Below are 57671 nucleotides of genomic sequence, written 5' to 3' on the forward strand. Positions count from 1 at the left end.
ACGGCTGGGTGTCACGCCGTCCGGGGGGGGCCGCCCCCCCCCGGGGGGGGGCCGGGGGGGGGGGGGGGGGGGGGGGGGCGCCCGCCCCCCGCCGCCCCTCCCCCGCCGTCACCGTCCGTTGAACGCGTCCTTCAGCCGGGAGAACAGGCCCTGCTGTCCGGGCTGGAACTGCCCGAGGGGCCGCTCCTCCCCGCGCAGCTTCGCCAGCTCCCGCAGCAGCCGCTCCTGCTCGGGGTCCAGCTTGTTGGGGGTCTGCACCTCGACGTGCACGATGAGGTCACCGCGTCCGCCGCCCCGCAGGTGCGTGACACCGCGCCCGTGCAGCGGGATCGACTGCCCCGACTGCGTGCCGGGCCGGATGTCGACCTCCTCGAGCCCGTCGAGCGTCTCCAGCGGCACCTTGGTGCCGAGGGCCGCCGCGGTCATCGGCAGGGTGACCGTGCAGTGCAGGTCGTCGCCGCGCCGCTGGAACTGCGCGTGCGGCAGCTCGTGGATCTCGACGTACAGGTCACCGGCGGGACCGCCGCCGGGCCCGACCTCGCCCTCGCCGGCGAGCTGGATGCGGGTGCCGTTGTCGACGCCGGCCGGGATCTTCACGGTCAGCGTGCGGCGCGAGCGCACCCGGCCGTCGCCCGCGCACTCCGGGCAGGGCGTCGGCACGACGGTGCCGAAGCCCTGGCACTGCGGGCAGGGCCGCGAGGTCATGACCTGGCCGAGGAAGGACCGCGTCACCTGCGACACCTCGCCGCGGCCGCGGCACATGTCACAGGTCTGCGCGGTGGTCCCCGGCGCCGCGCCCTCACCGCTGCAGGTGCCGCAGACGACCGCCGTGTCGACCTGGATGTCCTTGGTCGTGCCGAAGGCCGCCTCGTCGAGGTCGATCTCCAGCCGGATCATCGCGTCCTGGCCCCGGCGGGTGCGCGAGCGCGGTCCGCGCTGCGACGCCGTGCCGAAGAAGGCGTCCATGATGTCGGAGAAGTTGCCGAAGCCACCGGCCCCGAAGCCGCCCGCGCCGCCGCCCGCCTGGGACAGGGGATCCCCGCCGAGGTCGTAGACCTGCTTCTTCTGCGGGTCCGACAGCACCTCGTAGGCGGCGTTGATCTCCTTGAACCGCTCCTGGGTCTTCGGATCGGGGTTGACGTCCGGGTGCAGCTCGCGTGCGAGCCGCCGGAAGGCCTTCTTGATCTCTTCCTGCGACGCGTCGCGGCGCACGCCGAGAACGGCGTAGTAGTCCGTGGCCACTTACGACTCCGCCAGGATCTGTCCGACGTACCGTGCCACTGCGCGTACCGCTCCCATCGTTCCCGGGTAATCCATGCGGGTCGGTCCGACCACGCCGAGCTTGGCGACTGCCTCGCCGCCCGAACCGTAGCCGACCGACACCACCGAAGTGGAGTTGAGCCCCTCATAGGCGTTCTCGTGACCGATGCGTACGGTCATGCCCGAATCCCCCGCCTCGCCAAGGAGCTTGAGGAGCACGACCTGCTCCTCGAGTGCTTCCAGGACGGGGCGGATCGTGAGGGGGAAGTCATGTCCGAAGCGGGTGAGATTGGCGGTGCCGCCGATCATCAGCCGCTCCTCGTTCTCCTCGACGAGCGTCTCCAGCAGCGTGGAGAGCACCGTCGTGACCGTGCCGCGGTCCTCGACCTCGAAGGCGTCGGCCAGGTCCTCGACCAGGCGCGGTACGTCGCTGAAGCGGCGGCCCGCGACCCGGCTGTTCAGCCGCGCCCGCAGGTCCGCCAGCGAGCTCTCGCCGAAGGGCGCCGGGCAGTCCACCATCCGCTGCTCGACCCGCCCGGTGTCCGTGATCAGCACCAGCATCAGCCGGGCCGGCGCCAGCGCCAGCAGTTCGACGTGCCGCACCGTGGAGCGCGTCAGCGACGGGTACTGCACGACGGCGACCTGCCGGGTGAGCTGCGCGAGCAGCCGTACAGTCCGGGCCACGACGTCGTCGAGGTCGACGGCGCCGTCGAGGAAGTTCTGGATGGCCCGCCGCTCGGGGGCCGTCATCGGCTTGACGCCGGCGAGCTTGTCGACGAACAGCCGGTAGCCCTTGTCCGTGGGGATGCGCCCGGCGCTGGTGTGCGGCTGCGCGATGTACCCCTCGTCCTCCAGGGCGGCCATGTCGTTGCGGACCGTGGCCGGGGAGACGCCGAGGTTGTGCCGCTCGGTGAGCGCCTTGGAACCCACGGGTTCCTCGGTGCCCACGTAGTCCTGGACGATGGCGCGCAGCACTTGGAGCCTGCGTTCACTCAGCATCCGCGCTCACCTCCAGAAGTCGTCCCCGGTCCCCCGGGCGCCCCGCCTGGCACTCTTCACATTCGAGTGCCAGCGTTCCCCGGCCCAGTGTACGGCCGTGGGGTACACCCTGGGCAAGGTCGGTCGCCCCGCCGGGCCGCCGGGGCCGGGCCCCGCCGTCGCGGGCGGGCGCGAACACGACGGCAGGGGCTAGCGTCGCGGTATGACGGTGACGTGGGAAGAGCTGGGGTGGGAACGGGTCGCCACCGGGGTCGGCCGGTGCCGGCTGCCCGGCTGGGACTGCACGGCGGGGCTGGTCGTCGGGGAGGGGCGGGCCCTGCTGGTGGACGCCGGGTCGAGTCTCGCCGAGGGCGCCCGGCTGCGGGCCCGCGCCGAGGAACTCGCCGGTCACCGTGTGACGGATCTCGCGCTCACACACCCCCATTTCGACCATGTGCTCGGGGCGGCGGCCTTCGCGGGCGCGGAGGTCTACGCGGCGGTGGGGGCGGAGACGGTGGCGGCGGACGAGCTGCGCGCGGACGCGGTCCGGTGCGGCCTGGACGAGGCCGCGGCCGCGGAGGCCGTGGACATCCTGGTGCGGCCCCGCCACCCGGTCTGCGGCGAGTGGACGCTCGACCTGGGCGGCGGGCGGCAGGTCCTGCTGGCGAACGTCGGTCCGGGCCACACCGCGCACGACCTCGCCGTCCTCGTCCCGGCGGGCCCCGGCTCGCCCGAGGTCGTCTTCTGCGGCGACCTCGTCGAGGAGTCCGGCGAACCGCAGGCCGGGCCCGACGCCGTACCGTCGCGGTGGCCGGCCGCCCTCGACCGGCTGCTGGACCTCGGCGGCGAGGACGCCCTGTACGTGCCCGGTCACGGCGCGGTGGTGGACGCGGCGTTCGTCCGGGCCCAGCGGGACGCGCTGGCCGCGCGCTTCGGCGTGTCGCCGTGACCGCCACGGGGCTTCTCCTATCGTCATCCGAATGGGCCCCCGTGTGTACTCCGCCGACCTGACCCCGCCGTGGAAGAAGAAGCAGCCGCCCGCCCCCGAGGTCCCCGCGGACCCCGGTCTGGTGGTGGAGGAGCCCGGCACCGGTTTCTGCGGCGCGGTGATCCGCTGCGAGGCGGGCACGGTCACCCTGGAGGACCGCTTCGGCAAGCACCGGGTCTTCCCGCTGGAACCGCGCGGCTTCCTCCTGGAGGGACGGGTCGTGACGCTGGTCCGCCCGGCGCCGGCGGCTCCGGCGCGGCCCGCCCGGACCGCCTCCGGTTCGGTCGCCGTGCCCGGCGCCCGCGCCCGGGTGGCCCGCGCCGGCCGCATCTACGTCGAGGGCCGGCACGACGCCGAGCTGGTGGAGAAGGTGTGGGGCGACGACCTGCGCGTCGAGGGCGTGGTCGTGGAGTACCTGGAGGGCGTGGACGACCTGCCGTCGATCGTCGCCGGGTTCGCCCCCGGCCCCGACGCCCGGCTGGGCGTGCTGGTGGACCACCTCGTCCCCGGCACGAAGGAGTGGCGCATCGCGCGGTCCGTGACCGGCGAGCACGCGCTGGTGGTGGGCCACCCGTACGTCGACGTCTGGGAGGCGGTGAAGCCGTCGTCGGTGGGCATCGCGGCCTGGCCCCGCGTCCCGCACGGGCAGGACTGGAAGACGGGGGTGTGCCGCGCGCTGGGATGGCCGTCGGAGAACACCGGCGCGGTCTGGCAGGCCGTCCTGAAGCGGGTGGAGTCCTACAAGGACCTGGAACCGGAGCTGCTGAGAGCGGTCGAGGAACTGATCGACTTCGTCACGGCACCGGGGTGAGCGGCGGCAGCGTGCCGAACCCGCTCGTGTCGAGGTCGATGCCCAGCAACGGCAACGGCACCGGATCACCGAACTTCCGCGTCCGTTTGGTCAGGTAGTCCGCCGACACCCCGCTGCCGGCCGGTTCCGTCAGTACGAGGCACCTCGCCTGGAAGGGATCGATGACCAGGTACACGGGCACGCCACCGGCGGCGTAGATCGACCGCTTCTCGACGTAGTCGCGGTGAACACTGGTTTTGGACACGACCTCGACCAGCATCGTCACGGCGGGGGCTGGAACAAGTCGTCCGGGGCTGTCGTCGGCGCCGACCTCCAGGACGACGAGGTCCGGCTGGGGCTCGCTGTCCTCACCGGGAAACGCCACGTCCTGCGTCTGCAGCCGGTCCCACCTGTCGGAGGGAATCTGATCCTGCACCGCTTGGACGATGCGGTTGTGGACCTTGTCGGGTCCGGCCATCATCACGATTTCCCCCCGGATGAGCTCAGCTTTGAAGCCCTCGGGAACCTCCAGGTTCTCGAAGGCCTCGTGCACCCGGCGATCATCCACAGCGGTCATCTCCGTGGCCCTCCACATCCGCCGCGTACTTGTCGGCGGCAGCCTACGAACCAGGTTAGGGACCGAACCGGCGTTCCGCAGCGGTTCACCCGCCGGGGTGATCAGTCCACCAGGTCCCGCACCACCGCGTCCGCCAGCAGTCGTCCCCGCAGGGTGAGGACGGCCCGGCCCGCCTCGTAGGGGCCGCCGTCCAGCAGCCCCTCCGACAGCGCCCGCCGCGACGCCGCCAGCCCCGCCTCCTTCAGCAGCTCCAGCGGAACGCCCTCCCGCAGCCGCAGCTCCAGCAGGATCCGCTCGACCCGGCGGTCCTCCTCCGACAGGACCTCGCGTCCGGCACCCGGCGAACGGCCGCTCGCCAGCGCCGCCGCGTACGCCCCCGGGTGCTTGACGTTCCACCAGCGCACGCCTCCGACGTGGCTGTGGGCCCCCGGGCCCGCGCCCCACCAGTCGGCGCCCCGCCAGTACAGCTCGTTGTGCAGGCAGCGGCCCGCCTCGGAGGTGGCCCAGTTGGACACCTCGTACCAGTCGAAGCCCGCCGCGGACATCGTCTCCTCGGCGATCAGGTACCGGTCGGCGTGGACGTCGTCGTCGGTCGTCGGGACCTCGCCGCGGCGGATCCGGCGGGCGAGCTGCGTGCCCTCCTCGACGATCAGGGCGTACGCGCTGACGTGGTCGGGTCCGGCGCCGAGGGCGGCGTCCAGGGAGGCCCGCCAGTCGTCGTCCGACTCGCCGGGGGTGCCGTAGATCAGGTCGAGGTTGACGTGCTCGAAGCCGACGCCGCGGGCCTCCGCCACGCAGGCCTCGGGGCGGCCGGGCGTGTGGGTGCGGTCGAGGATCCTCAGCACGTGCTGCCGGGCGCTCTGCATGCCGAAGGAGATCCGGTTGAAGCCGCCCTGGCGGAGGGTGGCGAGGTACGCCGGGTCGACCGACTCCGGGTTGGCCTCGGTGGTGACCTCCGCGTCCGCGGCCAGCCCGAACTCCTCGCGGATCGCCGTGAGCATCCGGACCAGGTCGCCGGCCGCGAGCAGGGTGGGCGTACCGCCGCCGACGAAGACCGTGCGGACCTGGCGCGGGTCGTCGCCGAGGACCTTGCGGGCCAGCCGGATCTCGTCGATCAGGGTGTCGGCGTAGTTCTCGCGGGAGGCGAGGACACCGCCGGTGCCGCGCAGCTCGGTGGCGGTGTAGGTGTTGAAGTCGCAGTAGCCGCAGCGGCTCGCGCAGTAGGGCACGTGCAGGTAGAACCCAAGGGGGCGGTCGGCGGCCCCGGCGAGCGCGGAGGCGGGCAGCGTGCCGTCGGTGGGGACGGGCTCGCCGTCGGGAAGTGCGGAAGGCATGTCCTCCATTGTCCCGTACGCCGCCCGCGGGTCCCGCGGGCGGCTGTGCGGCTCCTGCGCGGTGCCGCGCGGCGGCCGTGCTACTCGGCCTGGAGCACCAGCAGGGCGAGGTCGTCCTCCGGGGGCCGGCCGCCGAACTCGTGGACCAGCCGGCGGATCCGCTCGGCGATCAGTTCCGCGTCCAGCCCCGCGCAGCCGGACAGCGCGAGGGCGAGGCCGTCGCCGTCGTCGAACTGGCGGGAGCCCGAGCGGCGCTCGGTGACGCCGTCGGTGACGCAGAGCAGGGTGTCGCCGGGCCACAGGTCGAGGCTCTCGCTGACGTACGTGACGTCCTCGACGACGCCGAGGAGGGTCTGCGGCTGCGCGACCGTGGTGACGCCGCCGCCGGCCCCGAGGAGCAGGGGCAGGGGGTGGCCGGCCGAGGCGAGGGTGCAGCGGACGCCGCCGTCGAAGGGCACGAGCTCGCCGTAGAGGAGCGACAGGAAGCGGGTCTGCGGCCCGTCCCCGGGGTCCGCCGGGCCGACGAAGGCGCGGGCGGCCGCGTCGGCGGCCTCGGTGGCGTCGTCGAGGAGGAGCTGGTTGAGGCGGTCGAGGACGTCGGCCACGCCGTACCCCTCGCGGGCCAGCAGCCGGAGCCAGGGCCGGGCCAGTCCGATGACCACGGCCGCCTCGGGGCCCTTGCCCTGGACGTCGCCGACCGCGAAGCACCAGCGGCCGTCGCCCACCGGGAACAGGTCGTAGAAGTCGCCGCTCGGCCCGCCCTGCTCGCGCGGCTCGTGGACGAGGGCGCTGCGCAGGCCGGGGATCTCGGCGACCGCGCCGGGCAGCAGGCCGCGCTGGAGGACGGCGCTGATGGTGGCCTGGCGGGCGTACTGGCGGGCGGCGCCGATGGCGAGGGCCACGCGCCGGCCGAGGTCCTCGACGAGCCCGGTGACCTCGTCGGGGAAGCGCGGCAGCCCGGCCCGCCCGATGACGAGGGTGCCGAGCGGGCGGCCGCCGGCGACCAGCCGGTAGGCGAGGGCGGTGCCGTGCGGGCCGAGCGCGCCGCCGGGCCAGGAGTGAACGGCGGGTCCGGAGCCGGGGTCGTCGGGCGGGCGCGGCGGGTCCTTCTCCAGGGCCCGGCGCAGCTCCTCGACGTGGTTCTCGCTGACGTGCCAGACGCGGGTCAGCCGTGCCTGCGGTCCGTCGTCCCAGCCGGCGCGCGGGCCGAGCTCGTCCTCCAGCCGGACCGCGCACCAGTCCGCGAGGCGCGGCACGATCAGCTGGCCGGTGAGCGCGGCGACCAGCTCCTCGTCGAGCTGCCCGGCGAGCAGGTCGGAGGCCTCGGCGAGGAAGGACAGGGCGCCGCGGCCGAGCCAGTCGCGGTCCTGGGCTCCGGACCGGCGTCCGGGGGCGGGTACGGGGGCGGGTACGGGGGCCTCGGCGAAGGCGAGGGAGCCCAGGGGAGCGAGGGAGCCGACGGGGGCGGTGCGGGCCCAGGGTTCGTCGGGGTTCCCGTCGTCGTCCGCCGGGCGGGCCGGCAGCCGCGCCCACACGGTCTTCGCCCCCCGGCGGTACGTCACGCCCCACGCGTCGGCCAGCGTGGCCACCAGGCGCAGGCCGCGGCCGTGCTCGGGGGCGTCGTACGGCGTGTCGGGGCCGCCGTCGCGGGGCGCGCGCGTGGGGTGGTGGTCGGTGACCTCCACGAGGACGGCGCAGGCGTCGGGCTGCTCCGGCTCCGCCTCCAGCCGGCACAGCAGGTCGACGTCGGTACCGGCGTGCACGACGGCGTTGGTGACCAGTTCGCTGACGACGAGTGTCGCCTCCTCGCCGAGCCGCCCCGCCAGTTCCCGGGCGCCGGGCAGGCCGAGGCCGGCCCACTCGGCGAACGCGGCGCGGACGAGGTCGCGGGCGGCGCCGGGCGCGAGGGGGCTGCCGGTGAGGGTCGCGCGCGTGTGCGGGTGCCCGCCCGCGTGCGCCGGCGCACCACTGGCACGGGACGCGGTCTCCCGTTGCGTGGGAATGGCCCCCATGGACGGCTCCCGGGCGATCGGACGAATCGGGCCTCGGTCCGCGGGTGGCACACCCCGGCCGATGCCGACAGGGTGACAGAAAGGCCGCGTCCATACGCGCTGAGTTACCGAAGTGGGCCGCGATGAGGGGGGATCGGGTTCCGCATGTGTCCGGAAAGGGGCGCTTCCGGGGCGGGATCGGAGCATCCCGCCGTTCGTCCGGCGCCCGTACAGGGCCGGGGCCGGCCTCGTCCCGGACCGGGGGCGGCGGGGGTGGGTGTCGAGCTCGGCCGGGGGCGGGGCGGCGCGGGGATCAGCCGGAGGGCGGGGCTCGGCCGGGGGCAGGGCGGGGCCCGGCCGAGGGCAGAGCGGGGCCCGGCCGGGGGCAGGGCGGGGCGGAGGCCCGCCGAGGAGGGAGCCCCGGCCGGGGGCGGCGTGTCCGCGGCCGCCCCCGGCCCCGAGGTTCCCCTGCCGGCGCCTACGCCTCGCGCGTCCCGGCGTACATCTCGTCGATCAGGTGCTTGTACTCGCGCTCGACGACCGGCCGCTTCAGCTTCAGGCTCGGCGTGATCTCGCCGTGCTCCACGTCGAGGTCACGCGGCAGCAGCCGGAACTTCTTGATCGTCTGCCACTTCTGCAGCCCCTGGTTGAGGTGCTTCACGTAGCCCTCGACGAGCGCCACCGTCTCCGGCGCGGCCACGATCTCGGCGTACGACTTCCCGCCGAGGCCGTTCTCCTCGGCCCAGCTCCGCAGGGAGACCTCGTCCAGGGCGATCAGGGCCGTGCAGAAGTTCCGGTCGGCGCCGTGCACGAGGATGTTGGAGACGTACGGGCAGACCGCCTTGAACTGTCCCTCGACCTCGGCGGGCGCGATGTACTTGCCGGCGGACGTCTTGATGAGGTCCTTCTTGCGGTCGGTGATCCGCAGGTACCCGTCGGGGGACAGCTCGCCGATGTCGCCGGTGTGGAACCAGCCGTCGGCCTCCAGGACCTCGGCGGTCTTCTCGGGCAGCCCGTGGTAGCCCTCCATGATGCCGGGACCGCGCAGCAGGATCTCGCCGTCGTCGGCGATGCGCACCTCGGTGCCGGGCAGCGGCTTGCCGACCGTGCCGGTGCGGTAGGCCTCGCCGGGGTTCACGAAGGAGGCCGCGGAGGACTCCGTCAGGCCGTACCCCTCGAGGATGTGGATGCCGGCGCCGGAGAAGAAGTAGCCGATGTCCGGCGCGAGGGCCGCGCTGCCCGAGATGCACGCGCGCAGGTTGCCGCCGAACGCCTCCCGGATCTTCGCGTAGACGAGCGCGTCGGCGACCTTGTGCCTGGCGCCGAGCCCGAAGGGCACGGAGGCCGTGCCGGTGCGCCGGAAGTTGTCCTGGGCGGCCTTGGCGTACTCGCGGGAGACCTCGGCGGCCCACTGGAAGATCTTGTACTTGGCGGCGCCGCCCGCCCGGGCCTTCGTGGCGACCCCGTTGTAGACCTTCTCGAAGATGCGGGGGACGGCCGCCATGTACGTCGGCCGCACGACCGGCAGGTTCTCGATGATCTTGTCGACGCGGCCGTCCACGGCGGTGACGTGCCCGGCCTCGATCTGGCCGGAGGTCAGCACCTTGCCGAACACGTGGGCGAGGGGCAGCCACAGGTACTGCACGTCGTCGGGGCCGATCAGGCCGGTCGCGGCGATCGCCTTCGCCATGTACGCCCAGTTGTCGTGCGGGAGACGCACGCCCTTGGGGCGGCCGGTGGTGCCCGACGTGTAGATGACGGTGGCGAGCTGGTCCCTGGTGATCGCGCCGACCCGCTCCTTGATCAGCTGCGGGTCCCGCTCCAGCCGGGCGGCGCCGCGCTTCTCCAGCTCGTCCAGGGTGAGGATCCAGTCGGCGGTCTCCACCCCGGCCGGGTCGATCACCACCACGTGGGTCAGCTCGGGCAGTTCCTGGCGCTTCTCCACCGCCTTGGCGACCTGGGCCGCGTCCTCCGCGATCAGCACCCGGCTGCCGGAGTCGGAGAGGATGAACGCCGATTCCTCGGCGTTGGTCTGCGGGTAGACGGTGGTCGTCGCCGCGCCCGCGCACATGATGCCGAGGTCGGCGAGGATCCACTCGATGCGGGTGGAGGAGGCGAGCGCCACGCGCTGCTCCGGCTGTACGCCCAGCTCGATCAGGCCGGCCGCGACGGCGTGGACCCGTTCGGCGGCCTGCGCCCAGCTCAGCGACTTCCAGTCGTCCGGGCCCTGGCCCGAGGGTGCCGGCACGGGGTAGCGGTAGGCCTCCGCGTCCGGTGTGGCGGCCACCCGCTCCAGGAAGAGGCCCGCGACGGACGGCGGACGGTTCTCGATCAGTGTCTGTGTGTCGCTCACGACATCCTCCGGGGCCCGCGACGGTGCGGCTGGCTCAATGCGGCTGTTGACGATGCGGCCGGCTCAGCGCGGCTGTTGTTTAACTCACGAGTAACTATCGAGCAGGGATCAGAGTAGAGGGCGACTGGCCTGCACGTAAGGGGCCACGGACTGTCACTTTTTACACAACGACGACCCGGTGACGAGGCGGGGCCCGCCGCGCTACAGCGCGACGGGCCCCGGAACCGGCGTGTCGGCGGCTACTTCTTGCCCTTGCCCGAACCCGCGTTCTCGTCGCTGCTGAGCACGGCGATGAAGGCGTCCTGCGGAACCTCCACGGAACCCACCATCTTCATCCGCTTCTTGCCCTCCTTCTGCTTCTCCAGCAGCTTGCGCTTGCGGGAGATGTCGCCGCCGTAGCACTTGGCGAGGACGTCCTTGCGGATGGCGCGGATGGTCTCGCGGGCGATGACCCGCGAGCCGACGGCGGCCTGGATGGGCACCTCGAAGGCCTGCCGCGGGATCAGCTCGCGCAGCTTGGCCACGAGCCGCACGCCGTAGGCGTACGCGGCGTCCTTGTGGGTGATCGCCGAGAAGGCGTCGACCTTGTCGCCGTGCAGCAGGATGTCGACCTTGACCAGGCTGGAGGTCTGCTCGCCGGTGGGCTCGTAGTCCAGCGACGCGTACCCGCGCGTCTTCGACTTCAGCTGGTCGAAGAAGTCGAAGACGATCTCCGCGAGGGGGAGCGTGTAGCGGATCTCGACCCGGTCCTCGGAGAGGTAGTCCATGCCGAGCAGCGTGCCGCGCCGGGTCTGGCACAGCTCCATGATCGAGCCGATGAACTCGGTCGGCGCCAGGATGGTGGCGCGCACGACCGGCTCGTACACCTCGTTGATCTTGCCCTCGGGGAACTCGCTCGGGTTGGTGACGGTGTGCTCGGTGCCGTCCTCCATGACCACGCGGTACACCACGTTCGGCGCGGTGGCGATGAGGTCGAGGCCGAACTCGCGCTCCAGCCGCTCCCGGATCACGTCGAGGTGCAGCAGGCCCAGGAAGCCCACGCGGAAACCGAAGCCGAGGGCGGCGGAGGTCTCCGGCTCGTAGACCAGCGCGGCGTCGTTGAGCTGGAGCTTGTCCAGGGCGTCGCGCAGCTCCGGGTAGTCGGAGCCGTCCAGCGGGTACAGGCCCGAGAAGACCATCGGCTTCGGGTCCTTGTAGCCGCCGAGCGCCTCGGTCGCGCCCTTGTGCTGGCTGGTGATGGTGTCACCGACCTTGGACTGGCGGACGTCCTTCACCCCGGTGATCAGGTACCCCACCTCGCCGACGCCGAGGCCGTCGGCCGCCAGCATCTCCGGCGAGTTGGTGCCGATCTCCAGCAGTTCGTGCGTGGCGTTCGTGGACATCATCCGGATCCGCTCACGCTTGTTGAGCTGCCCGTCGATGACACGGACGTACGTGACCACGCCCCGGTAGGAGTCGTACACCGAGTCGAAGATCATCGCGCGGGCGGGCGCGTCCTTGACCCCGACCGGCGCCGGGACCTCCCGCACGACCTTGTCGAGCAGCGCGTCGACGCCGACACCGGTCTTGGCGGAGACCCGCAGCACGTCGCCCGGCTCGCACCCCACGAGGTTCGCCAGCTCCTCGGCGAACTTCTCCGGCTGCGCGGCCGGCAGGTCGATCTTGTTGAGCACGGGGATGATCGCGAGGTCGTTCTCCATCGCCAGGTAGAGGTTGGCGAGGGTCTGGGCCTCGATGCCCTGGGCGGCGTCCACGAGGAGGATGGTGCCCTCGCACGCGGCGAGCGACCGCGAGACCTCGTAGGTGAAGTCGACGTGCCCCGGGGTGTCGATCATGTTGAGGATGTGCGTGTTTCCGGGGTCCTGGGTCGGAGCCCACGGCAGACGCACCGCCTGGGACTTGATCGTGATTCCGCGCTCACGCTCGATGTCCATGCGGTCGAGGTACTGGGCACGCATCTGCCGCTGCTCGACCACACCGGTCAGCTGGAGCATCCGGTCGGCGAGGGTGGACTTGCCGTGGTCGATGTGCGCGATGATGCAGAAGTTGCGGATCAGTGCCGGGTCGGTACGGCTCGGCTCGGGCACATTGTTAGGGGTCGCGGGCACGCAGGGTCCTGTCTCTTGAGGCGCCTTATGCCTCGGGTCGGATCGATACGTAGGTTCCATGGTCCCACGCGCGGCGACCGGGGACCGGTTTGGGCCGCTGCCGGACCCGCTGGTAGTCTGGGTGGCTGTGTCTCATGCCCTCTCAGCGCGAGGCACACTCAAGAAATCACCTGGCACGGGACCCGAGCGGCCCCGTGCCTGAACCTGCAAAGGCTCTTTCGTGGCGAACATCAAGTCCCAGATCAAGCGGATCAAGACCAACGAGAAGGCTCGGCTGCGCAACAAGGCCGTCAAGTCCTCCCTGAAGACCGCGATCCGCAAGGCCCGCGAGGCCGCTGCCGCGGGTGACGTCGAGAAGGCCACCGAGCTGCAGCGCGCTGCCGCGCGTCAGCTCGACAAGGCCGTCTCCAAGGGCGTCATCCACAAGAACCAGGCCGCCAACAAGAAGTCGGCGCTCGCTTCGAAGGTCGCGACCCTCAAGGGCTGAACTCCCTTCTTGATCTGATCGCCGGGGAGACCCAGAGCGGGCCCTCTCTCATCCGCTCCCGACCGGCACCCACGGACCCACGCGCGGCCTGCGTTCGCCACGCGGGCGTGGATCCGGCATCGCGAACCGGAGGCCCCGGCGCCTCGCCCTTCCCCAGGGCGGGCGCCGGGGCCTCCGGCATTCCTGAGCGGGTGTGCTTGAGCAGGTGTTGTTGCTCGAGGGGTGTTCTTGCTTGAGCGGGTGTTCTTGCTTGAGCAGGCGTTCTTGCTCGAGCGGATGTCCTCACGACCAGAAGTCGTCGCCCTTGTCGATGTCCTCGACACATTCGTCGAGATCCGTGATCTTGTCGCCGACGATCCGGAAGACGATGCACCCGGTGTCGTCGAGGTGCTTGCCCTGCCGCTCGGCGGTGACCCGGCACATTCCGACCGCGTGTCCGCGGCCGTCGACGCAGATGCCGAGCATCTCCAGACGCATCGTGCCGTTCGTCTCCTCGCCGAGCCGCCGGTACATGTCGATGATCGCGTCCTGGCCCTTGAAGTCACCCGAGAGCGGGTGAGTGCCGGGCACGTGATGCGTGGCGTCCTTCGCCATCAGTTCCCGCAGGGTGTCCATGTCCCCTCGGGAGAAAGCCTCGAAGCCCCTGCGGACGAGCGCTGCGTGCGGGTGTTCAGCCATGGTCGATCGCCGCCTTTCCGATGTCCTGGGCGATGCGTCGGCTGCTGCTTCGATTCTCCTCCCTCCGCCGGGGACGGCGACCCGGTCCGGGAGTACCGACGGGGCGGGAGGCGGGGGCGAGGTGGAGATCGGGTCGGGGGCGGGGGCGGGGGGGGATCCGAGGCAAGGGACGGGGGCGGGGGCGGAGGTGCGGATTCGAGGCAAGGGACGGGGGCGGGGGCGCGAGGCAGGGAGGCGGAGGCGGGGGTCGGAGGCGGGTGTTCCAGATGGGGGCAGAGGCGTGGGGTTCGAAGCGCGGCACCGATGGCGGCCGAAGCGGCGTCCGGCTCCGGTGCCCGCTCCGGCGGCCGCCCAGTCCCACCCCGGCGTCCGGCGGCCGCCTCGGCGTTCGGCTCCGGCACCCGCCCGCCCGGCCCCGCCCCGGCTCCCGGTCCTACGCCCGGCCCCCCGAACGGGCCGCCCGTGCCACCGCCACCACGGCCTTCTCCAGCGCGTACTCCGGGTCGTCGCCTCCGCCCTTCACCCCCGCGTCGGCCTCGGCGACCGCGCGCAGGGCCACGGAGACGCCGTCGGGCGTCCAGCCCCGCATCTGCTGGCGGACCCGGTCGATCTTCCAGGGCGGCATGCCCAGCTCCCGCGCGAGGTCCGCGGGCCTGCCGCCGCGGGCGGAGGACAGCTTGCCGATGGCCCGCACGCCCTGCGCAAGGGCACTGGTGATCAGTACGGGTGCGACGCCGGTGGCCAACGACCAGCGCAGCGCCTCCAGCGCCTCCGCCGCCCTGCCCTCCACGGCCCGGTCGGCGACGGTGAAGCTCGACGCCTCGGCCCGGCCCGTGTAGTACCGCCCGACGACCGCCTCGTCGATGGTCCCCTCGATGTCGGCGGCCAGCTGCGACACCGCCGCCGCCAGCTCCCGCAGATCGCTGCCGATGGAGTCGACGAGCGCCTGACAGGCCTCCGGGGTGGCCGACCGGCCGGTGGCCCGGAACTCCTGCCGGACGAAGGCCAGCCGGTCCGCCGGCTTGGTCATCTTCGGGCAGGCCACCTCCCGCGCCCCCGCCTTGCGCGCGGCGTCCAGCAGCCCCTTGCCCTTGGCCCCGCCCGCGTGCAGCAGCACGAGCGTGATCTCCTCGGCGGGCGCCGCGAGATACCCCTTCACGTCCTTGACCGTGTCGGCGGACAGATCCTGCGCATTGCGTACGACCACGACCTTGCGCTCCGCGAAGAGCGACGGGCTGGTCAACTCGGCGAGCGTGCCGGGCTGGAGCTGGTCCGACGTGAGGTCACGCACGTCCGTGTCGGCGTCGGCGGCCCGGGCGGCGGCCACCACCTCCTGCACGGCACGGTCGAGGAGCAGGTCCTCCTGGCCCACGGCGAGCGTCACCGGGGCGAGGGGGTCGTCATTCGCAGTCTTTCTGGCCATTGGGTCAAGGATGGCACGGGGCGGTGACAGCGAGGCCCGGCCGGGGAACGACCGAGGACCGGCAGCGGCGGCGCGACCAAGGACCGGATGCAGAGACCCGACCGGGGGCCGGAAGCAGAGGCCCGGGCGCGGCTCCCCCTCCGGCGCCGCCCCTACGGTTCCTCCCGCCACCCCTCCCACTCGGCCGCGAAGGCGTGCAGTTCCTCCGCGTCGAGCCGGCCCTCCTCGTCCCGCAGCACCACCAGCCACTGCGCGTCCTCCGCGTCGTCCTCACCGGCCAACGCGTCCCGGACGACCTGCGGTTCCTCGCGCACCCCGAACCGCTCCCCGAGCGCTTCCACGACCTCTTCGGCGGCATCGCGGTCGGGCAGCACCAGCACATGTCTCACATCGCTCACCCACCCATTTTCCGGCACGTCCACGGAGCCCGGAGGGCAGGCCGGCCGGAGGGCAGGCAGGCAGGCAGGCAGGCAGCGGGAGACGATCGGCGCGTCCGGCTCGATCCCGCCGCCGGGCTCCACCCCGCCGCGCGGGGCTCTCCGGGCTCGCCGGCCGATCGCCTCAGGCCCCGCCGCCACCCCGCCCCACCGGCACCCGATCCAACTTGATCCCGAACCGCTCCCGGTACACGTCCAGCACCTCCTCGTCCCCCGCCAACTCCTCCTCCCGGCTCCGCCCCTGCGGGTCCGTCACCTTCAGCCGACGGCCGCTGAGGGTGATCCGCCCGCCGTCCTCCGTGACCCGCGAGCAGACCGGCGACCGTGTGAAGTGCGAGGCGGGCGAGGTGCTGTGCCACCACGCCCCGGCCGCGAAGTCACCCAGCACCCGGGGCCGCACCTCCAGCCGGTACACCCGCCCGCCGTCCCGTACGACGTCCAGGTCGGCAGCCCCCGCCACGCCACCGCCCTCACGCGCCGCCCGGTCCGCTCCGCCCCTCACCCCGGCCGCGTCCGCACGGGCCTCGGTGATCCGGAACAGGCCGCCGGGATCCTCCTGCTCCCCCCGGTGCTCGAAACGGAGCGGGTGGTGGCTGTGCGCCCCGAACCCGACGTCGGCCAGCCACTCCCCCGCGTCCACGGTGCGCACCAGCAACGCGAGGTGGTCGTACGGGATCCCGAGCCGCCCCTCGTCGTCGTAGACCCGGCAGGCGAGCAGCGTCACATCGAAGCCCAGTGCCGTGAGCAGGGCGCCGAACGCACCGTTCAGCTCGTAACAGAACCCTCCCCTCCCCGAGGTGGTGACCTTCTCGACCAGCCGTCTCTCCTCCAGCACGATCTCCTCTCCCAGATGCACCGACAGGTTCTCGAAGGGCACGGTCCGCAGGTGCCGCAGGTGCAGCTCCCGCAGGACGTCGGCGGTGGGCCACGCCGGGTACTCGACGCCGAGACGACGCAGATACGCCTCGACCGGACGGGCGTCGAGCGGGGACGTGGTGACGGCGGCCTGTACGGAATCCATGCCCTCAGTCTCGCGCCACCCGCAGTCGGCCGCCCGTACCCACGACGGCCAACGCCCCGTCCCTGTCGGTCCGCAGCACCACCGCACCCGTGGCCCGCAGAGCCGCGACGGTGGCGGGCGCCGGATGGCCGTACGGGTTGCCCGCCCCCGTGGAGATCAGCGCCAGCCGGGGCGCCACCGCGCGCAGCAGACCCGGGTCCTGGTAGGCCGAGCCGTGGTGGGCGACCTTGAGCACGTCCACCCCTTTCCACCGGGCCGCCGCGGACGACCGCGCCAACGCCTGCTGGCCCGGAGGCTCCAGGTCGCCGAGCAGCAGCATCCGTGTCCCCGCCGACCGGACCAGCAGCGTCACGCTCGCGTCGTTCGGCCCCTCCGGTTCCGGCACCTGCCTGGCCGGCGGCCACAACACCTCCCAGTCGAGGGACCCGAGCCGCCGCCGCTCCCCCGCCACCGCCCGCACCAGGGGAACACGGACGGCCTCGGCCTCCCTGCGGACGAACGCCACCTGGTCGACCGGCTCCGCGAACCCCGTCGTCTCGATCGCCCCCACCGCCCGGCCCCGCAGCACGCCGGGCAGTCCCGCCACGTGGTCGGCGTGGAAGTGGGTCAGCACGACGAGCGGGATCCGGGTGATGCCCAGCCGGTCGAGGCACCGGTCGACCAGTACGGGGTCCGGGCCGGCGTCCACCACCACACCGGTGCCCTCACCCGCGGCCAGCACCGTCGCGTCGCCCTGGCCCACGTCACACATCGCCAGCCGCCACCCCGGCGGCGGCCAGCCCGTGAGCACCCGGGTCAGCGGAGGCGGCCGCACCACCGCGAGCAGAAGCAGCGCCGCGCAGACCGCGCACAGCCACGGCCGCCGCAGCAACCGTCTCCCCAGCGGCACCGCCACCGCGGTGGCGAGGGCGAGCAGCAGCGCCCCGCCCCAACCGCCGGGCCAGTCCACTCCCGCACCGGGCAGCGCCGCCCCGGTCCGCGCGACACCCGCGATCCATTCGGCAGGCCAACTCGCGCACCAGGCCGAAGCCTTCGCCGCCGGCATCGCCCACGGTGCCGTCGCCAGGGTGGTGAACCCCAGCACGGTGGCCGGTGCCACCGCGAATTCCACGAGGAGGTTGCACGGCACCGCCACCAGGCTGACCCGGGCCGACAGCACCGCCACGACCGGCGCGCACAGGGCCTGTGCGGCCCCCGCCGCCGCCAGCGCCTCCGCGAGTCTCGGCGGAAGCCCGCGACGCCGCAGGGCGGCGCTCCAGCGCGGTGCCAGCGTCAGCAGGGCCCCCGTGGCCAGCACCGACAGCAGGAAGCCGTAACTCCGGGCCAGCCAGGGGTCGTACAGCACCAGGAGGAGGACCGCCGTCGCCAGCGCCGGGATCAGGGAGCGGCGGCGGCCGGTCGCCAGGGCGAGCAGGACGACGGCGCCGCAGGCCGCCGCCCGCAGCACGCTCGGGTCGGGCCGGCACACGACCACGAAGCCGAGCGTGAGCACCCCGCCGAACAGCGCGGTCGTCCGCAGCGGGATCCCCAGGCGGGGAGCCAGACCGCGTCGCTCGACGTGCTGGGCCAGACCGGGCGGCCCCAGCAGGAGGGCGAGCATGATCGTGAGGTTGCTCCCGGACACGGCCAGGGTGTGGGCGAGGTCCGTCTCCTTGAAGGCCTCGTCCAGCTCGGGCGTGATCCGCGACGTGTCCCCGACGACCAGCCCCGGCAGCAGCGCCCGGGCGTCCGCCGGCAACCCGTCCGTGGCCTCCCTCAGCCCCGCCCGCAACCGGCCGGCGGCGCGTTGCGGTGCCGACGGCTTCCGCACGACCACCGGGACCGCGCGCGCACCGCGGTCCCGCACCCGCAGCACGGCAGCGATCCGGTCGCCGCCCGTCAGCGCGGGGGCCAGCCGCCCGGCCACCCGCACCCGGGTGGACGGCAGCAGGCCGAGCCACGCCTGCCGCACGCCCCGGCCGGTGCCCGCCGGTCGTCCGCCGTCCGGCCCCGCACGGTCACGGACGTCCACCACCACGAGCACCGGCGCCCTGGTCGCCACCCCCGCGGCCCCGTCCACCGCGACCGACCGCACCTGCCCGTCGACCAGCACGGAGTCCGGGGTGACGTGGTCCCCCCGCACCCTCGGCCGGACCATCCGCGGGTCCGAGGTCAGTTCCACCTCGGCGGTGACGGTGGCGTACTCCCGCGCCAGTACCGGCACCGGTCCGCGACGCAGATCGGCCCCGTGCAGCCCGGCGGACACGCCGGCCGCGGCCACACAGAGCAGCACCGTGGCCCCGCTCGTCCGCGACCACGCGTACCGAGTGCCCGCCGGCCTGCCCGGCGACCGGCTCCCCGGCCCTCTCGACGACCGCATCCCCGTGCCGGTGGGCGGCCGGCTCCCCCTCCCGTCCCGGAGCCGGTCGGGCCGGTCCCCCGTACCGTCCGACGGTCGCGCGCCGCCGGTCGGCGTCGTCGCTCCCCCTCCGTCCGGCGACACACCGACGCCGGCCGTCGGCGGGACTCCCCGGGCACCGCTCCTCCCCCCGCTCAGGAGGACCCCGGCCACGATCACGCAGAGGAGCACGACACCGCCCACCAGCCGGGGTGGGGCGTCCAGCGTCCATGCCGCCGTGGCCCAGGCCGCGAGCGCGGGCGGTACGAGCCGCAGGTCCACCGGTCCCTCCTGCCGCGGGTGCGAAGCCCCCAGCCGGCTCCCGGAGGCGGCGTGCACCGCTCGGCGCGAACGCGCTGGGGCGTCCGCTCCGGCCCCCGCGCCTGCCGCAGTCGCCGTCCCCTCCCCGGCCCGAGCCTCAGCGCCGGCCCCAGCGCCCACCGGCGTCCCTGTCCCCGTCGAGGCCACCGGTCCGCCTCCCGCCGGACCCGCCCGTCGGGCGCCGCCCCTCGTCTCCTCCTCCCTCATGGCCGTACCAGGTTCCGCAGGTCGGAGAAGCGGCGCTCGCCGATGCCGTTGACCTCGCGCAGCTCGTCCACCGATCGGAAGCCGCCGTGCCGCGTCCGGTAGTCCACGATGTGCTGCGCCAGCACGGGCCCGACGCCGGGCAGCGTGTCGAGCTGGTCCGCGGTGGCCGTGCTGAGGGAGACGGGGGCCGGCGGTCCCGCGCCCACCGCACCGCCTCCGGGTCCTGCCCCAGCCGCCTGGCCCCCGGTCCCCGGCGGCCCGCCGACGACGACCTGCTCCCCGTCCACGAGGAAGCGCGCCCGGTTCAGACCGTCGGTGTTCGTGCCCGGCCGCACCCCACCGGCCGCGGCCAGTGCGTCGACCACGCGCGAGCCGGCCGGAAGGCGATGGATGCCGGGATCGCGGACCTTGCCGCTGACGTCCACCACGATCTGCGCTCCTGCCGTGCCCGCTCCCGCCGCGCCGGCCCCACCGGGCGCCGGAGCCGAAGCGGAGGGCTCGGCCGGCCCGCTCCGCTCGCCCTCCCCGTAGGGAGCGGCCGCCCGCACGATCTCGGGAGCCCGCACGGGCTGCGCGCGGCCGCTCCAGAAGTGCTGGACGGCGAACGCGGCGACGGCGACCACCACGACGGCCAGCGCGAGCGCACTCCTGCGTTCCAGTCCGCACCGTGCCTGTGCCCACACCGGCAGCCGCTCCCACAGAGCCAGCCCGGCCCGCGCCCGCCAGTCCCCCGGCCCACGGGTCACCACCGCACGGCCGTCGCTCTCGGCCCCGGACCTGGGCCGCGCCCCTGCCCCTGCTCCTGCCCCTGCCCCTGCCCCTGCCCCTGCCCCTGCCCCTGCAGCGTCCTCCCCCACCATGCCGGGCGTGCTTCCCGGACCACCGTCGTCCCGCGGCGGCCCCATCCCCAACTCCCCGCGCTCGCCGTCCCGTTCCCCGAACAGCAGCTCCGCTCGCCGGCGCAGCTCCTCGGCCGGGGCACGGTGGTTCCCCACCCGGCTGCCTGCCGGTGACCGCCGGTGCCGGACGCGTCCGTCGGAGCCGGGCCGGCGTCCGGGTCCACTGGTCGCGGCGGTCGTCCGTGTGCGTGATCGAAGTGCCATGCCACGAGAATGGGGCACTTCACGACATCATGATGATCTTGCCCAATTCCCGGGGAGAACCATCCGATTGTGGATAACTCCGCCACCCGTGGGAGTGAGGTGACGGCTCCTCACCGGGCTGAAACCACGACTCCCAGCAAGCCGGGCCCGGTGTGCGCCCCGATCACCGCGCCGACCTCGCTCACATGCAGTTCCCCGAGACCGGGCACCCGCGCCCGCAGGCGGTCCGCCAGGGCTGACGCCCGGTCGGGGGCCGCGAGATGGTGGACGGCGATGTCCACCCGTGCGTCGCCCGCACGGTCGGCCGCCAGTTCCTCGAGGCGGGCGATCGCCCTCGACGCCGTCCGCACCTTCTCCAGTGGCTCGATGCGCCCCCCGTCCAGCTGGAGCAGCGGCTTCACCGCGAGCGCGGAACCGAAGAGGGCCTGGGCGGCGCCGATGCGACCGCCACGGCGCAGATAGTCGAGGGTGTCGACGTAGAAGAAGGCGGAGGTGCCGGCGGCGCGTTTCTCCGCGGCCGCGACCGCCTCGTCCACCGTGCCGCCCGCTTCCGCCGTCCCGGCCGCCGAGAGCGCGCAGAATCCGAGCGCCATCGCGATCATGCCGGTGTCCACCACCCGTACCGGGACCGTGGCCTCGCGCGCCGCGAGGACCGCCGCGTCGTGGGTGCCCGACAGTTCGGCGGACAGATGGAGGGAGACGATGCCGGTGGCGCCGGACTCGGCGATCCTGCGGTAGGTCTCCGCGAAGACCTGGGGGCTGGGGCGCGAGGTGGTGACGGAGCGTCGCTTCTGCAGTGCCAGGGCCAGGGAGCGGGTCGAGATCTCGGTGCCCTCTTCGAGCGCCCGGTCGCCGAGAACGACGGTCAGGGGCACCGCGGTGATGCCGTGGCGCTCCATCGTCCGCTGCGGCAGATAGGCCGTGGAATCCGTGACGATAGCGACATGGCGGGACATGAGCTGGAGGTTACCTGCCGTATCCGCGGGACGGGAGTCCGGGCTCCCGCGGCCGGCCGGCCGTTGACCGGATCGGGTACCTGGCCGGGCGGCTCAGGTGGTGCTCTCGGGCCGGGGCTTCTTCTGCCAGGGATAGTCGGGACGCGGCCCCGGTGGGGTGATGGCGGGCCGGACGGGAGACTCCGCCGGGTCCGGGGCGGGTGTCTGCGACCGGTTCTGGCCTGCGGTCGCGCGGCCGGTCGCGGGGTGCTCGGGCCGGGAGGAGGACGTCCGCGAGGAGACCGGGTCGTCCGCGGTGGTCCAGTGGCGCAGGGCGCCGGCCTCGACGTCGATCTGCGCGTGGAGGGTGTCCAGGTCGTCGTCGGCGAAGCGGCGGGCCCGGTCGCGGGCGGCCCAGCGCAGCGAGTCCGCCGATGACGTGATGCGCCCGGTGCGCTCGCGCAGCGACGGCAACCGCTCGGCGAGGGTGGCCCGGTCGGGCTCGGACTCCAGTCGCTTGAGTTCGCCGTCCAGTTCGCGCCCGTGCTCGCTGAGGCGTGCGAAGAGGGCGAGGGACTCCTTGAGGGACTCGTCCTCGCCGGCGCCGGCCTGCAGCGCCTCCTGGGTGGCCCGCATCGAGGTCCGCAGCTCGAGGCGGAGCTGGGCGATCTCGCCGGCCGGGCCGGGCTGGGCGAAGGACTTGGCCCGCAGGGTGTGGTCCTCGACGGTGCGGCGCGCCTGGGTGATGGTGCGGTCGACGCCGCGCTTGGCGGCGCCGACGACCTTCACCGTCGCGTAGGCCCCCACCGCCAGGAAGAGCACGAAAAGCAGGGCAAGGATCGCGATCACTGCTTCCACGAGCTCCTCCTCCGGTCCGACGCGGCGCGCCTCGCGCCGCTCTTCAACGGTAAACGCAACGGGCAGGCGCGGAGTTCCACCAGAACCCCGAACCTGCCCGTAGGGGACTACCCCGAAGCACGCTCCGACCGGAGCCGCACGCGCCGTCACCTCTCGGAGAGGAGCCAGCCGGAACCGCGCGCGGGATGCCCCGCACGCCGGCCCCGGCCGTACCCGCCCGTGTTCGTCAGGCCGGCACGATGTTGACCAGCTTCGGCGCCCGCACGATCACCTTGCGGATCCCGGCGCCGCCCAGTGCGCTGACGACGTGCTCGTCGGCCAGCGCCACCTTCTCCAGCTCCTCGTCGGAGATGGCCGGCGACACCTCCAGGCGTGCCTTGACCTTGCCCTTGATCTGCACCACGCAGGTCACGGTCTCGTCCACGACGTACGCCGGGTCGGCCACCGGGAAGTCCTGGTGGACGACGGAGTCGGTGTGGCCCAGCTTGCGCCACAGCTCCTCGGCGATGTGCGGGGCCAGCGGCGCGACGAGCAGCACCAGGGCTTCGGCGACGCCGCGCGACAGCGGTCCGCCCACCTTGGTCAGGTGGTTGTTCAGCTCGGTGACCTTGGCGATGGCGGTGTTGAAGCGCATCCCCTCCAGGTCCTGGCGCACGCCGTCGATGGCCTTGTGCAGGGCCCGCAGGGTGTCCTCGTCCGGCTCGGCGTCGACGACGGTGATCTCACCGGTCGCCTCGTCCACGACGTTGCGCCACAGTCGCTGGAGCAGCCGGAACTGGCCCACCACCGCGCGCGTGTCCCACGGCCGCGAGACGTCCAGCGGGCCCATCGCCATCTCGTACAGGCGCAGGGTGTCGGCGCCGTACTCGGCGCAGATCTCGTCCGGGGTGACCGCGTTCTTCAGGGACTTGCCCATCTTGCCCAGCAGCCGGGAGACCTTCTCGTCTCCGTGGTAGTACGCCCCGTCGCGTTCCTCCACCTCGACGGCCGGTACGGCGATGCCTCGGCTGTCACGGTAGACGTAGGCCTGGATCATGCCCTGGTTGAACAGCTTGTGGAACGGCTCCGCGGAGGAGACGTGCCCCAGGTCGAACAGGACCTTGGACCAGAAGCGGGCGTACAGCAGGTGCAGCACGGCGTGCTCGGCACCGCCGACGTACAGGTCGACGCCGCCGTGCGGCTGCCCCGCGCGCGGGCCCATCCAGTACTGCTCGATCTCGGGGTCGACCAGCTTCTCGGAGTTGTGCGGATCCAGATAGCGCAGTTCGTACCAGCAGGAACCGGCCCAGTTGGGCATGGTGTTGGTCTCGCGGCGGTACTTGCGCGGACCGCGGCCGTCGCCCAGGTCCAGGGTGACGTCGACCCAGTCCTCGTTGCGCGACAGCGGCGTCTCGGGCTGGGTGTCGGCGTCGTCCGGGTCGAAGGTGCGGGGCGAGTAGTCCTCGACCTCGGGCAGCTCCAGCGGCAGCATCGACTCGGGCAGCGCGTGGGCGACGCCGTCCTCGTCGTAGACGATGGGGAAGGGCTCTCCCCAGTAGCGCTGGCGGCTGAACAGCCAGTCGCGCAGCCGGAAGTTGACCGTGCCCGCGCCGACGCCGGACCGCTCCAGCCACTCGGTGATGCGCTCCTTGGCCTCGGCGACGCCCAGGCCGTCCAGGGAGACCTGGTCGTTCGACGAGTTGATGATCTTCGCGTCGTAGGAGGCGAAGGCGTCCTCCCACGTCGAGGTGTCGGTGCCGCGGCCGTCGGTGGGCTCGACGATGCACTGGATCGGCAGCTCGAAGGCGCGCGCGAACTCGAAGTCGCGCTGGTCGCCGGCCGGGACGGCCATGATCGCGCCGGTGCCGTAACCCATCAGGACGTAGTCGGCGATGAAGACGGGGATCCGCTCGCCGTTGACCGGGTTGGTCGCGTGGGCGCCGATGAAGACACCGGTCTTGTCCTTGGCCTCGGCCTGACGCTCGACGTCGGACTTGGAGGCGGCCTGCGCGCGGTACGCGGCGACGGCGTCGGCCGGGGTCGCGTGGCCCCCGGTCCACACGTCGTGCGTGCCCTCGGGCCAGGCGTCCGGGGTGAACTTCTCGACCAGCGGGTGCTCGGGGGCCAGGACCATGTAGGTCGCGCCGAACAGGGTGTCGGGACGCGTGGTGAAGACGGTGATGCGCTCGCCGTCGATCGGGAAGTCGACGCGGGCGCCCTCGGAGCGGCCGATCCAGTTGCGCTGCTGGAGCTTGATGGCCTCGGGCCAGTCCAGCGCGTCCAGGTCGTCGAGCAGCCGGTCGGCGTAGGCGGTGATGCGCATGTTCCACTGGCGCAGCTTGGCCTTGAAGACCGGGTAGTTGCCGCGCTCGGAGCGGCCGTCGGCGGTGACCTCCTCGTTGGCCAGCACGGTGCCCAGGCCGGGGCACCAGTTGACGGGCGCGTCGGAGGCGTAGGCCAGGCGGTACCCGCTCAGGACGTCCGCGCGCTCCACCTCGCTCAGCTCGCCCCAGGAGCGGCCGCCGGGCAGGCTCCGCTCACCGGACTCGAAGCGGGCGACCAGCTCGGCGATCGGGCGGGCCTTCTTCGCCTCGTCGTCGTACCAGGAGTTGAAGACCTGCAGGAAGATCCACTGGGTCCACTTGTAGTAGTCCGGGTCGATCGTGGCGAACGACCGGCGCTTGTCGTGGCCCAGGCCCAGCCTGCGCAGCTGGGACTTCATGTTGCCGATGGCGGCTTCGGTGGTGATCCGGGGGTGCTCACCGGTCTGCACGGCGTGCTGCTCGGCGGGCAGGCCGAAGGCGTCGAAGCCGAGGGTGTGCAGGACGTTGTGGCCGGTCATCCGCTGGTAGCGGGCGAAGACGTCGGTCGCGATGTAGCCGAGCGGGTGGCCGACGTGCAGGCCCGCACCCGAGGGATACGGGAACATGTCCATGATGAACTTCTTCGGCCGGGCGACGACCGCGGGGTCGCCCGCCAGGTCGCCCTTCGGGTTCGGCGCCGCGTACGTGCCGTCGGCGTCCCAGACGTCCTGCCAGCGTGCCTCGATGTCGGCCGCCATGGCGGCCGTGTACCGGTGCGGCGCGGCCGCCTCGGCGGTGGCGGCGGGGTTCGTCTCGCTCATGTCCTCAAAGCTCCATCGATCGTCTCTGCCGGCGGCTGCCACTCGGAAAACGAAAAATCCCCTCGCACAGGAGGGGACGCCGCGCCGATTCCGAACCGTCCGGTTCTCCGGCGTTCGGGACTGATCAGCGCGGCTCGCTAAGCAGAAGGCGTACGGCACGCATGGCCCCAGGGTACCGCAGGGCTTGAGCAAGCCGCGACGCGCTTGCGTATGCCTGGTCGACACGTACGCACCACGCCGCAACTGAACCAAGGTCAGGGATTACTTCGCGTAACAGCCACTAAGGGACATTGTCATGATCACCTTGTCCTTTGATAACAACGCAACAACTCAAACCTCGTACCCATCGGTATGGCGCCCACTTAGAGTTCGGCATCGGGACCGCTTTCCCGAACTGCTCGGAGTTGCCCCCATGAACCCTCTTCGTAGTAACAGCTCGCTCCCCCGGCCGGGCCGGTCGGCCTACGGGGTGGCGTCCGCCGTCGTCCTGCTCCTCATACCCGTGGTCGTGCTGGTCGGAGGCGACCAGTTCCGCGCGTTCCTGAACTTCGGCGCGGGCGTGCTGTCCCTCGTCTCGCTCAGCTGCTCGGTGATCTGGGGCCTGGTCGCCCAGGACCGGATCCTCCTCAACACGCGCCAGCGGCTCATCGGCCAGGCCGTGCACCGGACGACGGCGGTCGCCTCGATCGCGTTCCTGCTGCTGCACATCACCACGAAGATCGCGCTGGACCACACCCAGTTCGTCGCCGCGGTCATCCCGTTCTCGCTCGGCGTCACCGGAGCCGCCGGACTGATCGGACTCGGCTCGCTGGCGGGACTGCTGATGATCTTCGTGGGCATCACCGGCGCGCTGCGCAGCCGGTTCGCCTCGCCCGCCCCGGTGGCCGCCCGCTGGCGGGCCATGCACATGCTGGCCTACCCGGCCTGGTGCGCCGCGCTGATCCACGGACTCTACGCGGGTCGCGCGGCCAAACCGATCTTCACCATCCTCTACGGCCTGTGCCTGCTGGGCGTCATGGCCGTCCTCGCCCTGCGTTCCGCACCGCGCCCCGTCAAGCGCGGGATCGCCGACCGCGTCGCCTCGATCCTGGGCACCGACGAGCCGGCCGGCCGGGACGCCCTGGACGCGAGCCGGGCCCGGACCCGGATGGCCGAGTCCCCGTCCCTGCCGGGCTACGGGGGCCGCCCCGGCCGGGAAGCGGACACGGCCGGCTCCGGACGCGGGACGCGGCCGTCGCCGCCCCTGTTCGACACCCCCGCGCCCGAGCCGGCGAACGGCTTCGCGGCCGCCTACCGTGCCGTGTCGACGCCCCCGCGCGCGGAGCAGTCGTTCGCGGCCGGCCAGACCGCGCGCATGGACCTGCCGTTCGACCTGCAGGCCACCGAGGCCGTCCCGCGCGTGGACGGCGGCGGCAGCACCTCCGGGAGCTGGCCGGTCCCGTCCCCGCCGCCGGTCGGCGAGGCCCCGCAGTCGGTCTACGACCCGCTCCAGGACACGGGATTCACCATCCCGGTCTATGGCAATCCGGGCACCGGCGGGTACGGCGGGAGTGATGTGTACGACACCGGTGAGACAAACACCCGGTATGGCGCGTACAACCCGAACGACACGTACAACAGCGGTCCCGCCGATGAACCATCCCCCGGGGCGTCCTTCGACGCGCCGGGTTCGGGCGAACCTTGGAACACGCCTTCCGGAGGCTATAGGTGAACGAGGCCCTGCCCGACGTCCCGGAAGTCCGCGTGGTCGGCCTTCCGCAGCTCACGTCGGGCTTCGACCTTGTCGAGAGACTCGATCTGCCCATGCACCTGAAGGTGCACGGGCCGCTCGAACCCATGGGCGGCGAGAAGCTCGCGCAGCTCTCGGAACGCATCAACCTCAAGGGCCGCGGCGGCGCGGGCTTCCCCTTCCACAAGAAGCTGCGGTCCGTCGCCGACGCGGCGATCAAGCGGGGCGTCCGGCCGGTCGTCGTCGTCAACGGCAGCGAGGACGAACCGGCCTGCCGCAAGGACACGGTCCTGATCAACCGCGCCCCGCACCTCATCCTGGACGGCGCGCTGCTGGTCGCGGAGGCACTGGGCGCCCGCACGCTCGTGGTGGCGGTCACCCGCGAATCGACCCAGCGCTCCATGGAGGCCGCACTGGCCGAGCGCGGCCTCAGCAACGGCCGCCGCTCGGCGCTGAAGGCGTTCGTCCAGCGCAACCCGATCCGCATGGTCACCGGCGCCGCCGCGTCCGTGATCCGCTCCATCGACGGCGGCCCGGCGATCCCGCCCGGCCGCAAGGTCAGCGCCTCGCAGAACGGCGTCGGCGGCGCCCCGACCCTGCTGTCCAACGCCGAGACGTTCGCCCAGCTGGCCATCGGCGCCCGCATCGGCCCCGAGCGCTACGGCAACACCGGTCTGTACGACGAGCCGGGCACCGTCATGCTGACGGTCTCCGGCGCGGTCGCCCGCCCGATGGTGATCGAGGTCCCCACGGGCGTCCCGCTGCGCTACGTCCTCCAGCTGGCCGGCGCCCCGCCGGTCCCGCAGGGCGTGCTGACCGGCGGTTACCACGGCAAGTGGATCGACGCCGCGACGGTCAACGAGGCGATCGTCTCGCGCAACTCCCTGGACGCGGTGGGCGGCGCGCTCGGCGCCGGCGCGATCCTGCCGATCAGCCAGGAGACCTGCCCCCTGGGGGAGTCGCTGCGCGTGGCCCAGTGGCTGGCCGAGGAGAGCGCGGGACAGTGCGGCCCCTGCTACCTCGGGCTGCCGGCCGCCGCCCGCGGCATGGAGGACATCATCAACGGCGGGGGCCCGGCCGCCCTGGAGGCGCTCAAGCAGGTCGCCAAGAACGTCAAGCGGCGCGGTGCCTGCTCGCACCCGGACGGCTCCGCGATGTTCCTGGAGTCGACCATCAAGGCGTTCACGGACGACCTCGCGGCCCACGTCCTCGGCAATGGCTGCGGACGGCCCGTGGAGGGCGTTCTGCCGCTCTTCGAGGGCGGCATGGCCCCCGCGGGCATCTCGGCCGGCGGAACGCCCGAGGACGACGGCGACAGCCGTCAGAAGATCTTCGTGGACTGGACCCTGTGCCGCGGTCACGGACTGTGCGCGGACATCCTCCCGGAGGTCTTCCAGCTCGGCGCCGACGGCTTCCCGACGGTCGCGCAGGCCAAGGTGCCGCGTTACGCGGAGGCGAAGGCGCTGCGCGCGGTGCGCCGCTGCCCGGCGCTCGCCCTGCGCATCGAGGAGGACACGCGCGCGAAGGAGCCTTCCCGCAACCTTCCGGTCCTCTCCCAGGGCCGCGGCCGCCGCGCCCTGGGCCGCTGACCGGCACGCTGCGCCCGTCGCCGCGGCGTCGCCGGGAAACGGGCCGGAGGGGGGCTGCCCGGCGGAGCGCGGCCCCCCTCCGGCCCGTTTCTCGCCGCACGCGCGCGTGCGAACACGAAAAAGGATCCCGCCGGTTCTTCCGAACCGGCGGGATCCGTTGTGGAGCTAAGGAGAATTGAACTCCTGACCTCCTGCATGCCATGCAGGCGCTCTACCAACTGAGCTATAGCCCCTTGTCTTGTCCGCCGGGCTTCCCTGGCGGCGACGCCAACATTACACGCTCCAGGGGGTGCACCACCAAATCGTTTCCGTTATGCCCGGCTCGGTCAGGTCCGGACGGGAATGCCGCTTGAGGCGGTCGCCTCAGGCGGTGACGAACGAATAGAACCGCTTGAGGGTGCAGTGCTCCTCGAGGAGCCGGCCGTAGATCGGCTCGCCCTCCAGCTCCCGGTAGGTCTCGATCGGGTCGCCCTTGATGATCAGCGCCCGCGCGCATTCCTCGCACCAGTACTGGTAGTCGGGGTTGACCGGCTCCATGTCGCGGACGATCGGGGTGCCACTGCCGCACCAGTCGCACTTCCGCCTGTGTGCACCCATCGATCAGCTCCAGCTGTGGCCGCAGGCCGTGCACACGTAGGAGATCCCGCCGTTGTCACCGAGGACTTGCGCCACGAACGCCGAACCGCAGGAAGGGCAGCTGAGCCGGGTGGCCGTGCCCCGTGTCACCGCTGCTCCAAAGAGGTGGCCACCCTCTCCGAGGATGCTCGCAGGCATCGCAAATCCCTCCCGTCGGGCCGCGCCCCCTTCCGGCCGTTTGATTCTGCCACGGCCGGGCCGATACGGTGAGCGACGCCTCAGTACCAGTCCGGACACGGCGCCCAGCGCGGCCGTCACGGCGAGCGCGGACATGCATGTGAGCAGCGCTTGCGAAGAGGTATACGCCGCCGGGCCCCCGAGTGACTCAAGCCGGTCGAGGAAGAGTGCGCCGAAGGCCGCGACCCCGGCCAGCTGCCCGAGCTGCGTGACCGTGGCGAGCAGCCCGCTGGCATCCGCCGCGTCCTCGGGGCGTACGGCGGCCAGGGCCCGGGTGAGCGTGGGACTGAACGCCAGCGCGAGCCCCACTCCCACTCCGGCGTACGCCGGATACAGCCACACGCCCCCGTGGCCGCCGCCCCTGAAGGCCAGGCCCACCGCGGCCATGGAGACGGCCGTGAGCGCGAACCCGGCCGGGGCGAGCGCCCGTTGCCGGGCCGCGGGCCACCTGCGCCAGGTCAGCCCGACCGCGCCGAAGACCACCGCGGTCGGCGCGAACGTCAGACCGGCGCGCAGCGCGCTGTACCCCAGGCCCTCCTGGACGTGCAGGGTGAGGACGAACAGGAAGCCGCCGTTGACCGCCATGACGGCCGCGATGCGCAGCACGGCGAGCCCCATGCCGGGGTGGCGCAGCACGCGGGGCGCGATCAGCGGGGCACCGCCGCGCCGGGCGAGCCGGGACTCGTAGCCGCAGAACACGGCGAACAGGAGCGCGCCGACGGCCGGCGAGAGCAGGGACCACGACGGCCAGCCCTCCTCCTGGCCGAGCACGAGCGGTACGGCGACCAGGGAGACCGCCGCGCCGAGCAGCACCAGGCCGGACAGGTCCAGGCCGCGGGCCCGCTCCGGCCGCGTCCCGGTGCCGCGCGGCAGGACCCGCCCGCCGACGGCCAGCAGGAAGAGGCCCACCGGCACGTTGACCAGGAACACCGGCCGCCAGCCGGTGCCCAGCAGGTCGGCGCTGACCAGCACGCCGCCGACGACCTGCCCGGCCGCCGCGCCGAGGGCGAGGACCGCCGCGTACGCGCCGAGCGCCCGGACGCGGGCCTCGCCGGTGAAGGCGCGCTGGATCAGGCTCAGCACCTGAGGGATCATCAGCGCCGACCCGGCGCCCTGCACCAGCCGGAACACGATGAGTTCGGTACTGCCTCCCGCCAGTCCGCAGGCCAGCGAGGCGGCGGTGAACAGGGCCAGTCCGGCGAGATGGACCCGTCCGTGACCGAACCGGTCACCGAGCCGCGCGCCGGTGATCAGCAGCACGGAGTAGGTGATGGCGTAGCCGGCCACGACCAGTTGGAGGTCGGCCCCGGAGGCGTTCAGGTCGGAACCGATCGCGGGGGCCGCGACGTTCACGATGAAGACGTCCAGCAGTGCCATGAACTGGGCGGTGAGCACGACCGCGAGCAGGCGCCGGCCCCGATTGTCGGTGCCGGGGGCTTTACTGGTGACAGGAGTGGGAGCGGGCACGGAATCCGGGCTCGTCCGGGGTGGGGTCGTCATGCCGTCGAGCCTGACGCGGCGTCGGTACGGGTGCCGAGAGTCTGCTGATGCTGGTACCGACAGCACCCGGCAGGGGAGGAACGGGGGATCGGCGATGACGGACGCGACGACGACGAGGAGGCGGGCCGCGGACCCGGGGGCCGGGTCCGCGCAGCGACGCCGGCCGGAGCTGGCGGCCTTCCTGCGCAGCAGGCGGGCCCGGGTGACACCGGCCGACGTCGGCATGCCACCCGGCCCGCGGCGCCGTACGCCGGGGCTGCGGCGGGAGGAGGTGGCACAGCTCTCGGGCGTGGGCGACACCTGGTACACCTGGCTGGAGCAGGGCCGGCCGATCAACGCGTCGGCCCAGGTGCTGGACGCGGTGGCGCGCACCCTGCGGCTGGACCCGCCGGAGCGGGAGCACCTCTACCACCTGGCGGAGGTGCCGTACGTGCCGACGCCGGAGGCCCTCGCGCGGAGCGTGGGGCCGGAGGTCCAGGGCATCATCGACGCCCTCGTGCCCCGGCCCGCGGTGGTCTACAACTCGCGCTACGACATCCTGGCCGCCAACGCCGTGTACGAGGACCTGTTCCTGACCCCGCCCCGGGCGCCGACCGGGACGCCGGCCAACGCGCTGCGGACGCTGTTCACGGTCGACGAGGAGGACTGCCCGCTGCTGTTCCGGGAGACGGAGCTGCCGGTGATGGTGGCGACCCTGCGGGCGTCGTACGGCCTGCATGCCGGGGAGCCCGCCTGGGAGGACTTCATACGCGCGCTGTCGGCGGCGAGCCCGCTGTTCGCGCGGCTGTGGGAGTCCGGGGACGTGGCGGAGCCGGGCCGCCGTGTGAAGGTCTTCCGGCACCCCGCGGTGGGCGAGCTGCGGATGACGTCCATGTCGCTGTCGATCGACGGGATGCCGGAGTGCCGCATCGTGGTCTACACGCCGGAGGACGAGGAGACGGCGCGACGGACGCAGGCACTGAGGACGCAGGCACTGAGGACGCGGGCACTGAGGACGCGGGCACCGCGGACGGAAACGCTGCGCGGGCAATGAAAAATCCCGCCCCCTGAGGGGCGGGATCTTCCCGAAACCGATCTTTGACAACTCCACAGAGTGTCGATCAGTGGAGCTAAGGAGAATTGAACTCCTGACCTCCTGCATGCCATGCAGGCGCTCTACCAACTGAGCTATAGCCCCTTGCGTTCTTCCCGCTCGGCGGGGCGAACAAGAAGAACTTTAGCCTGCGACCTGCCGGAAAGTGAAATCCGGGTCCGGTCCGCCCCGAGGTGCTCAGTCGTCGTCGCCGAGGACCGGCTCCGGCAGGGTGCCGGCGTTGTGCTCGAGGAGCCGCCAGCCGCGGGCGCCCTCGCCGAGGACGGACCAGCAGCAGTTGGAGAGGCCGCCGAGGCTCTCCCAGTCGTGCGCCTCCAGGCCGAGCAGGCGGCCGATCGTGGTGCGGATCGTGCCGCCGTGGCTGACGACGACGAGCGTGCCGTCCTCGGGCAGCTTCTCGGCGTGCCGCAGGACGACGGGGGCGGAGCGGTCGGCCACCTCCGTCTCCAGTTCGCCGCCGCCGCGGCGGACGGGCTCGCCGCGCTTCCACGCGGTGTACTCGTCACCGAACCGGGAGACGATCTCCTCGTGCGTCAGGCCCTGCCAGACGCCCGCGTACGTCTCGCGCAGGGCCTCGTCGTGGGTCACCTCGAGGCCGGTGAGCGCGGCCAGCTCGGCGGCCGTGTTCGCGGCCCGCCGGAGGTCCGAGGCGATGATCGCGTCGGGCTTGAGGGAGGCCAGGAGCCTGGCGGACCGGCGGGCCTGGGCCACGCCGGTCTCGGTCAGCGGGACGTCCGTGGTGCCCTGGAAGCGGCGTTCCACGTTCCACAGGGTCTGGCCGTGCCGCCAGAGGATGACGCGCCGGCCGCGGCCCGGTGTCCGGCCGGCCGCGGCCGCGGTCTCGGCACCGGGTGGGGTCGTCACCAGTCACCCCCCGGCTCGGCGGCGTCCTGGGCCGCCTGCAGTTCGGCGTGCTCCCGGGCCTTGCCCCGGGTCGCCACGGCGTCGGCGGGCAGGTCCAGCTCGGGGCAGTCCTTCCACAGCCGCTCCAGGGCGTAGAAGACGCGCTCCTCGCTGTGCTGGACGTGGACGACGATGTCGACGTAGTCGAGCAGGACCCAGCGGGCCTCGCGGTCTCCCTCGCGGCGGACCGGCTTGGCGCCGAGTTCCTTCTGCAGGCGCTCCTCGATCTCGTCGACGATCGACTTGACCTGGCGGTCGTTGGGGGCGGAGGCCAGCAGGAAGGCGTCCGTGATCGACAGCACGTCGCTGACGTCGTAGGCGATGATGTCGTGCGCGAGCTTGTCGGCGGCCGCCTGGGCGGCGGTCCGGATGAGCTCGATGGAGCGGTCTGTGGCGGTCACTGCGTGGCTTTCCGTCGGCGGTCGTTTGACCTCAAGGGTCTCACGGCCGCCGACGGCGCCCCACGTGAATACACCCGGCCCCGCGCGACCGGGGGCCGCTCCCGTGCGGGCCCCCGGTTCCGGCCCGGCTACGACGACGAGGGCTCGTAGTCCTTGCCGAGGACGACCAGGACGTCCGCGTTCGCCGGGACCGTGCCCTTCGCGACGACGGTCTCGGGCAGGCCCAGGGTCTTGGCGACCTCGGTGGCGTTCTCCTCGGCGGCGGCGTCCGCGTAGAGCACCTTGGACGTGGACGCGGTGCCGCCCGGAGCCGTGCCGCCGTCCAGGAAGGTGAAGCCGCCGTTGAGGAGGACCACGCGCGCGTCCTCGGTGGTGGCCTTGGACCCGTCGGCGTTCTGCACGGAGACGCTGACCGCCGCGTCCTCGTCGGGGCTCTTCGCGGTGCCGCCGAGGACGTCCTTGACCACGTCGGCACTGGCCTCGGCGTCGAGCGTGCCGTCGGCCTGCACGGGCAGGAGGGCGGTCTGGTAGTCGCCGCCCTTGGCGAGGTCGGCGAGGCCCGCGAGGAAGGCGCCGAGGTCCTTGTCGGTGAGCGAGGGGTCGAGGATCTGCGCCAGGGTCTGCACGGTGACGGTGGCGCCCTGCGGGTCGGAGGACACCTTGCGCAGCACGGCCTGCATGACCTGGCCGAACCGCTGCAGCTGGGCGTTCTGGGCCTCGCCCTCGGCGCGGTAGGTGGCGTAGGCGACGGCCGTCTTGCCGCTGAGGGTCTGCCCCTCGCCCTTGGCCACGAGCGGCGCCTGGCCCTTCTTGGCGGCCGGGTCCGGCACGGCGGTGTCGGTGTCCACCTCGATGTTGCCGACGAGGTCGACGAGGTTCTGCAGGTAGGGGGTGTCCAGCCGCCAGGTGCCCTGGATCTCGGTGCCGAGGACGGTGTCCAGCGACTCGCGCGTCCCCGCGGAGCCGTCGCCGTCGACGGACTTCGCGAGGGTCGTCGTGGTGCCGTCGTCGGTGGTGACGACGAGGGAGTTGGGCAGCAGGACGGTGGTGCCCTGCTCGGTGGTGGTGTTGTCGACCAGCAGGGCCGTGGAGGTGCCGCCCTGGGCGGTGTCGTGCAGGTGGACCACGATCACGTCGCGCTTCTGGGCGGCGGGGGCGGCCGTGGTGCCGGTGGCGGCGTCGTCGGACGACGACAGTCCGGGCAGTTTCCCGGCGTACCAGAGGTAGCCCACTCCGCCGACCGCGATCAGCGCGAGGACGACGACCAGGACGACCAGGCGGCTGCGGGCGCGGCGCTTGGCCTCCTCGCGGCGCTCGGTGCGGTTCTCGGTGAAGTTCAGCCAGTCGATGACGTCCTCGGAGTCCTGGTCGGGATCTTCGACGAACGCGAACTGCTCGGTGTGGTAGTCCCGTTGGGGTCGCGCGGAGGCGTCGGGCTCCTCCTCGGCCTCCGTCGGTCCGGCCTGCTGCGGGATGTAGGCGGTCTGCTCGGCGGCCCGGGGCTGCTGCCCGCCGGCAGCCGTCTGCCCGTAGGGGTCGTACGGGGCCGCGGTCCCGCCGGTCTGCTGCGGGCGCGGGCCGGCGCCGTAGGGGTCGTGGACGGGAGCCTGCCGGCCGGTGTCGTACGGGTCGTACGCGGGCGCGGCCGGCTGCCGGCCGGTGTCGTACGGGTCGTAGGCGGGTTGCTGCCCCTCGCCCTGGGCGTACGGGTCGTAGCCGTAGCCCTGCTGCTGTCCGTACGGGTCGTAGGTCTGCTGCGGCGGGACCTGCCGGTACACCGGCCGGCCGTACTCGTCGTAGCCGACGAGTTCGTACGGGTTCTCCCCGTAGCCCGCGTCGTTTCGGTCGTTCACCGGTGCCCCTCTCGGCTCACTCGCCGCGGTACAGCTCGCGCTTGTCGATGTAGCGCACGACTCCGTCCGGCACCAGATACCAGACGGGGTCGCCCTTGGCGACTCTCGCGCGGCAGTCCGTGGAGGAGATGGCCAGTGCGGGGACCTCGACGAGGGAGACGCCGCCCTCGGGGAGGCCGGGGTCGGCCAGGTTGTGGCCGGGCCGGGTGACGCCGATGAAGTGGGAGAGGGAGAACAGTTCCTCGCTGTCCCGCCAGGTCAGGATCTGGCCCAGGGCGTCCGCGCCCGTGATGAAGAAGAGGTCCGTGTCGGGATTGAGGGCCCGCAGGTCGCGCAGGGTGTCCACGGTGTAGGTGGGACCGCCGCGGTCGATGTCGATGCGGCTGACCGAGAACTGCGGGTTCTCGGCGGTCGCGATGACCGTCATCAGATAGCGGTCCTCGGCCAGGGAGACCCTGCGGTGGCTCTTCTGCCACGGCTCGCCGGTCGGGACGAACACGACCTCGTCCAGGTGGAACTGCGCGGCGACCTCACTGGCCGCCACGAGGTGACCGTGGTGGATCGGGTCGAAGGTCCCGCCCATGACGCCGAGGCGGCGCTTGCCCGGCTTCGACGGGCTGTTCGACGGACCGGTAGGCATGTCCTGCTCTCCCATGCGTGCAGACCCTACCGGCCCGTCCTGAGGACACGGTGCGACCGGTGTCCGAAGTGCCCCGCTATGAACACGCTGGTCTCAGCGGTCGCGGTTGAAGAGGGTCGTGACCCACAACAGGAGCATCAGGATCAGGAAGGCGGCACCACCGGTGACCAGGGGGCTCAGACTCTCGTGGTTGCCACCGTGCTCCTCGCCCTCGGCGGCGAGGGTGACCAACTGGGCGGCTGCGCTGTGGAAGCTCATCTTCGGCGGGACCTATCCGATGGAGGGCGGGATAAAGATGTCGGCCCATCGTAAGCGGGCGCCTCGACGCGTCACACGCCGACTCCGCCGTTGGGGAGGCCGGTTGCCCCACGGGCACGGGCGCGGGCGGTGCCGGGGACGTTTCCGGGGCGGTTCCGGCGGGGGCGGAGGCGGGACGGGAAGCGAGGGGGAACCTTCCCGGCGGCTCAGTCGTCCTTCCGCTTGTAGCCCCGCAACAGGAACCAGGCCGTCAGCACGCAACCCAGCACCATCACGATCAGTACGACCCGGAGCAGATGCCCCGGACCCTGCTGCGCGGCGCCGGCGGCCTGCGCGATCCAGGCGGTGGTGGGGGTGTGCTCCATGGCGCGGGACTCCTTCGGTGTGGTGCCCGTCCACCGTAGCTCCGCCTGGGGTGGGCCCTGCTCCGGGGGCGCGAAGGGCTGCACAAAGGTCCGCAAAGGACCGCACAGACAAGGGCCACACACACGCACTTGGGGGATGGATGTCCGACGACGGCCACGAGCACGACGGTCACGAGAACGTGCCGAGCAGGCAGCGCAGGCGCTTTCCCGGGATCTCCTCGCGTGCGTACGAGCACCCGGCCGACCGCTCCGCGCTGGTGGCGCTGCGCAAGCTGAGCGGTTTCGACACGGTCTTCAAGGCGCTCAGCGGGCTGCTGCCCGAGCGGAGTCTGCGCCTGCTGTTCCTGTCCGACTCGGTCCGCGTGTCGGACCAGCAGTTCAGCCACCTGAACGACATGTTGCGGGACGCCTGCTACATCCTGGACCTGGAGAAGGTCCCGGCGATGTACGTCAACCAGGACCCGCAGCCCAACGCGATGTGCATCGGTCTGGACGAGCCGATCATCGTGGTGACCACCGGCCTCGTCGAGCTGCTCGACGAGGAGGAGATGCGGGCCGTCGTCGGCCACGAGGTGGGTCACGCCCTGTCCGGGCACGCCGTGTACCGCACGATCCTGCTGTTCCTGACGACCCTCGCCGTCAAGGTCGCCTGGATCCCGCTGGGCAACCTCGCGATCATGGCGATCGTGACCGCGCTGCGCGAGTGGTTCCGCAAGTCGGAGCTGTCCGCGGACCGGGCCGGGCTGCTGGTCGGACAGGACCTGAAGGCCTCGATGCGCGGCCTGATGAAGATCGCGGGCGGCAACCACCTGCACGAGATGAACGTGGACGCGTTCCTCAAGCAGGCCGAGGAGTACGAGGCCGGCGGCGACCTGCGCGACTCCGTGCTGAAGATCCTCAACGTGCTGCCCCGCTCCCACCCCTTCACCGCCGTGCGCGCGGCCGAGCTGAAGAAGTGGGCCGAGTCCCGCGACCACCAGCGGATCCTGGACGGTCACTACCCGCGTCGCGCCGAGGACAAGGAGACCTCGGTCACCGACTCCTTCCGCGAGTCTGCGTCGCACTACGCCGACCACGTGAAGAGCTCGAAGGACCCGCTGATGAAGCTGGTCACCGACATCGCGGGCGGGGCGGGTGGCCTGGGTGGCCGGGTGCGCCGCGGCTTCGACGGTTTCACCGGCACCGCGCCCCCGCGGGACCGCCCGGCGGACGCGCCCCCGCGCGACGAGGCCTGACGGCCCCCGACGAGCCCGGCGGGGCGCCCTGGTCCCCTCGTTCCCAGCGCTCCCCGGCGTCGCCGGTTCACACCCCCGCCGGCACCTCCCGTTCCCCGGGCGGAGCCGCTCCGGCGGCCCCGCCGCTCACACGCTCGGCTGTGCGCTCGCCGCCAGCGATCCGCAGAGCGCCGTCGCCCCGCCCGTCGCGTAGGGGTCGGTGCCGGCCGGGCCGCCCGTCCCGGCGGTCTGGCCGGCGAGCAGGGGCCGCAGGTGGTTCGTGGAGTCCTCGCCGCAGGACAGCGGGCCGGCCTGCACGGAGGAGACGATCAGCTGGGTCTGGCGCAGCCGCAGGTCGTCGCGGTCGAAGCGGAACTGGAGCTCGCGGCGGACGGTGAACAGCGAGACCGGGGCCCTGGTGTCGGCTCCGGCCGGGCGCAGGGCGTAGACGAAGGTGTGGTCGGCGGTGACCTCGAGGGTGGCGGCGTCGGTCTCGGCGGCCTGGAGGGTGCCCTGGACGCGGACCCCGCGGTCGGCGAGTTCGGCTCGGGCGGGGTCGAAGCGCACCAGCCATCCGGTGGGCGCGTGCCGTCCGTCGGCGGCCGGGTGGGTGAAACTCTCGTCGAACTGGTCGAGCTGGCCGGGGGCGACCAGCGCGCGTACGGGCCTGACCTGCTGCCCGGTGAGCACCTCCGGGTAGAGCGAGGAGCGCACGATGTAGTCCTTGGCGGTGCTCAGCGCGGTGACGACCTGGCTGTCGGAGAAGTGCGGGGTGCGCCGGGAGGGCGGCAGCGGGATGCCCTCGGCGCCGACGCGGTACCGGGCGGCGGGGCTGTGCGCGAACAGGCGGGCGGGGTCGGCGGTGCCGGGCACGGCGCCCTGCGGGGCGAGCGGGATGACGGTCATCCGCAGCGGCTCGGCGGCGCGGCGGGCGGCCGGGTTCTGGTAGGGGTTCCGGACGCCCATGTAGATCGCGGTGCCGAAGGCGAGAGCGATCAGCAGGACCAGGGCGAAAGCCTGCCGGGACAGGCCGGGCCGCCGGGCGGGCGGGCGGCGTCGTACGGCGGGGGCGTGGTCGGCGATGCGTTCCTCGGCGGAGTACTCCTGGAGGCGGGCAGCGCGGACGAACGATTCGTCGAAGACGACGGACCGGTACTCGTCCTCGCCGCCACCGGGAGTCCCCTCGGCTGCCCCCTCCGGTGGCTCTCCGGGCCTGCCCATACCTTCAGGGTAGGTCGCCGGGAGCCCGGGTAAACGCCTTGCTGCGCCACAAGTTCTGACATGTTCTCACCCGGTCGGCGGCACCCGGTCAGGGCGTGCGGGGGACGGCCGCGACGGGTGGCCGCACCTGGTCGGCGGAGGCGGACGGGGCGACCGGCCCGGCTCCGGTTTCGAGCCCGGTCGACGCGGGCGACGGCGCGTGGTCGCGGTTGTCGGAGGAGGAGGCTCCCCGGTAGACCGCGGCGAAGGCCAGTGCGACCATGCCCACGCCCATGACCACGGCGAGCATCCAGGCGACCGCCCGGTGCCAGCGGACCTGCTTGCCGTACGGCCCGAAACCGCCGTGGCGGCCCCAGGTGTCCGGGTCGTCGGGGTCCTCGAAGTCGTCCGGATCGTCGTCATCCGGATCATGGCCGAAGACGCCGGACCCGTACAGGTCGTCGTAGCGGGCGCGGTGGGCGCGGTGGGCTTCGGCCTCCGAGGCCTCGGCTCTCGCCCGCGCGGCGGCCAGGAGGCGTTCGACGGCGGTCGGCTCGTGCACCGGTGCCGCCCGTACGAAGGCCTCGTCGAAGACCACGGAGGCGAACTCTTCGTCCGACACCCCGCGGTCGTGGTCGTCGTCGGGCTTCCAGCCGTCCGGGAACGGCGTGCCCCCCACGTCCTCCGGCACGCATCCAGAGTAGACCTGGGGGGTCAATTTGGGCAGACGGTACGGAAATTCATCCGCCTGCCGAGACGCCTCCCACGCCCCGGACGGGCGCCGCGCGCCCCCGTCAGCGCCGCACGTGGCCGTCGCCGGTGACGATGTACTTGGTGCTGGTCAGTTCCGGCAGGCCCATGGGGCCGCGGGCGTGCAGCTTCTGGGTGGAGATGCCGATCTCCGCGCCGAAGCCGAACTGGCCGCCGTCGGTGAAACGGGTGGAGGCGTTCACGGCGACCGTGGTGGAGTCGACCAACTGGGTGAAGCGGCGGGCGGCCTGCTGGGAGGTGGTCACGATGGCCTCGGTGTGGCCGGAGGTCCACAGCCGGATGTGCTCGACGGCCTTGTCGAGCGAGTCGACGACGGCGGCGGCGATGTCGTGGGAGAGGTACTCGGTCTCCCAGTCCTCCGGGGTGGCCTCGACGACGGTCGCCCGGGAGTCCTTGGCGTAGGCCAGGACGCGCTCGTCGGCGTGGACGGTGACCCCTGCGTCCGCGAGGGCGTCGAGGGCGCGGGGCAGGAACTCGGGGGCGATGTCCTGGTGGACCAGGAGGGTCTCGGCGGCGTTGCAGACGCTGACCCGGTGGGCCTTGGAGTTGATGAGGATGTCGACCGCCATGTCGAGGTCGGCCTGGGCGTCGACGTACACGTGGCAGTTTCCGGTGCCGGTCTCGATCACCGGAACGGTGGACTCCGATACGACCGTCCGGATCAGCGAGGCGCCGCCGCGGGGGATCAGCACGTCGACGAGGCCGCGGGCGCGCATCAGCTCGCGCACGCTCTCCCGGCTCTCCCCCGGCACGAGCTGGACGGCGTCGGCGGGCAGCCCGGCGCCGCCGACGGCGTCGCGGATCACCCGTACCAGAGCGCTGTTCGACTCGTAGGCGGAGCCGGAACCTCGCAGCAGGACCGCGTTGCCGGACTTCAGGCACAGGGCGGCGGCGTCGACGGTGACGTTCGGGCGGGCCTCGTAGATGATGCCGACCACGCCGAGCGGGACGCGGACCTGGCGCAGGTCGATGCCGTTCGGGAGGGTGGAGCCGCGCACGACCTCGCCGACGGGGTCGGGCAGGGCGACGACGTCGCGCACGTCGGAGGCGATGGCCCGCACCCGCTCCGGGGTGAGGGTGAGCCGGTCGACGATCGCCTCGCCGGTGCCGGCCTCACGGGCCTTGGCGACGTCCCTGGCGTTGGCCTCGACGATCTCGCTCGTACGGACCTCCAGCGCGTCCGCGATGGCGAGCAGCGCGTCGTCCTTGGCGGCCCGCGGCAGCGGCGCGAGGTCGGCGGCTGCCGCCTTGGCGCGGTAGGCGGCCTGGATCACCGGGGAGAGGGCGTCGTACGGCGAGAGCGTGGTCATAGGGAAAGGGTAGTGCGCGCCGCGGGCCCGCTCACGGCTCGTTCCACACCCCGAGACACCGTCCGGACACCGGTGGAGGCACCGTCCCGGACCCCGCCCGAACACCGGTGGGGGCACCGGTGGGGGCACCGGCCCGCACACCGCCCGCACACCGGTGGAGGCACCGCCCCGGACATCGGCCGGGAGAGCTCTCGGGGCTTCCGGGCGGGGCCGGGCGGGGTCAGTAGGGGTGGACCCCGACGGGGGACGCCGGGGCCGGTCCGTAGCCCTCGGCGATGCGCTGGTGGTAGGTCCGGCGGTCGATGACCTCCAGGCCGACGATCTCCCACGGCGGGAGCCCGGCCGTCTGACGGTGCTCGCCCCACAGGCGCAGGGCGACGGCGGCCGCGTCGTGCAGGTCGCGGGCCTCCTCCCAGTAGCGGATCTCCGCGTGGTCGACGGCGTAGCGGCTGGTCAGGAGGAAGGGGTGGTCGTGGGCGAGCTGTTCCAGGGCGCGCCGCACCTCCTCGATGTCGGCCTCCTCCCCGGAGACGCTGAGGGTGACGTGCCACAGGCGGGGCAGGTCCGCGGGGCGGGTCTGCCCCGCGCGGCCGTCCTCCTGCCGTCCCCGGTAGTTCTCCCCGGTCGCCACGCTCGTCAGGGCGCGTTCCTCGCCCGCCGGGCGCGAGGCCGCGGGACCCGCCCCGGCGGCACTCCCACGGGGCGCTGCCACCCCTGGGCGTACTCGTCTCACGACGGCCTCCTTTGCGCAGCGCTCGTGCGGAACATGTCCCCGGGACAAAGTTGAGCAGGCCGCACGGCTCCGTGGGGCCGTTTCACGGAACGTCCCCCACCGGTACGGACCGTTCGAGCGTCGCCGGGAGCGGCCGTTCGACCGCGGGCGCGGGGGCGGCGGTCTCAGGGGTGCAGGATCACCAGGTCGTCCCGGTGGACGATCTCCCGTTCGTACTCGGCGCCGAGTTCGCGCGCCAGTTCGCGGGTGGAGCGGCCGAGCAGCTGGGGGATCTCCTTGGCGTCGAAGTTGACGAGGCCGCGGGCGACGGCGCGCCCGGAGCCGTCGCGCAGCTCGACCGGGTCGCCCGCGCTGAAGTCGCCCTCGACGGCGGCGATCCCGGCCGGCAGGAGCGAGGTGCGGCGTTCGACGACCGCCCGTACGGCTCCGTCGTCCAGGGTCAGCGAGCCCTGCGGGGTGGACGCGTGCTGGAGCCACAGCAGCCGGTCGGCGGAGCGCTTGCCGGTGGCGTGGAAGTAGGTGCCGGTGTCCCCGCCGGAAAGGGCCTCGGCGGCGTGGACGGCGTGGGTGAGGACGACGGGGATGCCGGCGGCGGCCGCGATCCGGGCGGCCTCGACCTTGGTGACCATGCCGCCGGTGCCGACCCCCGCCTTGCCGGCGCTGCCGATCTCGACGCCGTCCAGGTCGGCGGGTTCGCGCACCTCGGTGATCCGCGAGGTGCCGGGTTTGCTGGGGTTGCCGTCGTACACGCCGTCGATGTCGGAGAGGAGCACGAGGAGGTCGGCGTGGACGAGGTGGGCGACGAGGGCGGCGAGCCGGTCGTTGTCGCCGAAGCGGATCTCGTCGGTGGCGACGGTGTCGTTCTCGTTGACGATCGGGAAGGCGCCCATCACCAGCAGCTCGTCGAGGGTGCGGGAGGCGTTGCGGTGGTGGGCGCGGCGGCTCATGTCGTCGGAGGTGAGCAGGACCTGGCCGACGCGGACGCCGTAGCGGGCGAAGGAGGCGGTGTAGCGGGCCACGAGGAGGCCCTGGCCGACGCTGGCCGCGGCCTGCTGCCGGGCGAGGTCCTTCGGCCGGCGGCGCAGGCCCAGCGGTGCGAGCCCGGCGGCGATGGCACCGGAGGAGACCAGCACGATCTCGCGCTCCCCTCCGCTGCGGATCTTGGCGAGGACGTCGACGAGGGCGTCCACCCGGTCGGCGTCCAGGCCGCCGGAGGCGGTGGTCAGCGACGAGGAACCCACCTTGACGACGATCCTGCGGGCCTCGCGCACGGCCTGCCTTGCCCCTGCCACCTTGTTCTTCGTCCCCTCGCGTAGGTCCACGGCTGCCCGTCACGCAATCTACGCGAACGGGAGCGGAGGGCGCGCCGGGGTTTCACGTGCCGGACGGTCACGCCGCGCTCACGGGCGTTCACCATTTGCGTAGGGCAAAGAACGTGTACGGGTTCCATGGGAAGTTTGAAGAGATCCAAAATTTCCTTCGAAGTTGACGTGACCTAAAGTTCGCCCTGTGAAGCGCATACTCCTGAGATCGGGGAAGAGCCCCTTCGACGTACTCCCCGTCGAGGAGGCCCTGCACCGCGACGTGATCGCCACCAACTCCGGCAACCTGATCTTCAGCGATGCCGCCCACAAGATCCTCACCGCCCCGGGCACCGAGGTGGTCTCGAACGGCATGCGGACCGAGGTGGCCTCGGCGGGTCGGATCAACGAGGAGTACGACGCCTTCGTGGTGCCCCTCGCCAACGCCTTCCGGCCGTCGTTCGAGCCGGCGCTCCAGCGGCTGACCCGGCTCATCGGCAAGCTGCGCATCCCGGTCGTGGTGCTGGGCGTCGGCGCGCAGGCCGGCCTCGACCAGGACCCCGCCCGGCTGAAGGCCATGGAGCCGACCGTGCGGGCGTTCTGCTCGGCCGTGCTGGAGCGCAGCGCGTCGATCGGCGTGCGGGGCGAGTTCACCGAGAAGTACCTGACCGACATGGGCTTCCGGGACGTGGAGGTCATCGGCTGCCCGTCGATGTTCCTGCACGGCGACCGGCTGACCGTGGAGAAGCGGGCCGAGTCGCTCACCCCGGAGTCCCGCATAGCCGTCAACGGCTCGCACACCGCGGTGCGCAGCGGGGGTCTGCACCGGATCATCACGCGGACCCACGCGCACTACCCGAACCTGCGGTACATAGGCCAGAACCTCACCGACGCCAGGCAGCTCCACTGGCGCGACGTGGACTCGCCGGCCGGCCGCGTCACGCAGATGCCGACCCACCCCGACCACCCGATGTACCGGGAGGACAAGGTCCGGGTGTACGTCGACCCGGTCACGTGGATGGACGACCTCCGCGGCTTCGACTACTCGTTCGGCTCGCGGATCCACGGCAACATCGCGGCGCTGCTGGCGGGCACGCCCGCGACGGTGCTGGCCTTCGACTCGCGCACGCTGGAGCTGTGCCGCTACTTCGAGATCCCGCACCGGCTCCTCACCGAGGTGCCCGCGGACCTCGACCCGGCCGTCCTCTACGAGGAGGCCGACTTCGGTCCGCTGACCGGCAACCACCGGGAGCGCTTCGAGCGGTTCACGGGCTTCCTCGACAAGAACGGCCTGGAGAACACCTTCACGCACGGTGACGGCGGCGCGGCCTTCGACAAGAGGCTGCGGTCGCTGTCCTTCCCGGCCGGGGTGCGGCCCTGGAACGAAACGGACCCTGCCTCGCTGACGAGCCGGTTCGGCTGGCTTCAGCAGCGGATCAGCCAACTGGACGCGCACAACACCGAGTTGAAGCGGGAGCTGGCGAAGAGCCGGGCGGGGGCACGCACCGCGGCCAAGGCCGCGCTGGCCACACCGTCGATCTACCGGCGTGCCCGGCGAGTGGTCGGAGGGCCGCTGCGGCGGGCGCTGAAGCCGTCCAGGTAGCCCTGGAGGGCTCCCCCCGGCCCCCGCCACGACCGGCCGTCGCCACTCTCGTCACGCGGCCGTCCTCGTCACGTCTCCGGGCCCGTCACGTCTCCGGGCCCGTCACGCCGTCATCCTCGTCTCACCGGCGCCGTGTCACACCGCCGCGGTCGTCCGCGCCCTCAGCCGGCGCAGTGTGCGCCGCACCTTGCGGGTCGCCCTGCGCAGGAAGGACTCGGCCGGGCCCTGGCGCCAGCCCGGGAACTCCCTGGCCTCCCGGGGCTCGGCGAGGTAGACGCGGTCCGGGATGCCGGCCGCGCGGTCCCGGAAGCGCGGGTAGGCGAGGTAGAGCCGCGTGCCGCGCTTCTCCAGGACGGGGTCGGGTTCGCGCTTGTCCTTGAGGAACTCGACGACCTCCGCGAGGAGGTCGGGGCGCCCCTCGGCGACCAGGTGCAGGCGCAGCCGTTCGTGGACCCGGAGCCGGTGGGAGACGCCCTCGTTCCAGTACGCGTCCATCAGCGGCCTGGCCAGTTCGAGCTTGGTGCGCCGGATCTCCTCGTCGTTCCTGAGGAAGACCGGGCCGAACTGCGGCAGGAGCGTCACCAGGAACGGGCGGACCATGAGCACGTCCCGCTTGGGGCCGGGCGGCAGCATCCGGGCGATCAGTTCCATCAGGGCGCGCGCGGAGTCGAAGCGCAGGGTGTAGCTGCCGCTCTTGGTCACGTGCTTGCCGTCGCTGCGGCCCACCAGGTAGTAGCAGGTGTGGTCGGCGACCACGGAGACGCCGTCGGCCCGCAGGTAGGCCTCCATGGTGAACACGGCGTCCTCGCCGGTCCACAGGGACTCGTCGAAGCGGATGCCGTGCCGCTCCAGCAGCGCGCGCCGGAACAGCTTCTGCGCGCTGAGCGTGAACTTGATGTTGGAGGAGAAGACGTCGGTCCGCTCCAGGGTCTTGCCCCACATGGACCGGGGCGCCTTGCGGTTGACGCCCTCGACGCGGCCGAGGACCACGTCCGTGCCGTTGCGGTCGGCCATGGCGACCATGCGCTCCAGGGCCTCGGGCCCTAACCGGTCGTCGGCGTCGAGGAAGAAGACGTAACGGCCGGTGGCCTCGGCCAGGCCGACGTTGCGCGGGCCGCTGGGACCGCCGGAATTCGCCTGGTGGATCACGGTGACCGCCATGGGCGCGCGGGCGGCGAACTCCTCCAGGCAGTCGCCGCTGCCGTCCGTGGAGCCGTCGTCGACCGCGATCACCTCGATGCGCGCCGGGTCCAGGGACTGCGCCTCCACCGAGGCCAGGCACTCGGTCAGGTACGGCATCGCCTCGTACGCCCCGATGATCACGCTGACATCGGGCTCCGCCACGGTCACTTCTCCCCCTCGTCACTCACGGTTTCCCCCTGGTCAAAGATGGGGCAACCCGGTAGACGGGGGATGACAGAAAGGGGTTGCCCGCGTTACCCGCGCCCTGGATGTGTGCCGCGTCACAGCCTAGGGAAACGGCTCGGCCCCCGGAGATTCCCTCTCCGGGGGCCGAGCCGATGTCACACAGGTGCCTCGTACCGGGGTACCGGGCGCCTCGCACCGCGGGCCTCGTACCGCGGGGTGCCTCAGACCGCGGTCACGCCGTCCTCCGCCAGTTCCGCCTCGCCGGCCGCCGCGACGACGTGGGACGCCTGGCCGACGTTGCGGGCCTCGGCCTTCAGCGCGAGGTCGGCGATCGCGGTGTCGAACCGCTCGAGGGAGGTCGGCTCGTCGGGGCCGAGCAGGTACTCCTTCAGTTCCTTGCGGTCCTCGGCCAGCGTGTCGGCGGCCGGGTCGCGGACCGCGTCCAGGAGTTGCTGCACCCCGGCGGCGTCGTTGGTGAGGATCACGGCCGCGCGCACCGCGGTGTTCTGCCGCCGGAACTCCTCCGCGCCCAGCTCCGCCGAGTCGGTGACGGCGTAGGGCTTGCCACTGGCGATGAAGTCGGAGACGACGCTGGAGATGTCCGAGACCATCGCCTCGGAGGCGTTGAAGCAGTCGTACAGGCGCGGCTCGCCGCCCGTGACGACGCGGTGCTCGTACGACGGGAAGGAGCGCCAGTAGGCGTCGTTCCAGGCGGCGCGCAGCCGGGCGGCCTCCTGGTGCTTGCGCAGGTCGACGAGGCCGTCGCGGCTCGTCACCGCCTCGTCGGCCTTCTCGTCGAAGGTGAGGGAGAGCTGGTCGAGGCGGGCCTTGAGGCGGGTCAGCTCGGCCCTGGCCTCCGCCTGGGCGGCCGGGTCCGCGGTGAACCGGGGGTCGGCGGCGCGCTCGGCGGCGGCCTTCTCGACCAGGGCGGTGATCCGGCGGTGCGCGGTGCGGGCCTTGGCGCTGCGGGTGCCGGTGAAGGGGTGCGGCTTGTACAGGACCCGGACCGGGGGTTCGGCCGCGACCAGCTTCTTCACGATGTTCTCGCCGGCCAGCAGGATCGAGGTGTTGCCCGGGTCGTCGTCCCAGCCCTCCCAGGTGGGCGCGTAGAGCACGGTCGGGATCCGGTCCGCCGGGGCGCCCTGCCAGGGCGTGATGGGCGCGAGCTGCGGGCGGCCGACCTCGACGATGTCCTCGTCGCGGATGCCGACGTCGGCGATGGCGTAGCGGTCGCGGCCCGCGCGGCCGGCGGTCCACACCTCGTCGTACACCTTGCTGAAGGGGTTGACGCTGGCGAGCTTGTCGCTGTCTCCGTGGCCGATGAAGACGTGCTTCATGGTGGGCACGCGCAGCAGGTGGATGTTCTTGCCGACGTTCGCCGCGTACAACGCGACCCGCACCATGGAGAGGTCCATGTTCATCAGGTGCACCCCCCCGGGCACGCAGACGACCGGGACCGTGGTGGGCGCCATCTTCTCCAGGATGACGCGCTCCCGCAGGATGATCAGCGGGCGGGACTCCAGCTGCTCCATCGTCTCCAGCCACATGTTGAGCTGGTAGGCGGAGTCGGCCGAGCCGGAGAAGTACAGCACCGTCTCCGGGCGGTACTCGCGCAGCCAGGCGCTGACGGCCTTGAGGACCTTGTCGGCCTTCGGCGGGATCCGCCTGGCGCGCAGGTACGGCGCCAGCGCGAGGACGTACAGGGTGCCGAGGCCCAGGGTGACGCCGGTTCCGGCGAAGCCGGCGGCCTCGCTGTCGGTGACGGCGTAGGCGAGCAGGCCGGCGACGGCCGCGAGGTCGAGGTGGAGCATCTTCACGTCGGCCCGGCGCAGCAGCAGGCGCGGCGGGGCGTCGGGGACGGTCAGGCGGGAGACCAGGTCGACGTTGCGGGTCACGACCGGCATCTGGCGGCGGTTGCCGATCAGGGTGACGAGGGCGCCGTGCGGGGCCTGGAGACCGAAGAAGACCGTGAAGCAGGCGATCGCCGCGTAGAAGACCGGCTCCTCCGACAGTTCGAGCCGGGCCAGGAGCAGGATCAGGAGCAGCTCCCTGACCAGGAACCGGGTCGACAGGCCGGCTCTCACCTTGCCCAGGAGGCTGACGAGGTAGCTGCCCCTGCGGTGGAGGTAGAGGTCGGCGAGGTAGGTCACGGCTGCCGCGGCGGCGAAGGCGGGGACGTTCGGGACGAGCGCGGCCAGCATGAGGCAGGGGAAGCCCAGCGTCATGAGGGCCGCCGCGGCCAGCTCGGCCACGCTGCCCACCCGGGCGACGCGAATGGCGGTCGTTATCACGGAGAAACCTGCTCTGGGAGGGGGCCGGTCAGTGAATCCGAAAAGTCCGGAAAATACGTTGTGAAGGTTTCCGGAGCCTTACGGATTCAGGCCTCTGTGAATATCCCGTAAACAGGGAGCCACAGAGGCCTGAATTTCAAGGCTGATGGCGGTTGATTATGCCACGCCGTCCTGTCGGTCGAGCACGCCGGCCAGGGCCTGCTCGAAGCCGGAGGCGCGGGAGGCGTCGGCGGTGGGGTCCTGCTGGCGGACGTCGATGACGTGCCCGGTCAGCTCGGACAGCAGCACGTCCAGGGAGGTGCGGGCCACGGTCTCCGAGGAGAGCAGGCTGCCCGCCGGCTCCTGGCCGAAGGCCTTGGTGCGCATGGGGGTCGCGGTGCGCTCCGGGTTGACGCAGTTGACGCGGACGCCGTCGGCGGCCCACTCGTCGGACAGGGCCTGGGTGAGGTTCACCATGGCGGCCTTGGTCGAGGAGTAGAGGCTGTACTCGGCGCGGCCGCGGGTGTAGCTGCTGGAGGTGTAGAGCAGCAGCTGGCCCTTGGTCTCGGAGAGGTACTTGTAGGCGGAACGGGCGATCTGGACCGGGGCCAGGTAGTTGACCTTGAGCGCTTCCTCGATGGTCGCGTTGTCGGTCTCGGCGAGCTTGCCGATGCGCAGGACGCCCGCGGTGTTGACGACGTAGTCGATGCGGCCGGTCTCGGCGTAGGCCTTGGACAGCGCGTCGTCGACCTCCTCCGGGTTCTCCACGTGGGTGTTGGTGGTGGAGCGGCCCAGGGCGTAGACGTGGGCGCCGTAGGAGCGGGCGAGTTCGGCGATGTCCTTGCCGATGCCGTACGAGCCGCCGAAGACGACGAGGGTCCGGCCCGTGAGCAGTTGGCGGTAGGCCTCCTCGCTCATCTGCTCGGGCGCGGCGGTGGAGCCGAGCTGGAACAGCTTGTCGGCGATGAAGACGTCGACGGGCTGCGTCACCTTCATGTTGTACTCGTCGCCCGCCACGACGTGGATCGGCACGTCCGGCAGGTAGCGCAGGACGACGGTGCAGTCGTCGGTGGCCTGGAAGTTGGGGTCGCCCGCCGCGACCTCGTAGGCCCGCCGGATGGTGGAGAGCTTGAAGGCCTGCGGGGTCTGGCCGCGGCGCAGCCGGGAGCGGTCCGGGATCTCGGTGATGAACTCCCCGTCCTCGCCGTGGGTGCGGGTGACGATGATGGTGTCGGCGGACGGGATGGCCACGTCGACGGCCTGGTAGCGGTCCAGCGCGGCGACGCAGTCGTCGATGACGCGCTGCGAGAGCAGGGGGCGTACGGCGTCGTGGAAGAGGACGTTGAGGTCCTCGCCCTCGGCCAGGCCCTCACCGAGGGCGGCGATGGCCCGCTCGGTGGTCTCGTTGCGGGTGGAGCCGCCCTCGATGACGCGGGAGACCTTCGTGAACCCGGCCTTGGCGACGATCTTCTCGACGTCCGGCACGTAGCCCGGCGCCATCAGCACGATGACGTCGTCGACGGAGTCGGCGTGCTCGAAGGTGGTCAGGGTGTGCTCGATGACGGCCTTGCCGGCGATCTTCAGCAGCTGCTTCGGGATCGACAGACCCACCCGCTGGCCGGTGCCACCGGCCAGGATCACTGCGGTGGTACGGGGCTTGGCTATGCGCTGGGACACGGGTGACCTACCTTGGGGCGACAGGGAACGGGGAAATGCTCCCACTTTCGGTAACCGCGGTGCAAGGTGAGCGCCGTTCAGTGCATATGTGCGCGCCACCCGCCATTCACCTTGCGGTGCGGATGAAGCCGGTGCGGATGAACCATACGGTGCGGGTGATTGGGCCGGTGCGGATGGGCCTTCCTGACACCGTCTCATTAAATCCTGTGAGTAACCGCACAGACGGTAACGGATTGCCGAGAGTGACGGGATTGCGGCTCACCGGCGTCGCCGCTGTTTCAGGCGGCGACGACCGGGGGCTTTCGCGAGTTCCCCCGAGGACGTCCGGCGCACCGGCCGCGCGGAATGCCGGCCCGGTGCCCCGGCCGCCGCCGCGAGCGCCCCGTGCGGCGCCCGCGCCGCCACCTCCGGTGCGCTGACGGGCCTGCCCGGCAGCGGCTCGGGGGCTCCGTCCGTCACCGCCCCGGCGGGCTCCGGCCCGTCGGCCGGCGGGCCGGCATCGCCCGGTGCGCACGCCCGCCGCCCGGCCCGATGGGAGATCTTCACGTCCCGGGCCGTGGGGCGCACGTGTTCTTCCCGTGCATGACCGCGCCGTTGCGGACCGGCTTCGAATAGAACTCGTCGGGAAGGCCGGGCCGCGGAATTCCTTATGGAGATTCCGCGGTATCCCGGTCCCGGCGAGAGTGAGGGAGCGATTCGCCGTGTCGGGTGCGGCCCGCGGAAGCCGTCCGGGCCGTCCGGGCAGTCGCTCGAAGGCGCGCGTCGGACCGTTCCGGTCCCGGTCGTCCACCACGAGGGCGGTGCCCGGTCGGCCCCCGCCGCGCCGCGGGGACGGCCCGGCGGATCCTCGTCGCCCGCGCACGGTGCGTCTCCACGGTCCGAGGACGACAGGAGACGTTCCCGAGGCGACGCAGAGAGGAACCCCGGGCCCCCGATGATCCCCGGGCGCCGTGACGGCGAAGGAAGCCGTGCCGGCGGAGAAAGCCGTGAACGTGGAGAAAGCCGTGAGCGCGGAGGAAGCCGTGCCGGCGGAGAAAGCCGTGCCCACGGAAGGAACCCTGACGGCGGAGGGCGCGGGAGGAAAGAGACCCGCCGCGGCGTGTGCCGCGGCGGGTCTTCGTGGAGCCGGTGGCTCAGAAGGGTTCGAAGCCCTCGAACTCCTGGGTCGCCTCGTCGCGTTCGGCCTGGCGGTCGCGGCGGCGCTGGGTGGCCGGGCGCGGGGCCTCGAAGCGGTGGTCCTCGCCGCGGCGGCCGAGCATCTCGGCGCCGGCCGTCATGGTCGGCTCCCAGTCGAAGACGACCGCGTTGTCCTCGGGGCCGATGGCGACGCCGTCGCCGGAGCGGGCGCCCGCCTTCATCAGCTCGTCCTCGACGCCGAGCCGGTTGAGGCGGTCGGCGAGGTAGCCGACGGCCTCGTCGTTGCTGAAGTCGGTCTGGCGCACCCAGCGTTCGGGCTTCTCGCCGCGGACGCGGAACACCAGCTCCCCGTCGACCTCCTCGCGCGTGACGGTGAAACCGGCGTCGTCCACGGCCTTGGGCCGGATGACGATCCGGGTGGCCTCCTCCTTCGGCTTCGCGGCGCGCGCCTTGGCGACGATGTCGGCCAGTGCGAACGACAGCTCCTTGAGCCCCAGGTGCGCCACCGCCGACACCTCGAAGACGCGGTACCCGCGCGCCTCCAGGTCCGGCCGCACCATCTCCGCGAGGTCCTTGCCGTCCGGCACGTCGATCTTGTTCAGGACGACGACGCGCGGGCGGTTGCCGAGCCCGCCGTACTGGCGCAGCTCCTCCTCGATGATGTCGAGGTCGGAGACCGGGTCGCGCTCGGACTCCAGGGTCGCCGTGTCCAGGACGTGCACGAGCACGCTGCACCGCTCGACGTGGCGCAGGAACTCCAGGCCGAGGCCCTTGCCCTGGCTGGCGCCCGGGATGAGGCCGGGGACGTCGGCGATGGTGTAGACGGTGGACCCCGCGGTGACGACACCGAGGTTCGGCACGAGGGTGGTGAACGGGTAGTCGGCGATCTTCGGCTTGGCGGCGCTCAGCACCGAGATCAGGGACGACTTGCCGGCGCTCGGGTAGCCGACCAGCGCCACGTCGGCGACGGTCTTCAGCTCCAGCACGATGTCGTGCAGGTCGCCGGGCTCGCCGAGCAGCGCGAAGCCGGGCGCCTTGCGGCGGGCCGAGGCCAGTGCCGCGTTGCCGAGGCCGCCGCGGCCGCCCTGGGCGGCGACGAAGGAGGTGCCGTGGCCGACGAGGTCGGCGAGGACGTTGCCCGCCCTGTCCAGGACGACGGTGCCGTCCGGCACGGGCAGGACCAGGTCCTGGCCGTCCTTGCCGGAGCGGTTGCCGCCCTCGCCGGGCTTGCCGTTGGTGGCCTTGCGGTGCGGGGAGTGGTGGTACTCGAGCAGGGTGGTCACCGACTGGTCCACGGTGAGGATGACGTCCCCGCCGCGGCCGCCGTTGCCGCCGTCCGGGCCGCCGAGCGGCTTGAACTTCTCACGGTGGACGGAGGCACAGCCGTGACCTCCGTTACCCGCGGCGACGTGCAGCTCGACGCGGTCCACGAAGGTGGTCATGGTGGGTGCCTCCAGTGATGTACGTGATGTACGGGTGTTACCTGTGCCAACAAGCGAAAGGCGGACCCGCCTTCCCCGAAGGGAAGTGAGGTCCGCCTCGCGAAGCGTTCCCGGAAAGCCTGAGGTCAGGCGACCGGAACGATGTTCACGACCTTGCGGCCGCGGAACGTGCCGAACTCCACCGCACCGGGCTGGAGCGCGAACAGCGTGTCGTCGCCGCCGCGGCCGACGCCGGAGCCCGGGTGGAAGTGGGTGCCGCGCTGGCGGACCAGGATCTCACCCGCGTTGACGACCTGACCGCCGAAGCGCTTCACGCCGAGCCGCTGGGCATTGGAGTCGCGACCGTTCCGGGTGGACGATGCGCCCTTCTTGTGTGCCATGTCTCCTCAGTCCCTTACTTCGCAGCCGCGGGGATCTCAGTGACCTTGATCGCCGTGTACTGCTGGCGGTGGCCCTGACGACGGCGGTAACCGGTCTTGTTCTTGTAGCGAAGGATGTCGATCTTGACGCCCTTGTGGTGGTCCACGACCTCGGCCTGGACCTTGATGCCGGCCAGCACCCACGGGTCGCTGGTCACGGTGTCGCCGTCGACCACGAGCAGGGTCGAGAGCTCGACCGTGTCGCCAACCTTGGCAGTGGAAATCTTGTCAACCTCAACGATGTCGCCGACAGCAACCTTGTGCTGGCGACCACCGCTGCGCACGATGGCGTACACGCGGGTCTCTCTTTCGCTCGGAGAACGGCACCCCCGCAGGCCAGCCGCCCGGGCGGGAAACACGGGCGACCTCTCCCGGCCACCGGAGACCGGCGTCCGGAAGGAAGAGGTTTACGGGGATGTGGCGTGCCACTCGACACGCCGATGGTCAAGGCTACGGGGCCCGGCTTGAGGGGTCAAACCGGGCCCCGTGGCGCTCCCCGTCAGGGCAGCCGGAGAGCCACCTGTCGCTCGCGCAGGTTGATGCCCTCGATCAGCACCTCCAGCTCGTCGCCGGCCTGGAGGGTCCGCTCCCGTTCCGCGCCGCGCAGCCCGGCGACGGGCAGCAGCCCCTCGGCGTTGGGCCCCACGCGGACGAACGCGCCGATGGGAGTCACGCGTGTGACGGCCCCTCGCACGAGCGCGCCCAGGCGGGTGCGCGCGAGCTCCACCAGCGGATCGGGCTCCAGGTCCTTGCGGGACAGGGAGACCTCCGCTCGTTCGGCGTCGACGGAGAGGACGACGACGGTGATCTCGTCCCCCTCCTCAATGACCTGGGACGGGTGGTCGAAGCGGTCCCAGGTCAGGTTGACGACCGTGATCAGACCCCGGTGACCGCCGAAGCGCACGTACACACCGAAGTCGGTGACGGCCTCGACCGTCCCCCTGTGCACGTCACCGGGCCTCAGCACGCCCAGGTCGCCGTCGTCGGCCCCGGTCATCCCTCTCCTCCCGTCACCACGTGTAGCCCTGGTAGTAGTTCACCCAGCGCACGTCCTCGATGTAGGTATTGAACCGTTCGATCTCCTTCTGCGGGATGAGCCACTGCCATTCACCGGGTTTGTTGTCGTGCGTCCGCCGGTACTTCTCGGGCGGGAACGCCTCGGTCCAGCCCTTCCTCATGGTGAAGACGTGGTAGCCGTCCTCGTGCGTGCCCTGGTCGGCGTATTTCTGCGCCACCTTGGAGCTCTCGCCGACGTAGGCCGTGCCCTCGCCGCCTTCGGGGGTGTCCGGGTGGTTGGCGGGGTCGGGACCCTTCGCCTCGGACGCCTTGTTGCCCTTGGCGGGAGCACGGAACAGCTCCTCGGGCTCGACGAAGTCGTCGGCGTCGCCGCAGTTGTGGACGAGCAGCGGGGTCGCGCCCGCGTGGACGTAGAACGTGTGGATGTCCGCGACCGTGAGGTCGTGGGTCTGCTGCATCCTGTGCCAGGCACGGACCGAGACGAGTTCGACGGTGTCGCCCGTCGGCGTCGTCAGCCGCAGGCCGGGACGGAGGTCGCCGGCCTTCACCCACTTCTTCTGCGACTCCACCCAGAAGGGGTGGGTCGTGGTCGACACCAGCTTCTCGGCCTTGCCGCCCTCCGCACGCACGGTGAGGTCGACGAAGTGCTTGTCGTCCTGCGTGACGATCGTGCCGACGACTTCACGGACCGCGGTCTCATGGGTGTCCGGGTCGGTGGCGACCACCTTGTCACCGAGCTTCACCTTCTGGATCGGCTTGGTGACGCCTCCGGCCATGAGCACCTTGGTTCCCGGCAGGAAGCTGTGCGAGACCTTGCAGGACTTGCCCTTCTTCAGGGCCGCGGCCGCCTTCTTCCTGGCGTCGGCCAGCTTGTCCGCCGCCTTGGCGAGCGCCCCCCGTGCCTTGCCGACGGCCTTGTTCGCGTTCCACAGGCTCTTGGCCCCGCCGATGAGGTCACCGACGAGACCGGTGACGCGTTTGGCGAGCTTGATGCCCTTGGCCCAGTTCCACGGGGCGCCGTACTTGGCGAGGATCTTGCCTGCGAGGCCGCCCGCGAAGCTGCCGGCGATGTTGAGCAGGGTCTCGCCGCAGGCTCCGACGTCACCGCTGGAGATGCAGTCCAGAGCCGCGTCGACACCGAGGATGTCGCGCGCGATCTTGACCAGGGCCTTGCCCGCCGACTTGATGCGCTGCTTGGCGGCGGCCTGCTGCCCTTCGGCCTGGGAGACGTTCCTGGAGGCCTGGTCGACGTCCGACTGGGCCTTCTCGGTCTCCGTCTTCGGGAAGTACGGCACGCCACCGCGGCACTCGATCAGGCCTTCCCGGCACTCCGGGATGATCATGCCGCTGGGGTCGGCGTGCGTGACCGGGGAGTTGTTGGCGTACGCGTAGCCGTTGATCTGCTGCGGCTGGGTGTAGTCGATGATCGGGTCGACCGAGATGAACTTGCCGATCACCGCGTCGTACTCGCGCGCCCCCAGGTGGGTCAGGCCGGTGGAGGCGTCGAGGGTGCCGCCGACATAGCCCTTCTCCCCCGGCCAGACGCCGGTCTTCGCGCCGCGCTCGACACCGAAGGGGTCGAAACGGCGCCGGCTGATCGCACCGGTGGCCGCGTCGACGGCCACCTCGCCCGTGCCGTGGTGGTCGGAGGCGAGGAACGCCGTCTTTCCGGCGGTCCGCACGGCGATCGTCTGACCGGCGTAGTCGTAGTAACGCGTCGCCTCCGTCTTGGTGCCGTCGGCCGAGAGCTTCAGTTCGGTTCCGGGCAGGTAGACGGTCGTGCCGGTGGGGTCCTTGCGGACGAGCCGGTTGCCCGAGCCGTCGTACAGGTACGTCGTCTTCGCGCCGCTGGCCTCGGTGACCTCGCTGAGCTTGCCCTGGTCGTCCCAGAGCAGCGACTGGGCGTTGCCCCCGATGACGCGCTTGGTGGTGTTGCCGGAGTCGTCGTACTCGTACGTCGACTGCCGATCGCCGGTCGGCGTCTTCTCGGTGATCTTCGTGATCTGGTGCGGGCCGTCACCCGCGGCTCCCGCGCCGCCGTACTCGTAGGTGCGGGTCGTGTTCTTCGCCGCGTCGAGGCCGGTGTCGTGGTTGACCTCGGAGACCCGGTTGCCGATGGCGTCGGTCTCGTACGACTTCCAGTACGGGGCGGGACCGCCCAGCGTGCCGGAACCGGCGGCGGAGTCGCAGGCCGACGGGCCGGTGCCGTCCACCGGCGTGGTGGAGCCCCGGGTACCCGATCCGGCCGCGCTCGTCGCGGTGGCCGCCGGGGTCCAGGCGTCCTTGAGCCGCTGGCGGCCGTCGTAGGCGAAGCACTGCGTGTCCGGCGCGGCGGAGTCCGCCGTGTCGGCTATCGACAGGACGTTGCCCGCCTGGTCGTACGAGTACCGCGAATCCTTGACCGGTGCGGTCGCGCCGTAGACGTCGGTGACCGAGCGGGTGAGGCGGTCGGTGCCCTTCTCGTAGTTGTAGGTCTGCCAGACCTTCTTGCCGCTGCCCGTGGACAGTTCCAGCTGCTGCACGAGGCTCTTGCCGGAGTACACGGTGTTCGTGACGTACGACGTGGAGCCCGTCAGCGTCATGGGCCGCTGAAGGCCGTCGTACGTGTAGGTCAGCACTTCCGCCGGCAGATCGCCGACGGCGGGCAGGCCCGTGCTCTGGACGGTGCCGTCACGGTTGTACGTGCTGGTGAAGACGTGCGTGCCCGCGAGGGAGCCCTGCGAGGCGGGGATCTGGTAGGCGGTCTTCAGCGGACGGTAGAACTCGTCCATGGACTGGATCGCCGTGGCGAAGTACTCCGTGGGAGAGACGTAGTTCAGGACGGCGTAGGCCTGACCCAGCCAGCCCGCCTTGTCGAACCTCGTCTCCGTCAGCTTGGTGCCGGAGTTGGGATCGCCCTGCCACTTCGAAGTGACCCGGCCCAGTTTGTCGTAGACGATCGACGTCTTCTTCTCACGGGCGTCCCACGAGGCGATCGGCCTGTCGAGTTCGTCGAACTCGGTGCGTGAGGTGCCGGCGTCGGGGTCGATCGACCGGGTCTTGCGGCCGAGAGCGTCGTATTCGTAACGCCACACGTTGCCCTTGGCGTCCGTGACCGTGTCGATCTTGCCGAGGGCGATGTAGGTGTACTTCGTCGAGTCGTACGGCACCCCCACGCCCGGTGACGCGCCCTGGTAGTGGCGGATCTCCGACACGTTGCCCTGGCCGTCGGTGACCGTGGTCGTCGGGACGCCACCCGCCGGCGGGTCGACGTGGGTCAGTTCGCCGTCGTAGGTCGTCTTCGTGCGCCACTGCTCCGCGCCCGACACGGCGAAGATCTGGGCCGTCGCACGGCCGAGACCGTCGTACTCCAGAAGGCTCTGGGCACCGACCTGACCGTTGCTGACCAGGAGCAGTTCGTCGGACGCCGCTCCGGCGGCGTTGTACGTCTCGTTGCTCTTCTTGAGCTTGCCCGTGCCGTCGTACCACGTGTCCGCGACCATGCGGGTGCCGTCGGGGCCCTCGGTCTGCATCTGCCGGGCTCGGAGCATGCTGTCGTAGAGCTGGTACTCGGCCCCGTAGGAACCGTCGTTCTCGATCTTCTCGGTCTTGATCGAGGTGACCTTGTCCTTGCGGACGTTGTACGAGTACTTGATGCTCGGCGTCTGCGTGGTCGCACGGTCCGGGAGCCAGACCGAGGTCAGGCGGCCCAGTGCGTCGTAGGCGAGCTCCGTGCGCTTGCCGTTCGGGTCCGTCT

General features: G+C 72.1%; 44 protein-coding genes, 2 tRNA genes and 1 pseudogene (1 of these 47 only partly in view). 8 read left to right on the forward strand and 39 right to left on the reverse strand.

The window, feature by feature from the left end; all coding sequences use genetic code 11:
• Nucleotides 1-108: 108 nt before the first annotated feature.
• Together dnaJ and hrcA are read right to left on the reverse strand one after the other, a co-directional pair.
• Nucleotides 109-1242 carry a molecular chaperone DnaJ gene (gene dnaJ / locus ACF09K_RS05715; RefSeq protein WP_392241235.1) on the reverse strand — a complete coding sequence of 378 codons (1134 nt, stop codon included), beginning with the start codon at nucleotides 1240-1242 and terminating at the stop codon, nucleotides 109-111.
• Nucleotides 1243-2259, reverse strand: coding sequence for a heat-inducible transcriptional repressor HrcA (hrcA, locus tag ACF09K_RS05720; RefSeq protein ID WP_392241236.1), 1017 nt, complete (start codon nucleotides 2257-2259; stop codon nucleotides 1243-1245). It abuts the gene before it with no gap.
• Between the two features lie 202 nt (nucleotides 2260-2461).
• Between hrcA and ACF09K_RS05725 the strand changes: the two genes are divergently transcribed.
• Both ACF09K_RS05725 and ACF09K_RS05730 read left to right on the forward strand, forming a co-directional pair.
• Entirely contained in the window at nucleotides 2462-3187 is a 726-nt protein-coding gene (locus ACF09K_RS05725; RefSeq protein WP_392241237.1) for an MBL fold metallo-hydrolase, read from the forward strand.
• 31 nt (nucleotides 3188-3218) lie between these two features.
• Complete coding sequence (locus ACF09K_RS05730) at nucleotides 3219-4037, forward strand: DUF3097 domain-containing protein (protein ID WP_392241238.1); 819 nt, start codon at nucleotides 3219-3221, stop codon at nucleotides 4035-4037.
• Here ACF09K_RS05730 and ACF09K_RS05735 read toward each other — a convergent pair.
• From ACF09K_RS05735 to lepA, 5 genes are all read right to left on the reverse strand, one after another.
• Nucleotides 4021-4593 (reverse strand): Uma2 family endonuclease, encoded by a 573-nt coding sequence (locus ACF09K_RS05735; protein ID WP_392241239.1) that lies wholly within the window; start codon nucleotides 4591-4593, stop codon nucleotides 4021-4023. The genes ACF09K_RS05730 and ACF09K_RS05735 overlap by 17 nt on opposite strands.
• Nucleotides 4594-4694: 101 nt before the next feature.
• On the reverse strand, nucleotides 4695-5927 hold the full coding sequence (gene hemW, locus ACF09K_RS05740) for a radical SAM family heme chaperone HemW (protein WP_392241240.1): 1233 nt from the start codon (nucleotides 5925-5927) through the stop codon (nucleotides 4695-4697).
• Between the two features lie 80 nt (nucleotides 5928-6007).
• Nucleotides 6008-7939 carry a SpoIIE family protein phosphatase gene (locus ACF09K_RS05745; RefSeq protein ID WP_392241241.1) on the reverse strand — a complete coding sequence of 644 codons (1932 nt, stop codon included), beginning with the start codon at nucleotides 7937-7939 and terminating at the stop codon, nucleotides 6008-6010.
• A gap of 457 nt (nucleotides 7940-8396) precedes the next feature.
• A complete protein-coding gene (locus ACF09K_RS05750) occupies nucleotides 8397-10271 on the reverse strand; it encodes an AMP-dependent synthetase/ligase (RefSeq protein ID WP_392241242.1) in 1875 nt (624 codons plus the stop codon).
• Nucleotides 10272-10510: 239 nt separating this feature from the next.
• Nucleotides 10511-12379 carry a translation elongation factor 4 gene (gene lepA, locus ACF09K_RS05755; protein WP_392241243.1) on the reverse strand — a complete coding sequence of 623 codons (1869 nt, stop codon included), beginning with the start codon at nucleotides 12377-12379 and terminating at the stop codon, nucleotides 10511-10513.
• 220 nt (nucleotides 12380-12599) lie between these two features.
• On the opposite strand from lepA, the gene rpsT reads away from it, so the two are divergent.
• A complete protein-coding gene (gene rpsT / locus ACF09K_RS05760) occupies nucleotides 12600-12866 on the forward strand; it encodes a 30S ribosomal protein S20 (RefSeq protein WP_363088202.1) in 267 nt (88 codons plus the stop codon).
• Nucleotides 12867-13148: 282 nt separating this feature from the next.
• On the opposite strand, the gene ACF09K_RS05765 is transcribed toward rpsT, so the two are convergent.
• The 9 genes from ACF09K_RS05765 to leuS form a co-directional block, all read right to left on the reverse strand.
• A complete protein-coding gene (locus ACF09K_RS05765; RefSeq protein WP_392241244.1) occupies nucleotides 13149-13544 on the reverse strand; it encodes a nuclear transport factor 2 family protein in 396 nt (131 codons plus the stop codon).
• A 433-nt stretch (nucleotides 13545-13977) separates the two neighbouring features.
• Nucleotides 13978-14967, reverse strand: coding sequence for a DNA polymerase III subunit delta (gene holA / locus ACF09K_RS05770; protein WP_392241245.1), 990 nt, complete (start codon nucleotides 14965-14967; stop codon nucleotides 13978-13980).
• A gap of 152 nt (nucleotides 14968-15119) precedes the next feature.
• Entirely contained in the window at nucleotides 15120-15365 is a 246-nt protein-coding gene (locus tag ACF09K_RS05775; RefSeq protein WP_363088205.1) for a hypothetical protein, read from the reverse strand.
• Nucleotides 15366-15528: 163 nt separating this feature from the next.
• On the reverse strand, nucleotides 15529-16425 hold the full coding sequence (locus ACF09K_RS05780; protein WP_392241246.1) for an arylamine N-acetyltransferase: 897 nt from the start codon (nucleotides 16423-16425) through the stop codon (nucleotides 15529-15531).
• A 4-nt stretch (nucleotides 16426-16429) separates the two neighbouring features.
• Nucleotides 16430-19141 carry a ComEC/Rec2 family competence protein gene (locus ACF09K_RS05785; RefSeq protein ID WP_392241247.1) on the reverse strand — a complete coding sequence of 904 codons (2712 nt, stop codon included), beginning with the start codon at nucleotides 19139-19141 and terminating at the stop codon, nucleotides 16430-16432.
• 185 nt (nucleotides 19142-19326) lie between these two features.
• On the reverse strand, nucleotides 19327-20433 hold the full coding sequence (locus ACF09K_RS05790) for a helix-hairpin-helix domain-containing protein (protein ID WP_392241248.1): 1107 nt from the start codon (nucleotides 20431-20433) through the stop codon (nucleotides 19327-19329).
• Nucleotides 20434-20543: 110 nt separating this feature from the next.
• On the reverse strand, nucleotides 20544-21389 hold the full coding sequence (locus ACF09K_RS05795; RefSeq protein WP_392241249.1) for a DegV family protein: 846 nt from the start codon (nucleotides 21387-21389) through the stop codon (nucleotides 20544-20546).
• 93 nt (nucleotides 21390-21482) lie between these two features.
• Nucleotides 21483-22226, reverse strand: coding sequence for a hypothetical protein (locus ACF09K_RS05800; protein ID WP_392241250.1), 744 nt, complete (start codon nucleotides 22224-22226; stop codon nucleotides 21483-21485).
• A gap of 226 nt (nucleotides 22227-22452) precedes the next feature.
• Entirely contained in the window at nucleotides 22453-25329 is a 2877-nt protein-coding gene (gene leuS / locus ACF09K_RS05805; protein ID WP_392241251.1) for a leucine--tRNA ligase, read from the reverse strand.
• A 412-nt stretch (nucleotides 25330-25741) separates the two neighbouring features.
• On the opposite strand from leuS, the gene ACF09K_RS05810 reads away from it, so the two are divergent.
• On the forward strand, nucleotides 25742-27040 hold the full coding sequence (locus ACF09K_RS05810) for a cytochrome b/b6 domain-containing protein (RefSeq protein ID WP_392241252.1): 1299 nt from the start codon (nucleotides 25742-25744) through the stop codon (nucleotides 27038-27040).
• The gene (locus ACF09K_RS05815; RefSeq protein ID WP_392241253.1) at nucleotides 27037-28647 is read left to right on the forward strand and encodes an NADH-ubiquinone oxidoreductase-F iron-sulfur binding region domain-containing protein; all 1611 of its coding nucleotides are present in this window, start codon (nucleotides 27037-27039) and stop codon (nucleotides 28645-28647) included. The genes ACF09K_RS05810 and ACF09K_RS05815 overlap by 4 nt, the downstream gene beginning before the upstream one ends.
• A 160-nt stretch (nucleotides 28648-28807) precedes the next feature.
• On the opposite strand, the gene ACF09K_RS05820 is transcribed toward ACF09K_RS05815, so the two are convergent.
• From ACF09K_RS05820 to ACF09K_RS05830, 3 genes and pseudogenes are all read right to left on the reverse strand, one after another.
• Nucleotides 28808-28880, reverse strand: a tRNA-Ala gene (locus ACF09K_RS05820).
• A gap of 130 nt (nucleotides 28881-29010) precedes the next feature.
• Complete coding sequence (locus ACF09K_RS05825) at nucleotides 29011-29244, reverse strand: hypothetical protein (RefSeq protein WP_003976229.1); 234 nt, start codon at nucleotides 29242-29244, stop codon at nucleotides 29011-29013.
• A gap of 249 nt (nucleotides 29245-29493) precedes the next feature.
• Nucleotides 29494-30855: pseudogene (locus ACF09K_RS05830) on the reverse strand (MFS transporter); the annotation flags it as partial.
• A 199-nt stretch (nucleotides 30856-31054) separates the two neighbouring features.
• Here ACF09K_RS05830 and ACF09K_RS05835 point away from each other — a divergent pair.
• The gene (locus tag ACF09K_RS05835) at nucleotides 31055-31993 is read left to right on the forward strand and encodes a helix-turn-helix transcriptional regulator (RefSeq protein ID WP_392241254.1); all 939 of its coding nucleotides are present in this window, start codon (nucleotides 31055-31057) and stop codon (nucleotides 31991-31993) included.
• A gap of 71 nt (nucleotides 31994-32064) precedes the next feature.
• Here the strand turns inward: ACF09K_RS05835 and ACF09K_RS05840 are convergent.
• The 7 genes from ACF09K_RS05840 to ACF09K_RS05870 form a co-directional block, all read right to left on the reverse strand.
• Nucleotides 32065-32137, reverse strand: a tRNA-Ala gene (locus ACF09K_RS05840).
• 93 nt (nucleotides 32138-32230) lie between these two features.
• The gene (locus tag ACF09K_RS05845; RefSeq protein ID WP_392241255.1) at nucleotides 32231-32917 is read right to left on the reverse strand and encodes a histidine phosphatase family protein; all 687 of its coding nucleotides are present in this window, start codon (nucleotides 32915-32917) and stop codon (nucleotides 32231-32233) included.
• On the reverse strand, nucleotides 32914-33357 hold the full coding sequence (gene rsfS / locus ACF09K_RS05850) for a ribosome silencing factor (protein WP_392241256.1): 444 nt from the start codon (nucleotides 33355-33357) through the stop codon (nucleotides 32914-32916). Before rsfS ends, ACF09K_RS05845 begins: the two co-directional genes overlap by 4 nt.
• Before the next feature lie 128 nt (nucleotides 33358-33485).
• On the reverse strand, nucleotides 33486-35210 hold the full coding sequence (locus tag ACF09K_RS05855) for a LytR C-terminal domain-containing protein (RefSeq protein ID WP_392241257.1): 1725 nt from the start codon (nucleotides 35208-35210) through the stop codon (nucleotides 33486-33488).
• 16 nt (nucleotides 35211-35226) lie between these two features.
• Entirely contained in the window at nucleotides 35227-35865 is a 639-nt protein-coding gene (gene nadD / locus ACF09K_RS05860) for a nicotinate-nucleotide adenylyltransferase (RefSeq protein ID WP_392241258.1), read from the reverse strand.
• 78 nt (nucleotides 35866-35943) lie between these two features.
• The gene (locus ACF09K_RS05865; protein WP_094103935.1) at nucleotides 35944-36108 is read right to left on the reverse strand and encodes a hypothetical protein; all 165 of its coding nucleotides are present in this window, start codon (nucleotides 36106-36108) and stop codon (nucleotides 35944-35946) included.
• 206 nt (nucleotides 36109-36314) lie between these two features.
• A complete protein-coding gene (locus tag ACF09K_RS05870) occupies nucleotides 36315-36473 on the reverse strand; it encodes a hypothetical protein (protein ID WP_392241259.1) in 159 nt (52 codons plus the stop codon).
• A 140-nt stretch (nucleotides 36474-36613) separates the two neighbouring features.
• Between ACF09K_RS05870 and ACF09K_RS05875 the strand changes: the two genes are divergently transcribed.
• On the forward strand, nucleotides 36614-37708 hold the full coding sequence (locus ACF09K_RS05875) for a M48 family metallopeptidase (RefSeq protein WP_392241260.1): 1095 nt from the start codon (nucleotides 36614-36616) through the stop codon (nucleotides 37706-37708).
• Nucleotides 37709-37834: 126 nt separating this feature from the next.
• Here the strand turns inward: ACF09K_RS05875 and ACF09K_RS05880 are convergent, their stop codons facing one another.
• The 5 genes from ACF09K_RS05880 to proB form a co-directional block, all read right to left on the reverse strand.
• Complete coding sequence (locus tag ACF09K_RS05880) at nucleotides 37835-38908, reverse strand: hypothetical protein (RefSeq protein WP_392241261.1); 1074 nt, start codon at nucleotides 38906-38908, stop codon at nucleotides 37835-37837.
• A gap of 88 nt (nucleotides 38909-38996) precedes the next feature.
• Nucleotides 38997-39605, reverse strand: a complete 609-nt coding sequence (locus ACF09K_RS05885) for a hypothetical protein (RefSeq protein ID WP_392241262.1) — start codon at nucleotides 39603-39605, stop codon at nucleotides 38997-38999.
• Between the two features lie 76 nt (nucleotides 39606-39681).
• Nucleotides 39682-40968, reverse strand: a complete 1287-nt coding sequence (locus ACF09K_RS05890) for a glutamate-5-semialdehyde dehydrogenase (RefSeq protein WP_392241263.1) — start codon at nucleotides 40966-40968, stop codon at nucleotides 39682-39684.
• A 220-nt stretch (nucleotides 40969-41188) separates the two neighbouring features.
• Entirely contained in the window at nucleotides 41189-41701 is a 513-nt protein-coding gene (locus ACF09K_RS05895; protein ID WP_392241264.1) for a hypothetical protein, read from the reverse strand.
• A 164-nt stretch (nucleotides 41702-41865) separates the two neighbouring features.
• Complete coding sequence (proB, locus tag ACF09K_RS05900) at nucleotides 41866-42972, reverse strand: glutamate 5-kinase (protein WP_392241635.1); 1107 nt, start codon at nucleotides 42970-42972, stop codon at nucleotides 41866-41868.
• Nucleotides 42973-43210: 238 nt separating this feature from the next.
• Between proB and ACF09K_RS05905 the strand changes: the two genes are divergently transcribed.
• Nucleotides 43211-44605 (forward strand): polysaccharide pyruvyl transferase family protein, encoded by a 1395-nt coding sequence (locus ACF09K_RS05905; protein ID WP_392241265.1) that lies wholly within the window; start codon nucleotides 43211-43213, stop codon nucleotides 44603-44605.
• Between the two features lie 135 nt (nucleotides 44606-44740).
• Here ACF09K_RS05905 and ACF09K_RS05910 read toward each other — a convergent pair whose 3' ends face one another.
• The 8 genes from ACF09K_RS05910 to ACF09K_RS05945 form a co-directional block, all read right to left on the reverse strand.
• Nucleotides 44741-45955 carry a glycosyltransferase family 2 protein gene (locus tag ACF09K_RS05910; protein ID WP_392241266.1) on the reverse strand — a complete coding sequence of 405 codons (1215 nt, stop codon included), beginning with the start codon at nucleotides 45953-45955 and terminating at the stop codon, nucleotides 44741-44743.
• 239 nt (nucleotides 45956-46194) lie between these two features.
• A complete protein-coding gene (locus ACF09K_RS05915) occupies nucleotides 46195-48264 on the reverse strand; it encodes a hypothetical protein (protein WP_392241267.1) in 2070 nt (689 codons plus the stop codon).
• A gap of 156 nt (nucleotides 48265-48420) precedes the next feature.
• Nucleotides 48421-49920, reverse strand: a complete 1500-nt coding sequence (locus tag ACF09K_RS05920) for an SDR family NAD(P)-dependent oxidoreductase (protein WP_392241268.1) — start codon at nucleotides 49918-49920, stop codon at nucleotides 48421-48423.
• A gap of 1133 nt (nucleotides 49921-51053) precedes the next feature.
• Entirely contained in the window at nucleotides 51054-52499 is a 1446-nt protein-coding gene (gene obgE / locus ACF09K_RS05925) for a GTPase ObgE (RefSeq protein WP_392241269.1), read from the reverse strand.
• 125 nt (nucleotides 52500-52624) lie between these two features.
• Nucleotides 52625-52879 carry a 50S ribosomal protein L27 gene (rpmA, locus tag ACF09K_RS05930; protein WP_040253648.1) on the reverse strand — a complete coding sequence of 85 codons (255 nt, stop codon included), beginning with the start codon at nucleotides 52877-52879 and terminating at the stop codon, nucleotides 52625-52627.
• Nucleotides 52880-52893: 14 nt separating this feature from the next.
• On the reverse strand, nucleotides 52894-53214 hold the full coding sequence (gene rplU, locus ACF09K_RS05935; protein ID WP_093503080.1) for a 50S ribosomal protein L21: 321 nt from the start codon (nucleotides 53212-53214) through the stop codon (nucleotides 52894-52896).
• 203 nt (nucleotides 53215-53417) lie between these two features.
• Nucleotides 53418-53915 carry a S1 RNA-binding domain-containing protein gene (locus tag ACF09K_RS05940; RefSeq protein WP_392241270.1) on the reverse strand — a complete coding sequence of 166 codons (498 nt, stop codon included), beginning with the start codon at nucleotides 53913-53915 and terminating at the stop codon, nucleotides 53418-53420.
• A gap of 13 nt (nucleotides 53916-53928) precedes the next feature.
• On the reverse strand, nucleotides 53929-57671 hold the 3' portion of the coding sequence (locus ACF09K_RS05945) for a polymorphic toxin-type HINT domain-containing protein (protein ID WP_392241271.1). It continues 3145 nt past the right edge of the window; the window shows 3743 of its 6888 coding nt (coding positions 3146-6888); its start codon lies off the right edge, out of view — the gene reads right to left on this strand; the stop codon is at nucleotides 53929-53931.

Origin of the sequence: Streptomyces sp. NPDC014882 (genome assembly GCF_043081325.1) — a bacterium.
Taxonomy (GTDB): Bacteria; Actinomycetota; Actinomycetes; order Streptomycetales; family Streptomycetaceae; genus Streptomyces.

Bases quoted from the DNA above. Each gene is read 5' to 3' on its own strand.
- hrcA (WP_392241236.1), bottom strand. From the start codon at position 2,259: ATGCTGAGTGAACGCAGGCTCCAAGTGCTGCGCGCCATCGTCCAGGAC.
- ACF09K_RS05725 (WP_392241237.1), top strand. From the start codon at position 2,462: ATGACGGTGACGTGGGAAGAGCTGGGGTGGGAACGGGTCGCCACCGGG.
- ACF09K_RS05730 (WP_392241238.1), top strand. From the start codon at position 3,219: ATGGGCCCCCGTGTGTACTCCGCCGACCTGACCCCGCCGTGGAAGAAG.
- ACF09K_RS05735 (WP_392241239.1), bottom strand. From the start codon at position 4,593: ATGACCGCTGTGGATGATCGCCGGGTGCACGAGGCCTTCGAGAACCTG.
- hemW (WP_392241240.1), bottom strand. From the start codon at position 5,927: ATGCCTTCCGCACTTCCCGACGGCGAGCCCGTCCCCACCGACGGCACG.
- ACF09K_RS05745 (WP_392241241.1), bottom strand. From the start codon at position 7,939: ATGGGGGCCATTCCCACGCAACGGGAGACCGCGTCCCGTGCCAGTGGT.
- ACF09K_RS05765 (WP_392241244.1), bottom strand. From the start codon at position 13,544: ATGGCTGAACACCCGCACGCAGCGCTCGTCCGCAGGGGCTTCGAGGCT.
- holA (WP_392241245.1), bottom strand. From the start codon at position 14,967: ATGGCCAGAAAGACTGCGAATGACGACCCCCTCGCCCCGGTGACGCTC.
- ACF09K_RS05780 (WP_392241246.1), bottom strand. From the start codon at position 16,425: ATGGATTCCGTACAGGCCGCCGTCACCACGTCCCCGCTCGACGCCCGT.
- ACF09K_RS05790 (WP_392241248.1), bottom strand. From the start codon at position 20,433: ATGGCACTTCGATCACGCACACGGACGACCGCCGCGACCAGTGGACCC.
- ACF09K_RS05795 (WP_392241249.1), bottom strand. From the start codon at position 21,389: ATGTCCCGCCATGTCGCTATCGTCACGGATTCCACGGCCTATCTGCCG.
- leuS (WP_392241251.1), bottom strand. From the start codon at position 25,329: ATGAGCGAGACGAACCCCGCCGCCACCGCCGAGGCGGCCGCGCCGCAC.
- ACF09K_RS05810 (WP_392241252.1), top strand. From the start codon at position 25,742: ATGAACCCTCTTCGTAGTAACAGCTCGCTCCCCCGGCCGGGCCGGTCG.
- ACF09K_RS05825 (WP_003976229.1), bottom strand. From the start codon at position 29,244: ATGGGTGCACACAGGCGGAAGTGCGACTGGTGCGGCAGTGGCACCCCG.
- ACF09K_RS05835 (WP_392241254.1), top strand. From the start codon at position 31,055: ATGACGGACGCGACGACGACGAGGAGGCGGGCCGCGGACCCGGGGGCC.
- nadD (WP_392241258.1), bottom strand. From the start codon at position 35,865: ATGGGAGAGCAGGACATGCCTACCGGTCCGTCGAACAGCCCGTCGAAG.
- ACF09K_RS05865 (WP_094103935.1), bottom strand. From the start codon at position 36,108: ATGAGCTTCCACAGCGCAGCCGCCCAGTTGGTCACCCTCGCCGCCGAG.
- ACF09K_RS05870 (WP_392241259.1), bottom strand. From the start codon at position 36,473: ATGGAGCACACCCCCACCACCGCCTGGATCGCGCAGGCCGCCGGCGCC.
- ACF09K_RS05875 (WP_392241260.1), top strand. From the start codon at position 36,614: ATGTCCGACGACGGCCACGAGCACGACGGTCACGAGAACGTGCCGAGC.
- ACF09K_RS05880 (WP_392241261.1), bottom strand. From the start codon at position 38,908: ATGGGCAGGCCCGGAGAGCCACCGGAGGGGGCAGCCGAGGGGACTCCC.
- ACF09K_RS05890 (WP_392241263.1), bottom strand. From the start codon at position 40,968: ATGACCACGCTCTCGCCGTACGACGCCCTCTCCCCGGTGATCCAGGCC.
- obgE (WP_392241269.1), bottom strand. From the start codon at position 52,499: ATGACCACCTTCGTGGACCGCGTCGAGCTGCACGTCGCCGCGGGTAAC.
- rpmA (WP_040253648.1), bottom strand. From the start codon at position 52,879: ATGGCACACAAGAAGGGCGCATCGTCCACCCGGAACGGTCGCGACTCC.
- ACF09K_RS05940 (WP_392241270.1), bottom strand. From the start codon at position 53,915: ATGACCGGGGCCGACGACGGCGACCTGGGCGTGCTGAGGCCCGGTGAC.